At 60.8% G+C, this 40,693-nt stretch carries 35 protein-coding genes and 1 tRNA gene (1 of these 36 running past the window's edge); 20 read left to right on the forward strand and 16 right to left on the reverse strand.

Annotated features, from left to right (window positions below):
- Together AC3WN7_RS16170 and AC3WN7_RS16175 are read left to right on the forward strand one after the other, a co-directional pair.
- A protein-coding gene (locus tag AC3WN7_RS16170) for a bifunctional diguanylate cyclase/phosphodiesterase (protein ID WP_102674225.1) crosses the window boundary here: on the forward strand, positions 1-2,791 show its 3' portion. It extends 956 nt beyond the left edge of the window; 2,791 of the gene's 3,747 nt are visible here — the last part of the coding sequence; its start codon lies off the left edge, out of view; its stop codon occupies positions 2,789-2,791.
- A 15-nt stretch (positions 2,792-2,806) separates the two neighbouring features.
- Positions 2,807-2,883 (forward strand) — tRNA-Ile (locus AC3WN7_RS16175).
- A gap of 74 nt (positions 2,884-2,957) precedes the next feature.
- Here the strand turns inward: AC3WN7_RS16175 and AC3WN7_RS16180 are convergent.
- Together AC3WN7_RS16180 and AC3WN7_RS16185 are read right to left on the reverse strand one after the other, a co-directional pair.
- Positions 2,958-3,263, reverse strand: a complete 306-nt coding sequence (locus AC3WN7_RS16180) for an XRE family transcriptional regulator (protein WP_008051594.1) — start codon at positions 3,261-3,263, stop codon at positions 2,958-2,960.
- On the reverse strand, positions 3,256-3,621 hold the full coding sequence (locus tag AC3WN7_RS16185) for a type II toxin-antitoxin system RelE/ParE family toxin (RefSeq protein WP_102674224.1): 366 nt from the start codon (positions 3,619-3,621) through the stop codon (positions 3,256-3,258). Before AC3WN7_RS16185 ends, AC3WN7_RS16180 begins: the two co-directional genes overlap by 8 nt.
- Positions 3,622-4,199: 578 nt before the next feature.
- On the opposite strand from AC3WN7_RS16185, the gene AC3WN7_RS16190 reads away from it, so the two are divergent.
- From AC3WN7_RS16190 to AC3WN7_RS16200, 3 genes are all read left to right on the forward strand, one after another.
- Complete coding sequence (locus AC3WN7_RS16190) at positions 4,200-4,520, forward strand: DUF3077 domain-containing protein (protein WP_102674223.1); 321 nt, start codon at positions 4,200-4,202, stop codon at positions 4,518-4,520.
- Positions 4,521-4,588: 68 nt separating this feature from the next.
- Positions 4,589-5,191, forward strand: coding sequence for a nucleotidyltransferase domain-containing protein (locus tag AC3WN7_RS16195; protein ID WP_102674222.1), 603 nt, complete (start codon positions 4,589-4,591; stop codon positions 5,189-5,191).
- Complete coding sequence (locus AC3WN7_RS16200; protein ID WP_102674221.1) at positions 5,181-5,609, forward strand: hypothetical protein; 429 nt, start codon at positions 5,181-5,183, stop codon at positions 5,607-5,609. The genes AC3WN7_RS16195 and AC3WN7_RS16200 overlap by 11 nt, the downstream gene beginning before the upstream one ends.
- A 15-nt stretch (positions 5,610-5,624) precedes the next feature.
- Here the strand turns inward: AC3WN7_RS16200 and AC3WN7_RS16205 are convergent, their stop codons facing one another.
- Positions 5,625-6,305: a peptidase M41 gene (locus AC3WN7_RS16205; protein WP_102674243.1), complete on the reverse strand. Its 681-nt coding sequence runs from the start codon at positions 6,303-6,305 to the stop codon at positions 5,625-5,627.
- Positions 6,306-6,489: 184 nt separating this feature from the next.
- Positions 6,490-8,844: a glucose/quinate/shikimate family membrane-bound PQQ-dependent dehydrogenase gene (locus tag AC3WN7_RS16210; protein ID WP_095964097.1), complete on the reverse strand. Its 2,355-nt coding sequence runs from the start codon at positions 8,842-8,844 to the stop codon at positions 6,490-6,492.
- A 185-nt stretch (positions 8,845-9,029) separates the two neighbouring features.
- Between AC3WN7_RS16210 and AC3WN7_RS16215 the strand changes: the two genes are divergently transcribed.
- The 10 genes from AC3WN7_RS16215 to AC3WN7_RS16260 all read left to right on the forward strand — a co-directional run bounded on the left by AC3WN7_RS16215 (position 9,030) and on the right by AC3WN7_RS16260 (position 20,002).
- Entirely contained in the window at positions 9,030-9,491 is a 462-nt protein-coding gene (locus AC3WN7_RS16215; protein ID WP_007980298.1) for an Lrp/AsnC family transcriptional regulator, read from the forward strand.
- A 221-nt stretch (positions 9,492-9,712) separates the two neighbouring features.
- Positions 9,713-11,395: a flavin monoamine oxidase family protein gene (locus tag AC3WN7_RS16220; RefSeq protein ID WP_007980300.1), complete on the forward strand. Its 1,683-nt coding sequence runs from the start codon at positions 9,713-9,715 to the stop codon at positions 11,393-11,395.
- A gap of 12 nt (positions 11,396-11,407) precedes the next feature.
- Positions 11,408-12,202 (forward strand): carbon-nitrogen hydrolase family protein, encoded by a 795-nt coding sequence (locus AC3WN7_RS16225; RefSeq protein ID WP_095964098.1) that lies wholly within the window; start codon positions 11,408-11,410, stop codon positions 12,200-12,202.
- A 38-nt stretch (positions 12,203-12,240) separates the two neighbouring features.
- The gene (pqqF, locus tag AC3WN7_RS16230; protein ID WP_102674219.1) at positions 12,241-14,670 is read left to right on the forward strand and encodes a pyrroloquinoline quinone biosynthesis protein PqqF; all 2,430 of its coding nucleotides are present in this window, start codon (positions 12,241-12,243) and stop codon (positions 14,668-14,670) included.
- A 159-nt stretch (positions 14,671-14,829) separates the two neighbouring features.
- Positions 14,830-14,904 carry a pyrroloquinoline quinone precursor peptide PqqA gene (gene pqqA, locus AC3WN7_RS16235; RefSeq protein WP_003444522.1) on the forward strand — a complete coding sequence of 25 codons (75 nt, stop codon included), beginning with the start codon at positions 14,830-14,832 and terminating at the stop codon, positions 14,902-14,904.
- 81 nt (positions 14,905-14,985) lie between these two features.
- Positions 14,986-15,897: a pyrroloquinoline quinone biosynthesis protein PqqB gene (gene pqqB / locus AC3WN7_RS16240; RefSeq protein WP_102674218.1), complete on the forward strand. Its 912-nt coding sequence runs from the start codon at positions 14,986-14,988 to the stop codon at positions 15,895-15,897.
- Positions 15,898-16,041: 144 nt separating this feature from the next.
- The gene (gene pqqC, locus AC3WN7_RS16245) at positions 16,042-16,794 is read left to right on the forward strand and encodes a pyrroloquinoline-quinone synthase PqqC (protein WP_102674216.1); all 753 of its coding nucleotides are present in this window, start codon (positions 16,042-16,044) and stop codon (positions 16,792-16,794) included.
- Positions 16,791-17,066 (forward strand): pyrroloquinoline quinone biosynthesis peptide chaperone PqqD, encoded by a 276-nt coding sequence (gene pqqD, locus AC3WN7_RS16250; RefSeq protein WP_015097086.1) that lies wholly within the window; start codon positions 16,791-16,793, stop codon positions 17,064-17,066. Before pqqC ends, pqqD begins: the two co-directional genes overlap by 4 nt.
- Entirely contained in the window at positions 17,038-18,210 is a 1,173-nt protein-coding gene (gene pqqE / locus AC3WN7_RS16255) for a pyrroloquinoline quinone biosynthesis protein PqqE (RefSeq protein WP_102674215.1), read from the forward strand. Before pqqD ends, pqqE begins: the two co-directional genes overlap by 29 nt.
- The gene (locus tag AC3WN7_RS16260) at positions 18,176-20,002 is read left to right on the forward strand and encodes a S9 family peptidase (protein WP_102674214.1); all 1,827 of its coding nucleotides are present in this window, start codon (positions 18,176-18,178) and stop codon (positions 20,000-20,002) included. The genes pqqE and AC3WN7_RS16260 overlap by 35 nt, the downstream gene beginning before the upstream one ends.
- A 145-nt stretch (positions 20,003-20,147) precedes the next feature.
- On the opposite strand, the gene AC3WN7_RS16265 is transcribed toward AC3WN7_RS16260, so the two are convergent.
- Both AC3WN7_RS16265 and AC3WN7_RS16270 read right to left on the reverse strand, forming a co-directional pair.
- Positions 20,148-20,306, reverse strand: a complete 159-nt coding sequence (locus AC3WN7_RS16265) for a YqaE/Pmp3 family membrane protein (RefSeq protein ID WP_003228885.1) — start codon at positions 20,304-20,306, stop codon at positions 20,148-20,150.
- Positions 20,307-20,511: 205 nt separating this feature from the next.
- Positions 20,512-21,795, reverse strand: coding sequence for an aspartate aminotransferase family protein (locus AC3WN7_RS16270; protein ID WP_102674213.1), 1,284 nt, complete (start codon positions 21,793-21,795; stop codon positions 20,512-20,514).
- Between the two features lie 169 nt (positions 21,796-21,964).
- On the opposite strand from AC3WN7_RS16270, the gene AC3WN7_RS16275 reads away from it, so the two are divergent.
- Entirely contained in the window at positions 21,965-22,894 is a 930-nt protein-coding gene (locus tag AC3WN7_RS16275) for a LysR family transcriptional regulator (RefSeq protein ID WP_095964104.1), read from the forward strand.
- A 227-nt stretch (positions 22,895-23,121) separates the two neighbouring features.
- On the opposite strand, the gene AC3WN7_RS16280 is transcribed toward AC3WN7_RS16275, so the two are convergent.
- The 10 genes from AC3WN7_RS16280 to bioB all read right to left on the reverse strand — a co-directional run bounded on the left by AC3WN7_RS16280 (position 23,122) and on the right by bioB (position 35,822).
- Positions 23,122-24,900, reverse strand: coding sequence for an acyl-CoA dehydrogenase C-terminal domain-containing protein (locus AC3WN7_RS16280; protein ID WP_015097091.1), 1,779 nt, complete (start codon positions 24,898-24,900; stop codon positions 23,122-23,124).
- A gap of 264 nt (positions 24,901-25,164) precedes the next feature.
- The gene (locus AC3WN7_RS16285) at positions 25,165-26,961 is read right to left on the reverse strand and encodes an acyl-CoA dehydrogenase C-terminal domain-containing protein (protein ID WP_102674212.1); all 1,797 of its coding nucleotides are present in this window, start codon (positions 26,959-26,961) and stop codon (positions 25,165-25,167) included.
- Between the two features lie 85 nt (positions 26,962-27,046).
- A complete protein-coding gene (locus tag AC3WN7_RS16290) occupies positions 27,047-28,339 on the reverse strand; it encodes a GGDEF domain-containing protein (RefSeq protein WP_102674211.1) in 1,293 nt (430 codons plus the stop codon).
- Positions 28,340-28,718: 379 nt separating this feature from the next.
- Positions 28,719-30,524, reverse strand: a complete 1,806-nt coding sequence (locus AC3WN7_RS16295; RefSeq protein WP_102674210.1) for a phenylacyl-CoA dehydrogenase — start codon at positions 30,522-30,524, stop codon at positions 28,719-28,721.
- Positions 30,525-30,802: 278 nt separating this feature from the next.
- Entirely contained in the window at positions 30,803-31,099 is a 297-nt protein-coding gene (locus AC3WN7_RS16300; RefSeq protein WP_095964108.1) for a pyrroloquinoline quinone biosynthesis protein PqqE, read from the reverse strand.
- Between the two features lie 122 nt (positions 31,100-31,221).
- Positions 31,222-31,902 (reverse strand): dethiobiotin synthase, encoded by a 681-nt coding sequence (bioD, locus tag AC3WN7_RS16305; RefSeq protein ID WP_095964109.1) that lies wholly within the window; start codon positions 31,900-31,902, stop codon positions 31,222-31,224.
- Entirely contained in the window at positions 31,899-32,711 is an 813-nt protein-coding gene (gene bioC, locus AC3WN7_RS16310; protein ID WP_102674209.1) for a malonyl-ACP O-methyltransferase BioC, read from the reverse strand. Before bioC ends, bioD begins: the two co-directional genes overlap by 4 nt.
- A complete protein-coding gene (locus tag AC3WN7_RS16315) occupies positions 32,704-33,435 on the reverse strand; it encodes an alpha/beta fold hydrolase (protein ID WP_102674208.1) in 732 nt (243 codons plus the stop codon). The genes bioC and AC3WN7_RS16315 overlap by 8 nt, the downstream gene beginning before the upstream one ends.
- Positions 33,428-34,606, reverse strand: coding sequence for an 8-amino-7-oxononanoate synthase (bioF, locus tag AC3WN7_RS16320; protein ID WP_102674207.1), 1,179 nt, complete (start codon positions 34,604-34,606; stop codon positions 33,428-33,430). The genes AC3WN7_RS16315 and bioF overlap by 8 nt, the downstream gene beginning before the upstream one ends.
- Before the next feature lie 160 nt (positions 34,607-34,766).
- Positions 34,767-35,822, reverse strand: a complete 1,056-nt coding sequence (bioB, locus tag AC3WN7_RS16325) for a biotin synthase BioB (RefSeq protein WP_102674206.1) — start codon at positions 35,820-35,822, stop codon at positions 34,767-34,769.
- Positions 35,823-35,915: 93 nt separating this feature from the next.
- Here bioB and AC3WN7_RS16330 point away from each other — a divergent pair, with 93 nt between their 5' ends.
- The 4 genes from AC3WN7_RS16330 (at position 35,916) to AC3WN7_RS16345 (ending at position 40,606) form a co-directional block, all read left to right on the forward strand.
- Complete coding sequence (locus AC3WN7_RS16330) at positions 35,916-36,656, forward strand: ComF family protein (RefSeq protein ID WP_102674205.1); 741 nt, start codon at positions 35,916-35,918, stop codon at positions 36,654-36,656.
- Positions 36,657-36,719: 63 nt separating this feature from the next.
- A complete protein-coding gene (locus AC3WN7_RS16335; protein ID WP_095964115.1) occupies positions 36,720-37,484 on the forward strand; it encodes a TOBE domain-containing protein in 765 nt (254 codons plus the stop codon).
- 65 nt (positions 37,485-37,549) lie between these two features.
- Entirely contained in the window at positions 37,550-39,451 is a 1,902-nt protein-coding gene (locus tag AC3WN7_RS16340) for a PhoX family protein (RefSeq protein ID WP_102674204.1), read from the forward strand.
- A 180-nt stretch (positions 39,452-39,631) separates the two neighbouring features.
- On the forward strand, positions 39,632-40,606 hold the full coding sequence (locus AC3WN7_RS16345; protein WP_057713022.1) for a serine/threonine protein kinase: 975 nt from the start codon (positions 39,632-39,634) through the stop codon (positions 40,604-40,606).
- Positions 40,607-40,693 lie beyond the last annotated feature (87 nt).

Genomic DNA, 40,693 nt, shown 5'->3' on the forward strand with positions numbered 1-40,693 from the left:
GAGCCTGTCGGCCATCGCCTGGGAAGCCAGGGTCACCGACTACACCTACAGCTACGTATCGCCCCACGCCGAAGATCTTCTTGGCTATCCCCTCTCCCATTGGCTGATTCCGGGCTTCTGGCGCAACATCATTCACCCCGCCGACCTGACTCGTGCCCAGACTTTCTGCGATCACGAGGTGCTGGCCGGGCGCGATCACCGCCTCGATTACCGGGTGATCACTGCCGACGGGCGCTGTCTGTGGGTGCGCGACATCGTCAGCCTGATCGAACACGGGCAAGAGCCGGTGATGCGCGGGTTGATGATCGACATCACCGACGCCAAGCGAACCGAAGAAGCGCTGCGCCTGTCGGAACAGAAATTCGCTTCCGTGTTCCAGCAATGCCCTGACATTCTGGTGATCGCCCGCCTGAGCGACGGTTGCCTGCTGGAGGTCAACGAAGCATTCGAAGAACAGATCGGCCTCAAGGCCGAGGACGTCATTGGACTGACCGCCACCGACCTGAACATCTGGGGGATTCCCGGCGTTGGGCCGGGTCTGTTGCAACGCTTGCAGGCCGGCAGCATCCGCAATCTGGAAATGCCCTTTCGTCGCAGCAACGGCCAGGTGTTCACCGGGCTGATCTCCGCCGAACCGTTCGACCTCGACATGACACCGGCGCTGGTGGTCGTGGTGCGGGACATCACCCAGCTCAAGGAAACCCAGCAACAACTGCAAACGTCCGAAGAAAAGTTCGCCAAGGCTTTCCATGCATCCCCCGACGGCCTGCTGCTATCGCGGCAAAGTGACGGCTTGCTGTTGGAGGTCAACGAGGGTTTCAGTCGCATCACCGGATTCAACAGCGCCATGTCCGTGGATCGTTCGGTGCTGGATCTGGGAATCTGGGTCAATCTCAATGAACGCAAACAAATGCTCGACCTGCTGCATCGGGACGGGTTTGTCCGCGACTTCAGTTGTCATATCCGCCGCAGCGACGGGCAGATCCGCCTCTGTGAAGTGTCCAGCCGTCCGCTGCCGATCGGCGATGACGACTGCATGCTGACCATCGCCCGGGATATCACCGAGCGGCACCTGATGCAGGAAAAACTGCAACAGGCCGCCACCGTGTTCGAAAGCACCGCCGAAGGCGTGTTGATCACCGATACCCAGCAGCACATCAGTGCGGTCAACCGTGCCTTCACCGAAATCACCGGTTACAGCGAAAGCGAAGCGCTGGGCCATACGCCCCGTCTGCTCGCCTCAGGCCTGCATGACAGCGCGTTCTACGCGGCCATGTGGCATCAATTGACTGCCGAAGGTCATTGGCAGGGCGAGATTTCCAATCGGCGCAAAAATGGCGAGCTGTACCCAAGCTGGCTGACCATCAGTGCCGTGCGCAACCGCGACAAGTTCATCACCCACTTTGTCGCGGTATTCGCCGACATCTCCAGCCTCAAGCATGCCCAGGCCAAACTCGACTACCAGGCGCACCACGACCCGCTGACCGGCCTGCCGAACCGCACGCTGTTCGAAAGCCGCTTGCTGACAGCACTCAACAACCAGCAGGAGAACGGCGGCCAGGGCGCCGTGCTGTTCCTTGACCTTGACCGCTTCAAGCACATCAACGACAGCCTCGGCCACCCGGTGGGCGACCTGCTGCTCAAGGGCATTGCCGCACGTCTCAAGGAGCAGTTGCGTGACATCGACACCGTGGCACGCCTGGGCGGTGACGAGTTCATTATCCTGCTGCCGGGCCTGCAACAACCCAGTGATGCCGACAACATTGCCACCAAACTGCTCAATTGTTTCGCCGCGCCGTTCCAGGCCGGCGAACACGAGTTTTTCATCAGCGCCAGCATCGGCACCAGCCTCTATCCCAAGGATGGCTGCGATGTTGCCACGCTGATCAAGAACGCCGACGCGGCGATGTACCGCTCCAAAGCCAAGGGCCGCAACCGCGTCGAAAGCTACACCCGCGACCTCACCGCCCAGGCCAGTGAACGCGTGGCGCTGGAGCACGAACTGCGCCGCGCCATCGAACGCAACGAGTTGCACCTGTGCTACCAACCGAAAATCAGCCTCGACGACTACAGCCTGGTCGGCGCCGAAGCCCTGATCCGCTGGCGCCACCCGACCTTTGGTGACGTGCCGCGGGAACACTTCATCCCGCTGGCTGAAGAAAACGGCATGATCCTGCAAATCGGCGACTGGGTCCTGGAAACCGCCTGCCGCCAGATGGCCGAATGGCACCGCCTGTACGAAAGCCCCGGCCCACTGTCGGTCAACCTTGCCGGCGCCCAATTGCGCCAGCCCAACCTGCTGGGGCGTATCGAGCAGTTACTGAAGGACAACGGCCTCAACCCCGGATTCCTGCAACTGGAAATCACCGAAAACTTCATCATGAGCCAGGCCGAAGAAGCGCTGGCGGTATTGCATCAACTCAAACATCTGGGCGTGCAACTGGCCATCGATGACTTCGGCACCGGCTACTCGTCCCTGAGTTACCTCAAGCGTCTGCCGCTGGACATCCTCAAGATCGACCAGTCCTTCGTCCGCGGCCTGCCGGACGACCCCCACGATGCGGCGATCGTACGCGCCATCATCGCCCTCGGACGCAGCATGCAATTCACCGTGATTGCCGAAGGCGTCGAGACCCAGGCGCAACAGCAATTCCTCGCCGCCGAGGGCTGCGAACAGATCCAGGGCTACATCGTCAGCCTGCCCTTGCCCCCCGAAGAATTCGCCGCGACGTTTCTTCGTACAACCGTAATGGCTTTTTCGGATAGCACAGCCGCGAAACCGTCGCTATAATCCGCGACCTACTGAGGGCCTATAGCTCAGTTGGTTAGAGCAGAGGACTCATAATCCTTTGGTCCACGGTTCAAGTCCGTGTGGGCCCACCAAACAAGAAAGCCGCGCAATGCGCGGCTTTTGCGTGTCTGGATAGACCGAAACAGTAGAGCCATTTTTTAATCGTTCAGTTGGCAAAGTTCTCGATCTTTACCTGGCCCTCGGGGAAAGTGGCGATGATTTCCAGCTCGCCACCCATGGCGCGGATGTAGTTGCGCAAAGTACTGATGTACATGTCCGTTCGCCGCTCCATCTTGGAGATCGCCGCCTGGTTGACATGCAGCGTCCTGGCCAGTGTGTCCTGACTCAACGCTTGCGCCTGACGCAACTCGTGCAACGGCATTTGAGCTCGTAGCTTCTGATGCAAGGCCTCGACACGCGCTTGAGACTCTGGAGAGCGACGTGCCACCAAATCAGCAAATTTTTTAGCCATTGTCATAACCCTCTTTCATCAATGTTTCCAAGTGCTCGTCGTAGAGACGCTCGGCCAGCGGCACGTTTTCCGCATACCAACGCTCCTGGCCGGTTTTATCGCCGCCAATCAGCAGGATCGCGCTGCGCCGTGGATCAAACGCGTACAGCACACGGTACGGCCTGCCAGCGTGCTGTACCCTTAACTCACGTAGGTTCCCATGCCGTGAACCCTTGATATCGCTGGTGTGTGGAAAACCCAAGTGTGGGCCATCCTCGCCCAGCAACATCACCGTGGCCTGAACCGAGTCCTGTTCGGCCTCGTTCAGGCGATCCCACCAGGCCTCAAATTCATCCGTGTATTCGACGTCCCATTTCATACAAATATGCCACCAAAGGAATATAACCTCAAAGGAATAAATGTATGAGCTTCAGAGGTGCCCAACCACCCTGATTCCCCTGTCAATTGTTAACGACGGTTACTGGCGGCGGTTGCCGATTCGCCAATGGCTTCAGTGCCCTCATGACAACGCAGGAACCAGGCGTTTGGCGCAACGACTCAAAGGATGCACCGGCCTGGAAAATCACTCGTCGTGCCAGTCTTCGTTTACTGAGGGTGTCGAAATATCGGATGACGCCTTAGGACCTTGTAGGCAAACTCCGAATCTTGCTGTTGGGCACTTTGCCGCCTTGTTGTGCTTTTCTTCGACGGGATAGTCTCCGGACGTCGCTGAGCATTCAGCGATCGGGCTTGGAAACCCGTCGGATCACAGCGCAACAGCATCCCCACCACAATTCCAGACGTTTTTGACGACTGCGAACTCTGTGTTATGGCAGCTGTGCGCGGGACGCCTTTGGGCGTGCCGGATCTTTGGTCCCCGGTTTCCAACCTGCGCACAGCCGCCACCCACTCGCTTGGAAACGAACGTGGCGACTCCTCTAACGCTGGAGTATGACCATGACCAAAACAGATTCGCCCGCACCTTCAGAACTGAAAACCATTGGCTTCACGCCCTTCCTGTTTCTCTCGGACCAACCACTGTTCCACGTCTGTCGCAACGTCCCCATCATCGACGCCCTGGCCCAAGCCTCCGATCTGCTATTTCTCGCAAAGTCCCTCACCGTGGACGCTGCCTACGCTCAGGACTCCGACCGTCACGCCTGGGCCGCTCATTACCTGACGACAATGAGCAAAGCGCTGATCGATGATGTGTTAAAGGTGCTGACGCGGCGGCCTGTTCAAACCAGAAAGGAAGCAGACCCATCGAAAAACACATAATCACGGCAGAGTTGAAAATTCCCAGAAAGGGACCCATCGTTCCCTTTTTGGGACTTATAGAGTCGACCATGCCTGCCATCCCGCTCAGCGATGCTCTGTTTACCGCTACCCAGCAAAAAGTGCTGGGCATGTTGTATGGCAAACCGGATCAGAGCTTCTATGCCAATGAAATATCCCGCTGGGCGCAGGTCGGCAAGGGCAGCCTGATGCGTGAGCTGGAGCGCCTGCATGGCGCAGGCATTCTCACCATGAGTCGGCGAGGTAATCAGACGCACTACCAGGCCAACCCTGAGTGCCCCATCTATGCAGAACTGCTGGGGATAGTGCGTAAGACTTTTGGCATTGCGGAGCAACTGCGTGCAGCCTTGTCTCCACTGTCTGATCAGTTGGTATGGGCGTTTATCTACGGCTCCATTGCCAAGGGGAACGAGCATGCAGGCAGTGACATTGACCTGATGCTGATTGGAGAAAACCTCAGCTACGGCGAGTTGATGGAACGGGTACTGCCCGTAGAGGAACAGCTTGGCCGCACCATTAACCCAACGCTCTACACCCTGGCCGACTGGCAAGCCAAGAAGGCAGCCGGCAACAGCTTTGTCGTGCGGGTTGAGCAACAGGACAAAATTGATTTGATTGGCCGCAACCCAGCAGAGGTAGCCGATGGGCAATAACGAAAATCTGGAGAACCTGGTGCGTAGCGGTGGCCTCAAAGCCGAACCGCCAGATCGCAAGGAATGTGAAGGACTGCTGAGATCGGCCACGGACCGTTTGCAGGATGCTCACAGTTCGGCCCTGTCCTTCGCCAGTCGCTTCGACCTCGCCTACAACGCTGCCCATGCCCTGGCATTGACCGCCATGCGTCTGCAGGGTTTTCGCTCCGACCGCTGCTATCTGGTATTTCAGTGCCTTGTACATACTCTCGGCCTGAACAAAATCCAGGTACGCCTGTTCGCGCTTTGTCACGAACGCCGCAATCTGGCTGAGTACGAAGGTTATATGGATGTGGACGAAACCCTTCTGGCTGAACTGTTGGCGGCAACTGATGCACTGTTGCCACTGGTGCAAGACGCTATGCTCGCGAGCAAATAACGCTACGACCCTTCGTTATTTCGAGTGCTGAACGGCGTCACTGCAGCTGTCGGTCCAAACACGTAACGGAGGGATGGCTTTCACCGCCCGCAGTCGCTCCAGCATCGGCCCGGTGAACACCACCTCAAACGTATCCGCCGCCCGCCCCCATTGCTCCACAAGAGCCATCCCGTCCACCAGCGCCGCAGCCAGTTCGGCAATCGTCTCGGCCTGATCCTCGATGATTTTTTGCGTCCGGACCCACACCTGATCCGTCATCGTCTTAAGCTGCGCCGTTATGCGCTCGCTCGACGCTGGATCGGTATCGGGGTAGACGATGTTGCGCAGCAGATGCTGAAGCTCCCTGATTTTTGCGTAGTCCTGCTCCGCCCCCTGCTCGCCTTTGAGGATGGCAGTGGCTTTGGGCTTGTCTACGCGTTTTGCGGCTGAAGGCTTTGAAGGGAGTGTCTGCGCCATGGCGCCAGCCAGGAGCACCATCATCCGGGCTTCCAGATGCTCCTTCATGGCTTCTATCGACGAAATGGAGCGCACCAAGGTAATGGAGGCCCCGCCCTGGTGTCGCAAATCCCTGGTCACGGTCAGGGTCACGCCGCCCGTTTCAAAGCCCAGGGCGCGGGCCACCACGTAGTGCCCCATTTCGTGATGGGCGATCTGCAATGCGCGGTCGCGTACAGCGGCAGGCAGGTTCGTCGTCATGTCCATTGCCTCGGATCCTTCGTTCTCGCATTCGACTACGAGTGACGGTCGCTGTCCATCCTGTCGCCCCGCAAAACAATGTAGGAGCGAGCCTGCTCGCGATGGACTTGTAGGCGCCGCGTCCATTCAGACAGCCAGCGTTATCGTTAACGTCCATCGCGAGCAAGCTCGCTCCTACGTCACCTTATTTGGGCAAAGCGTAGGCAATCACATAATCCCCACGATCCGTCGACTGACGCGCACCGCCCACTGTCAGCAGGATGTACTGCCTGCCGGTTTTCGGTGAGACGTAGGTCATCGGCCCGGACTGGCTGCCCACCGGCAAGCGCGACTTCCAGATTTCGTTACCGTTGCCGGTGTCGAAGGCGCGCAGGTAGAAGTCCTGGGTGCCGGCGAAGAACAGCAGGCCCGACTGCGTGGCGAGCGATGCGCCGAGGGTCGGCATGCCGATCGGGATCGGCAGGTGCATGCGGATGCCCAGCGGGCCGGTGTCCTGTACGGTACCGACCGGGACTTGCCACATCAGTTTGTGGGTCTTGAGGTCGATGGCCGACAGGGTGCCGAACGGTGGTTTCTGGCACGGAATGCCAACCGCCGAGAGGAAGCGCTCGCGCATGGCGCCGAACGGTGTGCCTTCCTGTGGCACCACGCCCATTTCGATGCCGCTGGCCCCGGCTTTGATCTTGTCGCGCGGAATCATGTAGTTGGCCAGGCCCAGGCGCATGTCATTGACGAACATGTAGCTGGTGTTCGGATCAACCGAGACGCTGCCCCAGTTCATGCCGCCCAGCGAGCCCGGGAATTGCAGGGCGCGGTCCATGCCTGGCGGGGTGTAGACGCCTTCGTGACGCATGCCTTTGAACTGGATGCGGCACATCAACTGGTCAAACGGGGTGGCGCCCCACATGTCGGACTCGGTCAGGGTCTTGTTGCCGATTGACGGCATGTCGACCGAGAACGGTTGGGTTGGCGAATAGCGTTCGCCGGGAACCTTGCCTTGCGGCACCAGGCGTTCTTCGACGCGGGCAATCGGCACGCCGGTTTCGCGGTTGAGCAGGAAGATCTCGCCCTGTTTGGTGACTTGCGCCAAGGCTGGCTGGGTACCGCCCTTGTCGTCCGGCACGTCGTACAGCAGCGGTTGCGCCGGCAGGTCGAAGTCCCACAGGTCGTGGTGAGTGGTCTGGAAGTGCCAGCGCACCTGGCCGGTTTTCACGTCGATGGCGACGATGGACGAGCTCCACTTGTCGTCGAACTCGGTGCGTTGACCGCCGAAGAAGTCTGGCGTTGCGTTGCCGGTCGGCAGGTACACCAGACCGAGTTTGGCGTCGTAGGACATGGCCGACCACACGTTCGGCGTGCCACGGGTGTAAGTCTCACCGGCCGGCGGACGTTTGCTGGTGTTCGGATTACCCGGATCCCACGCCCACACCAGTTCACCGCTGCGCACGTCGTAGGCACGCACCACGCCCGGTGGTTCGCCGGTGGAGTAGTTGTCGGCCACGCGGCCACCGACGATCACCACGTCCCCTGCGACCAGCGGGGTCGAGGTTTGCTGGTAGTAACCGGGTTTCACTTCGCCCATGTCGGTGGTCAGGTCGACGGTGCCATTGTTGCCAAACTCTTCGCAGGGCTTGCCGGTATCGGCATTGATGGCGATCAGGCGGGCATCGCCGGTCGGCAGAAACAGGCGTTTCGTACACGCGGTTGGCTGATTGTCCGAAGACACCGGGGTTTCGGAGTAGCCCAGGCCACGGCAGCGCTGCCAGTTGGGCGCGGTGCCTTGCGGGTCGAACTTCCAGCGCTGGGCGCCGGTGTCGGCATCCAGGGCGAAGACTTTTCCGTAGGCGGTGCAGGTGTAGACCGTGTCACCGATTTGCAGCGGGGTGTTCTGGTCTTCGGCGCCGGCACCGGTGCTTTGCGGGATATCGCCGGTGCGGAAGATCCAGGCGACCTGCAACTTGTCGATGTTGCCTTTGTTGATCTGGTCCAGCGCGGCAAAGCGGTTGCCGGCGGTGGTGTTGCCCCAGTGGGCCCAGTCTTTCTGCTCGGTACCCGGCGCGACCGGCGAAACCGCAGGTTCAACGGAGGCCTTGACCACGTGGGTCGGCACGAACATGTAGGCCATCGTCGCTACAACGCCCACACCCAGAATGCCGGCCAGACCGTAGGCGCCACGCCCGCCGGTCGCGCCCGAAGCGCGGACCAGGGTCGGATAGATCAGCGCCACCACCAGACCGATCACGGCGAAGGTCAGCACCCGCGAGACCAGCGGCCAGTATTCGAGGCCCGCATCCCACAAGGACCAGATCACGGTGAGGACCAGCGCCACACCATACAGCCAGGCGCCCAGCGGCTTGCGACGGGCAATCAACAGGCCGGACACCAGCATCGCCAGGCCCATCAGCAGGAAATACCAGCTGCCACCCAGCGCAATCAGATAGCCACCGCCACCCGCCAGGCCGAGCCCGATCAGTGCAATCAGCATACCCAGCCCCGCCAGCAACCATTTGCTGCCGGCGGCAGCCCCAGAATTGTTCATGTCGGACATTTTCCCCATTTGTGACAAGGGCGGAATAATGTACTAACTGGTTACTTATGGCAATTTGTCGCAGGCAGAAATGTCACGAACGGTACTGAGGCCAGATCAGGGATCCGTCGCGAGCGTCGTGCAGAATCTGCCTGTAACATGCTTGCGCACTGATCCATACCGCTGGAGATAACCCTTTGCCTGACACTCGCCCACCCGTTCTCGACGAAATCGACCGCCAGTTGATTGCAGCCCTGCAGATCAACGCCCGTGAGAGCGTGGCCATGCTCGCCCGGCAACTGGGCATCGCCCGCACCACCGTCACCTCGCGCCTGGCGCGGCTGGAAAAGGCCAAGGTGATCACCGGTTACGGCGTGCGTCTCGGGCAGCGGGTGGTGGACGGCGGGTTGCAGGCGTATGTCGGGATCACGGTGCAACCGCGTTCCGGCAAGGAGGTGTTGCGTCGGCTCAGTGCCATGGCGCAAGTGCAGCAGTTGTGTGCGGTGAGTGGCGAATTTGATTATGTGGCGTGGTTGCGCACCGATTCGCCGGAACAGCTGGATCAGTTGCTGGATCAGATTGGCAGTGTGGATGGGGTGGAAAAGACCACGACGTCGATCATCTTGAGCAGCAAGATTGATCGGGGGCAGCCGGTTTGAGTTTGTGCCGATGGTTTGGTGGTGTCTGGTCGGGCCTCTTCGCGGGCAAGCCCGCTCCCACAATGGACAGTGTGTACATCGATATCGTCATATCGACCAACAAAATGGCAAAACGACGACACTTTGCGTCTTATTAACGTGTTCTGTGCTCTCTAGAATGGCTGGCATCTTTTCCTATACTCAGATGCGCATTCCGCGTCGGGTCGCCAGCAAGGTCAGCCATGAACAAGAACAATCGCCATCCTGCAGACGGTAAAAAACCAATCACCATTTTCGGCCCGGACTTTCCCTTCGCCTTCGACGACTGGATCGAACACCCGGCCGGGCTGGGCAGCATTCCCGAGCACAATCACGGTGCCGAAGTGGCGATTGTCGGCGGTGGGATTGCCGGTCTGGTGGCCGCGTATGAGCTGATGAAGCTGGGGCTGAAACCGGTCGTCTACGAAGCCTCGAAAATGGGTGGCCGTCTGCGCTCCCAGGCCTTCAACGGCGCCGAAGGCATCGTGGCCGAACTGGGTGGCATGCGCTTTCCGGTGTCGTCCACCGCGTTCTATCACTACGTCGACAAGCTCGGCCTGGAAACCAAACCGTTCCCCAACCCGCTGACGCCTGCGTCGGGCAGCACGGTGATCGATCTCGAAGGCCAGACCCATTACGCACAGAAGTTGTCGGACCTTCCTGCGCTGTTCCAGGAAGTGGCTGACGCGTGGGCCGACGCCCTGGAGGCCGGCTCGCAGTTCTCGGATATCCAGCAAGCCATTCGCGACCGCGACGTGCCTCGCCTCAAGGAGCTGTGGAACACCCTGGTGCCGCTGTGGGACGACCGCACCTTCTATGACTTCGTCGCCACGTCCAAAGCCTTTGCCAAGCTGTCGTTCCATCACCGCGAAGTGTTCGGCCAGGTCGGTTTCGGCACCGGCGGCTGGGACTCTGACTTCCCGAATTCGATGCTGGAAATCTTCCGCGTGGTGATGACCAATTGCGACGATCACCAGCACCTGGTGGTCGGTGGCGTGGAACAGGTGCCACAAGGCATCTGGCGCCATGTGCCGGAGCGTTGCGCGCACTGGCCGGCCGGCACCAGCCTCAGTTCCCTGCACAGCGGCGCGCCGCGCACCGGCGTGAAGAAGATTGCCCACGCACCGGGCGGCCGTTTCGCCGTCACCGACAACTGGGGCGACACCCGCGAATACGCCGCTGTGTTGACCACGTGCCAGAGCTGGCTGCTGACCACCCAGATCGAATGCGACGAAACCCTGTTCTCGCAAAAGATGTGGATGGCCCTGGACCGCACCCGCTACATGCAATCGTCGAAGACCTTCGTGATGGTCGACCGCCCGTTCTGGAAGGACAAGGATCCGGAAACCGGCCGCGACCTGATGAGCATGACCTTGACCGACCGCCTGACCCGTGGCACCTATCTGTTCGACAACGGCGACGACAAGCCAGGGGTGATTTGCCTGTCGTACTCGTGGATGAGCGACGCGCTGAAAATGCTCCCGCACCCGGTGGAAAAACGCGTGAAACTGGCGCTGGATGCACTGAAGAAGATCTACCCGAAAGTCGACATCGCCGCACGGATCATTGGCGACCCGATCACAGTGTCCTGGGAAGCCGACCCGCATTTCCTCGGCGCGTTCAAAGGCGCACTGCCCGGTCACTACCGCTACAACCAGCGCATGTACGCGCACTTCATGCAGGACGACATGCCGGCAGAACAGCGCGGGATCTTCATCGCTGGCGACGACGTTTCGTGGACGCCAGCCTGGGTTGAGGGTGCGGTTCAGACCTCGCTCAACGCGGTGTGGGGCATCATGAAACACTTCGGCGGTGCAACTCATGCCGAGAATCCGGGTCCAGGAGATGTATTCAACGAGATCGGACCGATCGCCCTGCCCGAGTAAGAGGAATCCGAAATGCGCGTAGCCCTTTACCAATGTCCACCGTTGCCGCTGGATGTCGCCGGCAACCTGCAACGCCTGCAACAACTGGCGCTGGAGGCAAAAGGCGCGGACCTGCTGGTACTGCCGGAGATGTTCCTGACCGGCTACAACATCGGCGTCGATGCCGTCAGCGTGTTGGCGGAGGTGTACAACGGCGAGTCGGCGCAGCAGATCGCGCGCATTGCCAAGGCAACCGGGATTGCCATCTTGTATGGCTATCCCGAGCGCACCGAGGACGGGCAGATCTACAACGCCGTGCAGTTGATCGACGCCCATGGCGAGCGCCTGTGCAACTACCGCAAGACGCACTTGTTCGGCGACCTCGATCACTCGATGTTCAGTGCAGGTTCCGACGAGTTTCCTATCGTTGAGCTCAACGGCTGGAAACTCGGTTTCCTGATCTGCTACGACCTGGAGTTTCCGGAAAATGCCCGACGCCTGGCTCTGGGCGGCGCCGAGCTGATTCTGGTGCCGACTGCGAACATGATTCCGTTCGATTTCGTCGCCGATGTCACCGTGCGTTCCCGCGCCTTCGAAAACCAATGCTATGTGGCTTACGCCAACTACTGTGGCCATGAAGGCGACATCCACTATTGCGGCCAGAGCAGCATTGCTGCGCCGGATGGCAGCCGTATCGCTCAGGCGGGACTGGATGAATCGCTGATTGTCGGTGAGCTGGATCGACAGTTGATGGTCGATTCCCGTGCCGCCAATCGCTACCTGATCGATCGTCGTCCCGAGCTTTACGGCGAGCTGAACAAGTCCTAATCCGCTAGCATTGGCACTTCACTGTTCTGGAAGTGCCCATGCCCGCGCTGAATCACCCTCGCCCCCACACTGAAACCCTGGCCAACGGCTTGCGGGTGACACTGCGTCATGCCCCGAATTTGAAGCGTTGCGCAGCAGCATTGCGGGTCGCCGCGGGCAGCCATGATGTGCCGCTGGCGTGGCCCGGACTGGCGCATTTTCTTGAGCATCTGCTGTTTCTGGGGACTGGGCGTTTTCCTGCCGGGCAAGGGTTGATGGCCTACGTCCAGAGTCATGGCGGCCAGATAAACGCGCGAACCAGCGAACGCACCACGGACTACTTTTTCGAACTGCCACCCCAGGCATTTGCCGGTGGGCTGGAGCGTCTGTCAGACATGCTCGCCCATCCGCGTATGAATCCGGACGATCAGCAGCGAGAACGGGAAGTGCTGCAGGCGGAATTTGTCGCCTGGTCGCAGGATGCGGCAGCGCAGCAGCAATTTGCGCTGTTCGACGGGTTGTCAGAAGTACATCCGCTTCGCGGTTTTCATGCCGGCAATCGCGCCACCCTGCCTGTAGAGCAGCCCGAGTTTCAGCAGGCGTTGCAGGATTTTTATCAGCGGTTTTACCAGACCGGGCAGATGACATTGAGCCTGGCCGGACCGCAAAGCCTCGAAGAGCTAAGGACCTTGGCTGAAGCATTTGGTAACGTCATCGCCAAGGGAGAAAGCATTGAGCAACACGCTCCCGTGCCCCTGATGTCGACCTCAGAAAGAAGTTATCAACAGGCTGAAGCACGGCGACTGGATTGGCTGTGCGCCCTCGAATCGCTGCCCGATTCTTGCGCCGAGGCGCTGGCATTCTTGTGCCACTGGCTGAATTCGGCAAAACCCGGGGGCTTGTCGGCGGACCTGCGCGAGCGCGGGCTGGCCGATCACCTGAAAGCCCAGTTGCTCTACCAATTCGCAGGACAAGCCTTGCTGCATATCGAGTTCACCTTGCCGGCCAATGGGTTGCCGACCGGGATTCTCGAACGCCTTATGGACTGGCTGAGCTTTTTTGCCCAGCAGGACTGGACCCGGTTGCGCGAAGAATACGCAACCCTGCACCAGCGCCAGCAACAGATCAGCAGTGCCTTGCAATTGGCCCGACTGGACAGCGAACAATGCGAAGTCGGGTCATCTGGCCAAGGCGTTACAGCGCTCAAGCAAATCCTCAATCAAATCGGCGCTGTGGATAACTTCAGTGGCCCATGGCAGTTGCCCGCACCCAACCCGTTCCTGCGCACCGAAGCACCAGCGTCCAACGCCGGATTGATTCGTGGCCAGACCAGCGCCCACCGCGGCCTGCGTACCTTTGCCCAGGATCGCTCGCGAAGCCGTCGTGAACGTTCGCCGATGCAATTCAGCCAGGCATTGCCGGACAACAGCGCGGAAGGTGCGATTTATCTGCGCTGGCGTCTGGACTCGAGTCCCGCCAGCGCCCTTCAATCCCGACTGGAAAATAACCTGCAACCGCTACGCGAAGACGCGCGTCAGGCCGGTGTGGATTTTTCCTTCAGTGCATCGGGCAACGAATGGCTGCTGAAAATGACCGGACTGCAGGAGCCGATGCCCACCGTTCTGGAGCATGCGCTGAAAGAGCTGACACAACCTGACTCCGCAGGCTCACAAGCCACGCACGCGAGCGTTGCGCTGATCCCCATTCGACAACTGCTCAAGGCATTGCCCGATCACTGCCTTGCGCACACCGCGAACACAGACGACGCACAGCAACTCTGGTCGAGTGCACGCTGGGATGGTCTGGCGATTGGCCTGTCCGCCCAGACTCAAGCGGCCATGGGCCTGGCCTTGAGCCGTATTCCCGGCACGCCGGATAATCAATTGACCCCACCGCCATCCATCCCGTCACAACGCCTGTGGAGCGCCATCGATAGCGATTCCAGCGAGCACGCACTGTTGCTGTTTTGCCCTGCCGTGACCGGGGAATTGGCCGACGAAGCCGCGTGGCGTCTACTTGCGCACTTCTGTCAGACGCCGTTCTACCAGCGCCTGCGCGTGGAGTTGCAACTGGGCTATGCGGTGTTCAGCGCCCTACGCCAGATTCACGGGACAACCGGATTACTGTTCGGTGTGCAATCACCGAACGTAGCGCCGGCAGATCTGCTGCAGCGCATCGAGCAGTTCCTCAGCGATGTGCCAATGCTGATCAATGCCCTCGACGACAACGCGTTCATCGCCGGGCGCCAGACCTTGGCCGAGCAATTTTCCCAGGCTGCATTGCCCACTGCCCAGGCCGCGGAATTGCTTTGGCAGGGCAAGCTGGGCGGCCACTCGTCGGATTTTCTGACGCAATTGCCCGAGGCAATCCTGCTGATCGGGCGTTCCGAACTGCTGGTTGCAGCACAACGATTGAACAAGGCCGAGGGCGGTTGGCATTGCCTGGCGAACAGCCCTGCACCGGGCACTCCATGGCAAGCGGCAAAATGATCATTACCGGGGCGGTAAGGAGCTTTCTCAAAGTTTCACGGGCAATTTCTTTGAGATTTTGAGTAACATAGCAACCTAACTATCTGGAACATCTCTGACTTGAGGTGGACTATACCTATAGCTAGCGCTGTCTCCCCCCCACTAGAAGGAGTTCAATTCATGGCCTGGACCAAACCTGCCTACACCGACCTGCGTATCGGCTTTGAAGTCACCATGTACTTCGCAAGCCGCTAATCTCTGCTTTGGCAGATGTGCAGCACAACGCCTCGGTTATCCGAGGCGTTTTATTTTCAGCGTTGAAATGATGGAGCGTCCATGTTTGTCCAGATTCTAGGTTCCGCCGCCGGCGGCGGCTTCCCCCAGTGGAACTGCAACTGCGTGAACTGCGCAGGCTTTCGCGACGGCAGCCTGCGGGCCAAGGCCCGGACGCAGTCGTCCATCGCGATTTCCGATGACGGCGTGAACTGGGTGCTGTGCAACACCTCTCCGGACATCCGCGCCCAACTCCAGGGCTTCGCCCCGATGCAGCCGGGCCGCGCCCTGCGTGATACCGGGATCGGCGCGATCATCCTGATGGACAGTCAGATCGACCACACCACCGGCCTGCTCATGTTGCGCGAGGGTTGCCCGCATCAGGTCTGGTGTACGGATATGGTCCACGAAGACCTGAGCACCGGTTTTCCGCTGTTCACCATGCTCAACCACTGGAACGGCGGGCTGAACTGGAACCGCATCGAGCTCGATCAAAGCTTCACTGTTCCCGCCTGCCCGAACCTGCGCTTCACCCCGTTGCCGCTGCGCAGTGCCGCGCCGCCCTACTCGCCGCACCGCTTCGACCCGCATCCAGGCGACAACATCGGCCTGATTGTCGAGGACCGGGGCACGGGCGGCAAACTTTTCTACGCACCGGGTCTGGGCAAGGTGGATGCAGCGCTGCTGGAGATCATGGCCGGCAGCGATTGCCTGCTGGTCGACGGTACGCTGTGGGATGACGATGAAATGCAGCGTCGTGGCGTAGGCACCCGCACCGGTCGGGAGATGGGCCACCTGGCGCAAAACGGCCCCGGCGGCATGCTCGAAGTGCTGGAGCAACTGCCCACGCAGCGCAAGGTGCTTATCCACATCAACAACACCAACCCGATTCTCGATGAAGATTCGCCCGAGCGCGCGGAGCTGGATCGGTGCCAGGTTGAAGTGGCGTATGACGGCATGAGTATTGTGCTCTAGCGGGCGGCCTCTTCGCGAGCAAGCCCGCTCCCACATTTGAAATGCATTCCAATGTGGGAGCGGCGGTGCGACGACTCGACTTGCTCGCGAAGGCGTCCGACCAGACACCAAAGATTTCAACGGTTGTTCCCCCGGAGAACCCCGATGACCGACACCCCAATGTCCCCCGCCGAATTCGAAGCGGCCCTGCGCGCCAAGGGCGCCTATTACCACATCCATCACCCCTATCACGTGGCGATGTACGAAGGCCGGGCTACCCGCGAGCAGATCCAGGGCTGGGTCGCCAACCGTTTCTACTATCAGGTGAACATTCCCCTGAAGGACGCGGCCATTCTGGCTAATTGCCCCGACCGCGAGATCCGCCGCGAGTGGATTCAGCGCCTGCTCGACCACGACGGTGCGCCCGGTGAAGACGGCGGCATCGAAGCCTGGCTGCGACTGGGCCAGGCCGTCGGCCTCGACCCGGACCAGTTGCGTTCCCAAGAGTTGATCCTGCCCGGCGTGCGCTTCGCCGTGGACGCCTACGTCAACTTTGCCCGCCGCGCCAGCTGGCAGGAGGCCGCCAGCAGTTCGCTGACCGAACTGTTCGCCCCGCAAATCCACCAGTCGCGCCTGGACAGCTGGCCGCAGCATTACCCCTGGATCGACCCGGCCGGATACGAGTATTTCCGCACGCGCCTGGGTCAGGCACGGCGTGATGTCGAGCACGGTCTGGCGATCACGTTGCAGCACTACACCACCCGCGAAGGCCAGGAGCGCATGCTGGAAATTCTCCAGTTCAAACTGGACATTCTTTGGAGCATGCTCGATGCCATGAGCATGGCCTACGAACTGAAACGCCCGCCGTATCACAGCGTGACCGGAGAACGGGTCTGGCACAAAGGAATCACCTTATGAGTTTCGATCGCAGCAAGACCCCGACCTGGCGTCCCGGCTACCGCTTCCAGTACGAACCGGCGCAGAAAGGCCACGTGCTGCTGTACCCGGAAGGCATGATCAAGCTCAACGAAAGTGCCGCACTGATCGGTGGCTTGATTGACGGTGAACGGGATGTCGCGGCGATCATCAATGAACTCGACCAACAGTTCCCCGGCGTACCCGAGCTCGGTGACGACATCGAGCAATTCATGGAGGTAGCCCGTGCGCAGCACTGGATCGAACTTGCCTGATTCATCAAGGCAAGTGCCGCCAAAACCTGAAGTCGGCTTGCCGCTGTGGCTGCTCGCCGAGCTGACCTATCGCTGCCCGCTGCAATGCCCGTACTGCTCCAATCCGCTGGATTTCGCCGAGCAGGGCAAAGAGCTGAGCACTGAACAGTGGATCAAGGTGTTCCGTGAAGCGCGGGAAATGGGCGCGGCGCAACTGGGCTTTTCCGGTGGTGAACCGTTGGTGCGCCAGGACCTCGCCGAGCTGATTACCGAAGCCCGCAAACTGGGTTTCTACACCAACCTGATCACCTCCGGCATCGGCCTGACCGAGCAGAAAATCAGCGATTTCAAGAAGGCCGGCCTCGATCACATCCAGATCAGTTTCCAGGCCAGCGACGAGCAGGTGAACAACCTGCTGGCCGGCTCGAAAAAGGCCTTTGCACAGAAACTGGAAATGGCCCGGGCGGTGAAGGCCCATGGTTATCCGATGGTGCTGAACTTCGTGACCCATCGGCACAACATCGACCAGATCGACCGCATCATCGAGCTGTGCATCGCCTTGGAAGCGGATTTCGTCGAGCTCGCCACGTGCCAGTTCTACGGTTGGGCGCAACTCAATCGCGTCGGGCTATTGCCGACCCGGGAGCAACTGGTGCGCGCCGAACGCATCACCGATGAATACCGCGCCAAACTGCAAGCCCAAGGGCATCCGTGCAAGCTGATTTTCGTCACCCCGGACTATTACGAAGAACGCCCGAAAGCCTGCATGAACGGGTGGGGCAGTATTTTTCTGACAGTCACGCCGGACGGAACCGCCCTGCCCTGTCACGGTGCCCGACAGCTGCCGGTGCAGTTTCCCAACGTACGCGACCACAGCATGCAGCACATCTGGTACGACTCGTTCGGCTTCAATCGCTTTCGCGGTTATGACTGGATGCCCGAGCCGTGCCGCTCCTGTGACGAGAAAGAAAAAGACTTCGGCGGCTGCCGCTGCCAGGCGTTCATGCTCACCGGTGATGCCAGCAACGCCGACCCGGTGTGCAGCAAGTCGCCACAACACAGCGTGATCCTCAAGGCTCGCGAAGAAGCCGAACACGCGACCCAGACCATCGACCAACTGGCCTTTCGCAATGAACGAAACTCACGCCTCATCGCCAAAAGCTGAACCTTTCAGCGCTGCCAAAGCCGTGGCTGCCGGTATCGACTTTGCCGAACTGCAGGTCGGTCCAAACGGCCTGTTCTGGAACGAGTACCGACCCGAAGACGCGGCGTGCCGGATCTGGCATTGGCGTGAGGGCACAGCGAAATGCCTGACGCCGCCGGGGTTCAGCGTGCGCAGTCGGGTGTACGAATATGGCGGTGGAGCCTTTTGTCTGACGGACGACGGTATCGTTTTCGTCAACGAGGCCGACCAGCAGTTGTATCGGCAATCACTGCAAGACGAAGCGCCCGAAAAGCTGACGTCCGGTGCGTGCCGTTTTGGCGATCTGCAGTTCGCCAACGGGCAGGTGCTGGCGGTCGAGGAGCATCGAGACCAACACCGACTGGTGGCGATCGATCTGCTGGATGGCACACGCCACCTGCTGGCCGAAGGTGCTGATTTCTACGCGGCACCGACGCTGAGCCCTGATGCCCGGCGCCTGGCCTGGATCGAATGGAGTCGCCCGGATCAGCCATGGACAGCAACCCGCTTGATGGTTGCCGAACGCCTCGCCCATGGCGGGTTTGCCGAGGCTCGTTGTGTGGCGGGCGACGGTGCTCAAGAGTCGGTGCAACAGCCACGGTTTGATGCCGACGGTCGCTTGTACTGCCTGACGGATCGCGCCGGTTACTGGCAGCCATGGGTGGAATCCGGGAAAGGCCTGAGCCCATTGCCAAGTGCCAGCGCCGACCATGGCCCGGCGCCCTGGCAACTCGGCGGCAGTACCTGGTTGCCGATGGGCGACCACAGTTATCTGGCCAGTTGGACCGAGGGCGGGTTTGGCCGACTAGGCATAGGCGGCGACTCCTGCACCGACTTCACCGGCCACTACAGCCGCTTCCGCCATCTCGCCGTGGATGGGCAGTTCATTTATTGCATTGCAGCGTCACCCGTCAGTTCAACCGCCGTCATCGCCATCGACCGTCAGAGCCGGCAAGTGAAGTTACTGGCTGGCGGCATCGCACCGCTTGCTCCCGAACGGATCAGCCGCCCGCAGACCTTGCGCTACCCCAGTGGCTCAGGCGAAGCACACGGCTTCTTCTACCCGGCAATGACCGGCGAGGCGAAACCGCCACTGGTGGTGTTCATCCATGGCGGCCCGACGTCGGCGTGCTACCCGATGCTCGATCCGCGCATCCAGTTCTGGACACAGCGGGGCTTCGCCGTGGCCGACCTCAACTATCGCGGCAGCAGCGGTTATGGCCGGGCCTATCGTCAGGCGCTTCATTTGAGCTGGGGGAATGTGGATGTCGAAGACGCTTGCGCCGTGGTCAGTTACCTCAACGAACGGGGCCTGATCGACGGCGACAAGGCCTTCATTCGCGGCGGTAGCGCCGGCGGCTACACAACGCTTTGCGCCTTGGCGTTTCACAACGTGTTCTGTGCCGGAGCCAGTCTGTATGGGGTCAGTGACCCGGTAGCGCTGGGCCGTGCGACCCACAAATTCGAAAGCGACTATCTGGACTGGTTGATCGGCGATCCGCTGCTGGACGCCGAACGCTACGTCGCCCGCACACCGCTGCTGCATGCCAGCAATATCCGCGTGCCGATGATCTTCTTTCAGGGAGAACTGGATGCCGTGGTCGTCCCGCAACAGACCCGCGACATGGTCACGGCGCTGCGGGACAACGGCATCCTGGTCGAAGCGCATTACTACGCGGACGAACGCCATGGCTTTCGCAAGGCCGGCAATCAGGCCCATGCGCTGGAGCAGGAGTGGTTGTTTTATCGGCGGGTGATGGATTCAGTGGCCTGAAGCCCGCGCTCATTGCCGAAACCGTGGCGTCCCCTTCGCGGGTAAGTCGGATCGCCGCACCGCCGCTCCCACAGGTTCTGTGGCGTGCACAAATCCTGTGGGAGCGGGCTTGCTCGCGAAGGCGGCCGACCTGCCGCCGCGAAATTCAGCGCTTGGCGATGATGTACACCGCATGCACGATCCCAGGAATATAACCGCACAACGTCAGCAGAATGTTCAGCCAGAACGCTCCGCCGAATCCTACTTGCAAAAACACACCCAGCGGCGGCAACAGGATGGCGATGATGATGCGAATAAAGTCCATGGGGCAGCTCCTGATTGGGCTGGACTCGTTCGAGCCCTACAGCTAATCGACCGGTGCCGTCTGTCAGGGTTCAGTCCCTCTATTCCCAAGCTCCGCCCTTTCGTTGAATTTCGCAGACAAAAAAACGCCCCACGCTAAAAGTGTCGGGCGTGAGGCGTGCGTATTACCGCGAGACGGTTCGGGAATGTGTGCAGGGCGCGTCGGATCAGACGGCAATCCCTTTGCGGCACTGCAATTGCGCGGTGCGTACTCGGGAGAAGGCGCGCGCCAGGCGCAGGAGCATTTCATCGATGTTGGCGTTGCTGACGTTCAGCGCAGGGGTAAAGCGCAGGCAGTCGGGTTGCGGGGCGTTGAGCAACAGGCCTTCGTAGAGCGCGGCCTTGACGACCGCGTCAGCGGAATCGTCCGACAGCGTCAGCCCCCACAGCAGCCCTTGTCCGCGCAACTCGCCGTGACCGTAACGATGGGCCAAACGCCCCAAGCCCTCACGCAGGTGCTGACCGGCTTCTGCGACGTGCTTGAGGAAAGCCTTGTCCTGCACCGTATCGAGCACCGAAAGTCCCGCCGCGGTCATCAGTGCATTGCCATGATGGGTACCGGTCATCTCGCCGGGTTCGAAACAGCAGGCCTTGCCCCGTGCCAGCAGCGCGGCCAATGGAACGCCGCCGCCCAAACCTTTGCCGAGCACGACGATATCCGCCGTGACCCCGCAGGACTGTTCCGCGAGCAAGGTGCCACAACGGCCGATGCCGGTTTGCACTTCGTCGAAGATCAGCAAAATGCCGAGTTCACGGCACAGGCGCTCGACACCCTTGAGGTAATGCGCAGTAGCCGGGATCACGCCAGCTTCGCTCTGGATCGGTTCGAGCATGATCGCAACGGTCCGTTCATCCACGGCCGCATGCAATGCCGGAAGGTCATTGAACGGGACATGGCTGAAGCCCGGCAGTTGCGGCTCGAATCGGTTGGCTAATGTCGAACTGTCCGACGCCGACATCGTCGCCAGGCTACGGCCATGGTTACCGTTGTTGGCCACTATGATTCGCGACGCACCGCCGCGATGCTGTTGACCCCATTTGCGCGCCAGTTTTATCGCCGCCTCACAGGCTTCGCTGCCGGTATTGAGCAGGTAGGCCTGATCACTGCCGGTGCTGGCACACAGACGCTCGGCAAGACTGAGCATGCCGCGGTTATGCAGGCCAAAACCCGGATTGATCAGCGCTTGAGCCTGGGCAGTAATGGCGTTGACCAGTACCGAAGGGCTGTGACCAAGGCTGTTGGCCCCACCGCCCTGGGAAAAATCCAGGTACGCACGGTCATCGCTGTCCCACAGCCATGAACCCTGGCCGCGCACAAACACCTGTTTCGGTCGCTCGATACCGGGCATCAAGTACTCGCTGGTAAGACTGTTGCCCGTGGAAGGCAGGGAGGCGTCCATGGCCAGATCATCAAGACTGGGAGGACTACGGCGCAAACTGAACAGATTCATCCGAAAAAACCTCTGATGAGATTTTTTGCCTTACCTATGTCAACACCATCCAAGCAAAGGATATTCATCGCGCTCTGTGGCCCTGTAAGCCGTCTGAATGCGGTTAGACTAGGCTCAGGCAAGGCATACAGCCATTTCGATTTCCCAGCATTTTCGATAAGTAATACTTATGGATTTCAAGCAACTGCGTTATTTCGTCGCGGTCTATGAAGAAGGCCATGTGGGCCGGGCCGCCGAACGCCTGTCGATCTCCCAGCCGGCGCTGTCCCAGCAAATCCGCCACCTCGAGCAAAACCTCGATGTGAGCCTGTTCGAACGCAATAGCAAGCGCCTGTTGCCGACCCTCGCGGCCCACACGCTGTACAACCACGCCCTGCCTTTGCTCGATGGCCTGCAACGGGCACGGGAGGCGCTCGGCAACTTCAAGGGTCAGGCGCTGCGTACCCTGGCCATCGGTGTATTGCAGACCGTGCATACCAGCCTCGTTCCACAGATGCTCGAACGTGTGCGCAAGGCGCAGCCGCATCTTGTCGTGCAGATCTACGAACTGACCGGACTGGAAATCGAGCGGAGACTGCTCAACGGTTCTCTGGATATCGGCATCAGCTACCTGCCGCCCCGCCAGCCTGGTTTGCATGGCGTGATGCTGTACGAAGATGAACTGACCCTGGTCATCCCGGCAGAGCACCCGCTGCGTGAATTCAAGAAGGTGTCCATGAGCCAGGCCGCCGAGCTGCCGATGTTGCTGCTGGGCGAGGAATTTCAGATCCGGCAGATCTGGCAAACCCAACTGGCGAGCCTCGGACGTCGCCCACAGGTGCAAGCCGAACTGAACAACATGGCCGGCATCCTCGACAGCCTGCCGCACACACGCCTGGCGACGGTGCTGCCCGGACGCTCGCAAAAGACCCATGGCAACCACGAACTGCTGTGGAAGCCCCTGAGCGAACCACGAGTACCACTGAAAGTCGGGTTGGTGTGTCGGGATGTGCAACGGCAGCAGGCCTCGCTGGCCTTGCTGCGGACATTGCTGGAAGAAGTGATCAATGGCCCGGCTGAACGTTTGAGCAGTGCGCAGGCCCTGGACGGGCTGAGCTAGAAACTTTTCTTCGGGCAAAAGAAAACCCCGCCGAAGCGGGGCTTTGCAGACTGTTTCCCTGACATCCATTTCACTCCGCCATCCTGGCAGAATCCTACGTGTCCCTGTTGTTGCTTTGCGCTTCCTGCGCTACGTCCATGAGAAGTAGATTAGCCGTGGATCCAATGTGCATCTATGGGAGAACAGCAGCACGTTATGTAAGAGAATGCTTACAAACCATTACGTCATCAGAATTGTCCTGCATCCAGCAGGAACAACGATTCGCTACCGGCCTTGACCGACGCGCTCAACGAGTGAATCCGCGGCAACAGACGGGCGAAATAGAACCGTGCGGTGCCCAGTTTGCTGGCGTAGAAATCGTCTTGCGCTTCCTTGCCCAAAGCGGCCTTGGCCATCAGGGCCCACATGTAGGCATACGCCACGTAACCGAACACCTGCAGATACTCGACCGATGCCGCGCCGATTTCGTTCGGATTGCTCTTCGCCCGGTCCAGCAACCACGCGGTCAGTTCATCGAGGGTGGTGACGGCATCGTTGAGCGGCTTGGTGAACTCCGCCAGGTCAGCGCTGGCCGTTGCGGTGAAGTGACGAATCTCGTCGGCGAACAGGTTGTAGAACGCCCCACCGCTGCCGACGATCTTGCGCCCGACCAGGTCCAGCGCCTGAATGCCGTTGGTGCCTTCGTAGATCTGGGTGATGCGCACGTCACGCACCAATTGCTCCTGGCCCCACTCGCGGATGTAACCGTGGCCGCCGAACACCTGCTGGCCGTGAACGGTGGTCTCCAGACCGAGATCGGTCAGGAACGCCTTCGCCACCGGGGTCAGCAAGGCCACCAGGTCTTCAGCACGCTTGCGGGTGGCGGCATCTTCGCTGAACTTGGCGGTGTCCAGTTGCATGGCTACGTAAGTGGAGAACGCACGGCCACCCTCGTTCGAGGCTTTCATGGTCAGCAGCATGCGACGCACGTCCGGGTGGACGATGATCGGGTCAGCCACTTTGTCCTTGTTCTGCGCGCCAGTCGGCGAACGGCTTTGCAGACGGTCACGGGCGTATTCCACGGCGTTCTGGTACGAGCGCTCGCCCGTGGCCAGGCCCTGGATACCGACGCCCAGGCGCTCGTAGTTCATCATGGTGAACATCGCCGCCAGGCCTTTGTTCGGCTCGCCGACCAGGTAACCCACGGCCTCATCGAAGTTCATCACGCAGGTCGCGGACGCCTGGATGCCCATCTTGTGTTCGATCGACCCGCAGTTCGCCGGGTTGCGCGCACCCAGGCTGCCATCGGCATTGACCATGAACTTCGGCACCAGGAACAGCGAAATGCCTTTCGGCCCCGCCGGTGCATCCGGCAACTTGGCCAGCACCAGGTGGATGATGTTTTCGGTGAGGTCGTGTTCGCCACCAGTGATGAAGATCTTGGTGCCGCTGACCTTGTAGGAACCGTCGGCCTGAGGCTCGGCCTTGGTGCGAATGATCCCCAGGTCAGTACCGGCGTGTGGCTCGGTCAGGCACATGGAACCGGCCCAGATGCCGGCGTACATGTTCGGCAGGTACGCGGCTTTCAGCTCTTCGCTGGCGTGGGCGTTGATCGACAGGCAGGCACCGGCGGTCAGCATCGGATACAGACCGAACGACAGGCTGGCGGAGTTGACCATTTCTTCGACCTGGGCCGAAACGGCTTTGGGCATGCCCATGCCGCCGTAGGTCGGATCGCCACCGACACCGACCCAGCCGCCTTCCGCGTAGGTCTGATAGGCCTGCGGGAAACCCGCCGGCGTGGTGACGGCACCGTCGGCCCAATGGCAACCTTCCTCGTCCGCGGCACGGCTCAGCGGAGCAATGCTTTTGCTGGTGACTTTGCCGGCTTCCTCCAGGATGGCCTCGACCGTTTGCGCATCGACGGTCTCGGCCAGCGCAGGCAGCTCGGCCCAGAGTTTGGCGACCTCGAAAACTTCATTGAGGACGAAGCGCATATCGCGCAGGGGCGCTTTGTAGTCAGCCATGGCAAACCTCGCAAGATCTATACAGATGATTCACAGGAAGAGTTGTTTTCGTTGGGTCGGAGTGTACCTCAACAACTTTTGCGACACATAGGGTCAGCTCATGACCGTTTTGTAATTTTTAGTCATTGCGATATAGAGAGGCGAAACATAAGAACTGTAGGAGCGAGCCCGCTCGCGAAAAACCCCAAGGCGCCACTGGACATCTGGTTTTACGCGTTATCGTTCACGACCATCGCGAGCAAGCTCGCTCCTACAGGGTAGGTGTCAGAGCGCAAACATCTCGGCCGGCAGTTGCATCAGACATTCGCTCCCCGCTTCGACGGCCGCCCGATGAGCGGTAGTGCGTGGCAGCAGACGCTTGAAGTAAAACTCGCTGGTCGCCAGTTTGCCCCGGCAGAAGCCAACATCACCGCTGCCAGCATCGAGCTGCGCCTGAGCCACCAGCGCCATGCGCAACCACAGGTAGCCAAGGATGATGTAACCGCTGTACATCAGATAGTCCACCGACGCGGCGCCGACCTCGTCCGGGTTTTTCATCGCCGCCATGCCGACCCTGGTGGTCAACTCACCCCATTGCTGGTTCAGTTGATCAAGCTGCGCCACATACCCGGCCAGTTGTGGATGTCCGGCGTTCGCCGCGCAGAACTTGTGGACGATTTTGGTGAACCCGCGCAACAGCTTGCCCTGGCTGCCGAGTACCTTGCGCCCGAGCAAGTCCAGCGCCTGAATGCCGTTGGTGCCCTCATAGATCGGTGCGATCCGGCAGTCGCGTACCAGTTGCTCCATACCCCACTCACGAATGAACCCGTGGCCGCCAAACACCTGCATGCCAAGGTTGGTCACTTCCAGGCCGGTGTCGGTCATGAAGGCTTTGCAGATCGGCGTGAGGAAGGCCAGCAGGTCTTCGGCATCCTGGCGCGCCGTTTCGTCCGGGCTCAGGTGTGCAATGTCGAGCAACTGTGCGGTGAAGTAGGTCAGCGCGCGGTTGCCTTCGTTGAAGGCTTTCATGGTCAATAACATCCGCCGCACATCAGGGTGCACGATGATGGGGTCGGCGGCTTTTTCCGGGGCTTTCGGTCCAGTCAGCGAGCGCATCTGCAAACGGTCGTTGGCGTACATGATCGCGCCCTGGAAGCTCGCTTCGCCCAGACACAGACCCTGCATGCCCGTGCCCAACCGCGCGTGGTTCATCATGGTGAACATGCAGTTGAGGCCCTTGTTCGGCTCGCCGATCAAAAAGCCCTTGGCCTCGTCGAAGTTCAGCACGCAGGTGGCCGAGGCCTTGATGCCCATCTTGTGTTCGATCGAGCCGCAGGACACGCCGTTGCGCTCGCCCGCTTCTCCCGCAGCATCGGGCAGGAACTTGGGCACGATAAACAGCGAAATGCCTTTGGTCCCGGCCGGTGCGTCCGGCAATTTGGCGAGCACCAGGTGAATGATGTTGGCGCTCATGTCGTGCTCGCCCGCAGAGATGAAGATCTTGCTGCCGGAGATCGCATAGCTGCCATCGGCCGCTGGCACGGCACGGGTCTTGATGATGCCCAGGTCGGTGCCGCAATGGGCTTCTGTCAGGCACATGGTGCCGGTCCATTGGCCAGCGGTGAGCTTCTTCAAATAGGTCTGCTTCTGCTCCTCGGTGCCGTGGGCGTGGATCGCCGACATCGCACCGTGGGTCAGGCCGGGGTACATGCCCCACGAGGTGTTGCTGGAACCCACCATCTCGCTGATGACCAGGCCCAGAGAGATCGGCAACCCTTGACCGCCGTAACCCGGGTCCGCCGCCAGGCCATGCCAGCCGCCCTCGACATACTGGGCGAAGGCCTGCTTGAAGCCCGCGGGCGTGGTGACCACGCCGTTGTCGAAATGGCAGCCTTCTTCATCGCCGCTGCGGTTGAGTGGCGACAGCACGTTTTCGCAGAACTTCGCGCCTTCTTCGAGGATCGCATTGACCATGTCCGGGCTGGCATCGGTGGCCCCCAGCGCAGCGTAGCTACTGTGAAAGTCGAAGACGTGATCGATCAGAAAGCGCATGTCGCGCAAGGGGGCTTTGTACTCGGGCATGGTCATTCTCCGTCGGCAGTTTTTTCCAACCTACTGCCGCCGACACTACGCCACAATCAATGTCCAGTCGCTGAATGCGCGATCATCACTCAACCGTAGCGGCGTCCATGCGCACGGCGCCGCGACGGTTCTGCCCGAACGCCATCACGCAGTTGCGCCCCGCGCCCTTGGCGCTGTAGAGCGCCTGGTCAGCGGATTTGAGCACCTCTTCGGGGGTGCGTTGATCGATCCGCTCGGCGACGCCGATACTGACCGTGACCGATACACTCGACGCACCGGAACCGGTACGCCGCTGGCGCCCCTGATTATCGTCCTGCGGGCGGTTTTCCTGATTACGCAGCTGAATGTTGTAAGTGGCGATGGACTCACGGATGACTTCCAGGTGCGGCATGCATTCTTCGAGAGTCTTGCCTGCAAACACCAGGGCAAATTCCTCACCGCCATAGCGATACGCCTTACCGCCACCGCCGATTTTCGACAGTTTGCTGGCCACCAGCCGCAGTACCTGGTCGCCGACATCGTGGCCGTGGGTATCGTTGAATTTCTTGAAGTGATCGACGTCGCTCATCGCCAACACGTAGTTGCGACCCAACCGTTGCATGCGTTCATTCAGCGCACGGCGGCCCGGCAGCCCGGTCAGTTCGTCGCGGAAGGCCATTTGATAGGCTTCGTGAGCAACGGCGGCGGCGATCATCAGCATCACCTGGCTGCACATGATGTTCAGCGTGAACGGCAGGATGAAGGTCTTCGGCAGCATCCAGAACAACCCGAGCAAGCCCGCCAGTTGCGCGGCATGCAGTGGTCGCGGGTTGCGCCAGTATTGCCAGGCCAGCAGCACGAACGCGGCAATGAACACCGGATAGGACAACTGGATCAGGCTCATCCAGGCGCCATGCAGCGCGGGCCAGCGAATCTCCGACAACCAGATCAGCAGCGCATGTGGATAACTTTGCTCAAGCCCCAGCGCCACGCTGCCGACCGCCAGCAATACGGCGAAACGCGCCACCATGTCCTGGAACAGATGGGTGCGTTCCTGCCACGCCGCGAACACCCCAAACAACAATGGCAGCAGCAGGCAACACAAATGAAAGACCACGGCGGCATCGTCACGCACCTTGCCGTTGTCGCGGTAATAGTCGGTCTGGGTGTCGAGCAGGAAGTAGGCGATGTAAACCGTGACCATCAGAAACAGTTCACGCTGGCGTCGGTACACCGCGCAATAGGCGCCGCCGAGCAACAACACCAGGGTAGGCAGCACGTTGAACAGCGAGGTGAAAAAGACGTTCAGATCCTTGATGTAAGCAGCCGCAAGCCCCGCCAGCAACAGCAGTAATGACGGCAGGAAGTGACTGAAACGTACAGCGGATGAGCGCGGCAAGGGTAAAGCTCCGACCCGTCAAATCAATAGATGGCAATGTGCCCACTACTGTAACGGCAGAAAGCCCGAGTTTCTGAGTGAATTACTGAGGTATTTTTCAAAGGGCGTTACAAACATTCATTCCACGGGCAACCCTTAAAGCAAAAAAGGTTCTTCGCACATTCCCGGGAACCTGTAGGAGCAGCCGGTCGACGCTCGATTGCTGGCGATGGACTCAAGTGCACCGCGTTTATCCAGTTTATACGCGTGATCGTTAACGACCATCGCCAGCAAGCTGGCTCCTACAAGGGGTCGTGCTCGCGCTCAAACCAGTGGAAGCCCCAAAAAAAAACCGCTAGTCCCGAAGGAGCAGCGGCTTTTTCAAGTACTTCGTTGAGGCTTAGTAGCCCAGGTCGAAGTTCTCTTCTTTCATGTCCATCAGGTTGTTGGCGCCCGACAGCATGGTTGCGACGTGAGTGCGGGTACGCGGCAGGATGCGCTGGAAGTAGAAGCGCGCCGTCTGCAGCTTGGCGGTGTAGAACGCCTCTTCGGAAGTGCCGGCAGCCAGTTTCTCGGCAGCCAGACGCGCCATGTCAGCCCAGAAGTAGGCCAGGCAGGCGTAACCGGAGTACATCAGGTAGTCCACGGAGGCCGCGCCGACTTCTTCGCGATCTTTCATGGCGGCCATACCGACCTTCATGGTCAGCTCGCCCCATTCCTTGTTCAGTGCAGCGAGCGGCGCGACGAACTCTTGAACCGCTTCGTTGCCTTCGTTGGTCTGGCAGAACTTGTGGACGATCTTGGTGAAGCCTTTGAGAGCCTCGCCCTGGGTCATCAGCACTTTACGGCCCAGCAGGTCGAGCGCCTGGATGCCGGTGGTGCCTTCGTACAGCATCGAAATGCGGCTGTCGCGAACGTTCTGCTCCATGCCCCACTCGGCGATGAAGCCGTGGCCGCCATAGATCTGCACGCCGTGGTTGGCCGCTTCAAAACCGACTTCGGTCATGAAGGCCTTGGCGATTGGCGTCATGAACGCCAGCAGTGCGTCGGCTTTCTTCTTCTCTTCTTCGTCCACGCCGTACTTGACGATGTCGACTTGCTTGGCGGTGAAGTAAACCATCGCGCGGTTGCCTTCGGCGAACGCCTTCATGGTCAACAGCATACGACGTACGTCAGGGTGCACGATGATCGGGTCAGCGGCTTTGTCCGGCGCTTTCGGGCCAGTCAGCGAGCGCATTTGCAGACGGTCGCGAGCGTATTTCAGGCCGCCCTGGAAACCGACTTCAGCGTGGGCCAGGCCTTGCAGCGCGGTACCCAGACGAGCGGTGTTCATGAAGGTGAACATGCAGTTCAGGCCTTTGTTCGCCGGGCCGATCAGGAAACCGGTGGCGCCGTCGAAGTTCATCACGCAGGTGGCGTTGCCGTGGATGCCCATCTTGTGTTCCAGGGAACCGCAAGACACAGCGTTACGCGCGCCAACCGAGCCATCGGCGTTCGGCAGGAACTTCGGCACGATGAACAGGGAAATGCCTTTGGTGCCAGCCGGTGCATCCGGCAGGCGGGCCAGTACGATGTGGACGATGTTGTCGGCCATGTCGTGTTCACCGGCCGAGATGAAGATCTTGGTGCCGGAGACTTTGTAGGAACCGTCGGCCTGAGGCTCGGCCTTGGTGCGCAGCATGCCCAGGTCCGTGCCGCAGTGCGGTTCGGTCAGGCACATGGTGCCGGTCCATTCGCCGGAAACCAGCTTGGTCAGGTAAGCCTCTTGCTGCTCAGGGGTGCCGTGCTCGGAGATGGTGTTCATCGCACCGTGCGACAGGCCCGGGTACATGCCCCACGACCAGTTGGACTCGCCGACCATTTCACTGATGGCCAGGCCCAGGGATTCCGGCAGGCCTTGGCCGCCGTGCTCGACGTCGTGAGCCAGGCTCGGCCAGCCGCCTTCAACGAATTGCTTGTAGGCTTCCTTGAAGCCAGTCGGCGTCTTAACGCCGGACTCGCTCCAGGTGCAACCCTCGAGGTCGCCCACACGGTTCAGCGGAGCCAGTACCTGCTCACAAAACTTGGCGCCTTCCTCGAGAATGGCGTCAACCATGTCAGGAGTTGCGTCGGCACAAGCCGGAAGGCTCTGATAGTGCGCTTCGTAGCCGAGCAGTTCGTCACGAACGAAGCGAATATCACGCAAGGGGGCCTTGTAGTCAGGCATAGCGATAAACCTCTGCTGATGTAACCGGGAATGAACGACCGCATTGATTTGTTGTTGCGATCAAACAGTTGTTTGAAACATACGTTTACGCCCAAATCTTGTCAAGCGTCGATCTTTTGCCGTTCGTCATCGCAGGATTGGACACTCAGGCACACGACACCGCTGCCGCGCTGCCGAAGCAGCCCGTCACCCTGAAAAGATTAGTTGAGCAAGAAAGACTTACGTACAAAAACGCCGCGAACAGGTGCGGCGCTGGAAGGTGCGGATTCGGCAAGGAATCAGGCGTAGGTATCGATCAATGTTCCGAGCACTTCATCGGCGGCCTTGGCGACTTTCACGCCCAGTTCCGCCTGAATCTTGCCTTGGGCCATTTCGACCACGTTGCTGGCCAGGTCCGATTGCCGGCTGCGATCAACCGATCGCAGACGATCGACCTGCGCCTCGGAGGACTGGCTGGTGAGCGAACGCTCGAGGGTGGTGTTGGCGATCTGCCCGGCGGCTTGATCGACACGGTTCTGCCCTGACTGAAGGGTGCTCAGACCGGCATAAAAAGCGGTATTTCCTGAGATTTCCATGGGAGAACTCGTCCTTTCAAAGGATCAACAACGGCCATTGAAGCAGAGTGGCTGGCAATACACCCGTCAAAAACACTAATGGCACAGTGCCTTGCCATAGGCAAAGCCCGCATTGCCAAACCTCAGTCCAACAGGTCCAGTTGCAAGTGCTCGGCCACGGCTTCCGCCGTCACGGCCTTGAGTTTGGGCACACGCCCCAGGCACGGCGCCGGGAGGCGTTCGGCCAGGGTGGCGAGGTTTTCTTCCAGCCGAGAGGTCTTCGGGTCGATGATGTTGGCCACCCATCCCGCCAGTTGCAAACCGTCCCGGGCGATCGCTTCGGCGGTCAACAAGGCATGGCTGATACATCCCAGGCGCACGCCGACCACCAGGATCACCGGCAACCGTAATGCAATGGCCAGGTCCGACAGATTGTCCTGATCCGCCAAGGGTACGCGCCAGCCGCCGGCGCCTTCGATCAGGGTGAAGTCCGCTTGCAGACCCAGAATCTGCCGCATCGGCGCCAGCAACGACTGCACAGTCAACGCCACGCCCGCCTCCCGTGCCGCCAGATGGGGGGCAATGGCCGGTTCGAAGGCCATCGGATTGACCTGTGTGTAGGTCAGCGGCAGCGAACACTCCGCCAGCAAGGCCAGCGCATCGGCGTTGCGCAAGCCTTTGGGCGTTACATCGCAACCGGAAGCGACCGGCTTGCCCGCCGCCGTGCTCAAACCCGCCGAACGCGCCGCATGCAGCAGCCCCGCCGCGACCGTGGTTTTACCGACATCCGTATCCGTGCCGGTAATGAAATAGGCTGCGCTCATAAGGGTTTCTCCAAAATGGCGTACACCACTTGATAAGTCGCCGGCAGGCCTCGGGCCTGACGAAACTGCTCATAAGCCTCAATCAAACCCAGAATCCGCGCCCGACCGGTCAAGCCACCCGGTCGACCGGGATTGAGGTTGTGCGCACCCAGCGCCTTGAGCTCATGGGTCAGGCTGCGCACATCCGGGTAATACAGCACATGCGGCAGGTTTTGCAGACTGACCATCCTCAAGCCGCTGGCCGCACACAACTGCTGATAAACACCAAACTCCCGGAAGCGGTTGACGTGCACCATGCCATCAACCTGTCGCCAGCTGTCGCGCAGTTCAAACAACGTCCCTGTACAAAGACTAGCAAACGCAAAAATGCCACCCGGTTTCAGCACTCGATAAGCTTCACTGAGCACCGAGTCGAAGTCCGCACACCACTGCACCGCCAGGCTGGAGAAGATCAGGTCGCAGGTCGAATCCTGCAGTGGTAAACGCTCGGCATCGCCAGCGACGAAATGCGTGGCACCACCCAATGGCCGGGCGTGATTGAGCATGCCCTCGGCGATATCCAGCGCCACACCGTGACTGCTCGGAAATTGCTCCCCCAAAGCACGACTGAAATGCCCGGTGCCGCAGCCCAGATCCAACCAACGCTGCGGTACAAAATCCTGCGGCAAGCGCCTGAGTAATTGGCTGCCGACATCACGCTGCAACTCGGCCACGCTGTCGTAGCTTTGCGCCGCGCGGGAGAACGATGCAGCGACCTGGCGTTTGTCGGGCAAGGCGCCGGACAGGTTGGGAAGGGATAAATCAGTCATCGCCGGACTCATGCAAAAAGGCCTGGATCGCCCCCGCCACACCGTGGGGATCTTCCAGAAGAAACGCGTGGCCGGCCTGCTCAATCAGACCGATTTCGATGTCCGGCAGCAACGCCAGTAAATCGCCCGCCGCCTCCGCCGGCACCAGCCCGTCAAGGCCGGCGAACAGATGCAGCTGCGGACCACGGAACGATTGCAGTGCCTGTCGCGTATCCACTTGCGCAAGCACTTGCAGACCGCTCAGCAGCACTGGCGCGGCCGTGTTCGGTGCGCCAGCGAGCAACAACCGCGACAATCCGCGCGGGTCTTCGGCGCCTTGGGCACAGAGCAGTGAAAAGCGTTTCAAGGTCGCGCGCGGATCGGCGGCACATCCCGCCAGAAACGCATCGAAGGTTTCCCCTGGCATGGCGGCTGACCAGTGTTCATGAGCGACAAAAGACGCGTTGCTGGCCAGAGTGAACACGCCGCAGCAGCGATCGCCACGCCGGGCCGCCAGTTCGCAGGCGAGCATGCCACCCAAAGACCAGCCGCCCAGCCAGGCGTCTTGCGGCAACGTCGCATCAAGCTCATCGAGCCACTCTTGAAGATCGCTCGACTCCAGGTCGGGCAACGGCTCGATCTCGACGCGCAAGTGCTCGTCCAGGCCGCGCAAAGCCGCCGCCAAAGGCTCCAGCGGTGAAACGCCGAGACCCCAGCCGGGCAGCAGAATCAAACGATCACGCATGGCTTGGCTCCGGCTGCAGTTGTTGAAAACAATCGGCCAGTGCGTTTAACAATAGCTGCACCTGAGCCTCGCTGTGAGCAGCCGTCAGCGTGACCCGCAATCGGGCGCTGCCAGCAGGCACGGTCGGCGGGCGAATCGCGGTGACCATCAACCCGCGCTCGCGCAGCATTTGCGAAAGACGCACCGCGCGCCCGGCATCGCCAACCATGATCGGCTGGATCGGTGTGAAGCTGTCCATGAGTTCCAGGCCGATCTGCTCGGCACCCTGACGGAACTGGCGGATCAGCGTCTGCAAATGCTCGCGGCGCCAGTGTTCACTGCGCAGCAGTTCCAGGCTTTTCAGCGTGGCGCAGGCCAGCGCCGGTGGCTGGCTGGTGGTGTAGATGTAAGGCCGGGCGAACTGGATCAGACTTTCGATCAGCTCTTCGCTGCCGGCCACAAAGGCGCCCGCGGTACCGAAGGCTTTGCCGAGGGTGCCGACCAGCACCGGAACCTCTTCCTGGCTCAAACCGAAATGCTCGACGACGCCGCCACCGTTGGCGCCCAGCGGTCCAAAACCATGGGCATCGTCGACCATCAACCAGGCGCCTTTGGCCTTGGCTTCTCGGGCCAGCGCTGGCAAATCGGCGATATCGCCGTCCATGCTGAACACGCCGTCGGTGACGACCAGCGTATTGCCGGTGGCTTTTTCCAGGCGCTTGGCCAGGCTCACCGGGTCGTTGTGCAAGTAGCGATTGAACCGCGCGCCGGACAATAGCCCCGCGTCGAGCAGAGACGCATGATTGAGCCGGTCTTCGAGCACCGTATCACCCTGCCCCACCAGCGCCGTGACCGCGCCGAGGTTGGCCATGTAACCGGTGGTGAACAGCAGCGCGCGCGGGCGACCGGTCAGGTCGGCCAACGCTTCTTCCAGGGCATGGTGCGGGGCGCTATGGCCAATGACCAGATGTGAGGCGCCGCCGCCCACACCCCACTTCGACGCGCCGGCACGCCAGGCCTCGATCACTTGTGGATGATTGGCCAGCCCCAGGTAGTCGTTGTTACAGAACGCCAGCAACGGCTTGCCATCAACCACCACTTGCGGCCCTTGCGGGCTTTCGAGCAGCGGACGCTGACGGTAGAGATTTTCGGCACGACGGGCAGCAAGGCGTGCGGCGAGATCGAAAGACATGCAGGCCTCGACTTTCAGATGACACAGATCCCCTGTGGGAGCGGGCTTGCTCGCGAGAGCGTCAGTCCAGTCAACATCAATGCTGAATGACAGTCAGTCTTCGCGAGCAAGCCCGCTCCCACAGGGATTTTGCATTCCCTTAGAGGAATGAACGCTGACTTCAAACCGCCGCGTTATAGAACTGCTCGCTGCTCTTGTGCTCCACCAGCGCCTGCTCGATAGCCGCCTGATGCACTTCATCGGCGTGCTCTTCGCGGGCTTCCGGCAGGATCCCCAGGCGCCCGAACAGTTGCATGTCCTTGTCGGCCTGCGGGTTGGCGGTGGTCAGCAGTTTCTCGCCGTAGAAAATCGAGTTGGCACCGGCGAAGAACGCCAGAGCCTGCATCTGCTCGTTCATGGCTTCGCGGCCGGCGGACAGGCGCACGTGGGATTGCGGCATCAGGATGCGCGCGACCGCGAGCATGCGGATGAAGTCGAACGGGTCGACGTCGTCGGCATTTTCCAGCGGCGTACCGGCGACTTTCACCAGCATGTTGATCGGCACCGACTCCGGATGCTCCGGCAGGTTGGCCAGTTGAATCAGCAGGTTGGCGCGGTCGTCCAGCGACTCGCCCATGCCGAGGATGCCGCCGGAGCAGATCTTCATCCCCGACTCACGCACATAGGCCAGGGTTTGCAGGCGCTCGCTGTAGGTGCGGGTGGTGATGATGCTGCCGTAGAACTCAGGCGATGTATCGAGGTTGTGGTTGTAGTAGTCGAGGCCGGCCTTGGCCAGCGCTTCGGTCTGGTCCTGATCCAGGCGGCCGAGGGTCATGCAGGTTTCCAGGCCCAGGGCTTTCACGCCTTCAACCATCTTCAGAACATACGGCATGTCCTTGGCCGACGGGTGCTTCCACGCCGCGCCCATGCAGAAACGGGTCGAACCGATGGCCTTGGCGCGAGCGGCCTCTTCGAGGACCTTCTGCACTTCCATCAGTTTTTCTTTTTCCAGGCCGGTGTTGTAGTGACCGGACTGCGGACAATATTTGCAATCTTCCGGGCAGGCGCCGGTTTTGATCGACAACAGGGTCGACACCTGAACACGGTTGGCGTCGAAATGCGCACGGTGCACCGTCTGCGCCTGGAACAACAGGTCGTTGAATGGCTGAACGAAGAGTGCTTTGACTTCGGCCAAAGTCCAGTCATGACGCAGGGTTGCAGTGGTGCTGGCGCTCATGGGCGTTTCCTTTGAATTATGCTTTGGCATGCGGCTGGATCATGGAATGTCACAGCCGCCTCACAGATGTTTCGGCATATTTAAGGAAGAGCGATGCGCTGTCAACCACAGTACAAAGGACAGGTTTACATCTGGTCAAAAAACAAACAGTCGTGTCTGCTGTGCGATGAACCCGCCGACGACATCCCCCCTGTCTGCACGGCCTGCGAAACCGAGTTGCCCTGGCTGGGCGATCACTGCCGAACCTGCGCCCTGCCGCTTCCGGCCGCGGGCCTGACCTGCGGCCATTGCCTGAAGCAGCCACCGGCCTTCGAACACGTGATCTCCCCCTGGACCTACAGCTTTCCGGTTGACAGCCTGATCACCCGCTTCAAACACAACGCAAAGTGGCCGTTTGGCCGCTTACTCGCCGAACTTCTCGCTCAATACCTGCAACATCGCTTCGAAGACGATCTGCAGCGACCCGATGCGCTGATTCCGGTACCGCTGGCCACCCGACGCCTGCGCCAGCGCGGGTTCAACCAGGCGGCGATGCTGGCCCGCTGGTTGAGTGACGCTCTGGACATTCCATGCGACGAACGGTTGCTGCGGCGAACCCAGGACACCGATGCCCAACAGGCCTTGAATGCCCAAGCGCGCCGCAAGAACTTGCGCAACGCTTTCAGCCTGATACCCGGTGCCGCCGTCAAAGGCCGGCACCTGGCCCTGATCGACGACGTCCTCACCACCGGTGCCACGGCCCAGGCCCTGGCCTGGCTGTTGATCGACGCCGGTGCCGTGCGGGTCGACGTCTATTGTCTGGCCCGCACGCCCAAACCCGGCGAGACACCCTGACTTGACTCGCACGTGCCAAGCCGCCAACGTCCTCCCCATCGCCACCACCCAAAGCGACTTGCCATGTCATTGCCCACCTTGTTGTCCCAGCACATTGTCCGCCGTCCGCAGCGCATCGCCCTGCTGCAGCACATCGCCGAACAAGGCTCGATCACCCGCGCGGCAAAAAGTGCGGGGCTGAGCTACAAGGCTGCCTGGGATGCCATTGATGAGCTGAACAACCTGGCGCAGAAGCCGTTGGTGGAGCGGGTTGTCGGCGGCAAGGGCGGTGGCGGTGCCCGCCTCTCCATAGAAGGCGAGCGGGTGCTGCGGCTGTACCAGAAGCTGCAAGCCTTGCAGGCCCAGGTGCTGGAAGCCGCTGAAGATGCCAGCGACCTCGACCTGCTCGGGCGCTTGATGCTGCGCACCAGCGCGCGCAATCAGTTGCACGGCAAGGTGATGGCGATCGAGCCCCAGGGACGCAACGACCTGATTCGTCTCGAAGTCGCCGAAGGCTTGATCGTCGATGCGCAAATCACCCACGACAGCACCGAGCGCCTGGAACTGCAAATCGGCACCGAAGTCGTGGCCTTGATCAAGGCCGGCTGGCTCGATGTGCTGGAGGTCGATTCAGCCGAAACGCCGGGAAGCAATTGCCTGAAAGGCACCATCGATAAGATTCTCGACGCCGACGATGGCCCCAGCGAAGTACGCATCACCCTGCCTAACGGCCTGACCCTGTGCGCGCTGGACGAACCAACGCATCTGCAGGCATTGGGGCTGACCTGCGGCAAACCCGTGCGCGTGGAGTTTTCGCCCTCCAGGGTTCTGCTGGGTACGCCACTTTAAGCAAACTGCAACAAAAGGTTCATTACTCACCATTAAGGTGTCTGCAAAACCGCAGGGAGCCTGAAATGAGCCTATTAGAAGAAACCCAATCCACCGACCTGGAAACCATGGTCGGCCTCAGTCGTCGCAGCTTCATCAGCGCAGGTGCCCTGTGCGGCGCGGCGATGTTCCTCGGCGGCAACCTGCTGAGCCGCAGCGTGATGGCCGCCAGCGTCAGCGCCGGTAACAGCCAGTTGCTGGGCTTTGACAGCATTGCTGCCGCCACCAGTGACGCCATCACCCTGCCACCGGGCTACAAGTCCTCGGTACTGATCAGTTGGGGCCAGCCCCTGCACAAGGACGGCCCGGCGTTCGACCCGAGCGGCAACGGCAGCGCCGAGCATCAGGAGGCCCAGTTCGGCGACAACAACGATGGCATGAGTCTGTTCGAGTTTCCGGGCGAAAAAGACCGGGCGCTGATGGCGATCAACAACGAATACACCAACTACCGCTACCTCTACGCCCACGGCGGCATGCCGCAATCGGCGGAGGACGTGCGCAAGGCGCTGGCCTGCGAAGGTGTGTCGGTGATTGAAGTGCAGCGCAAGAACGGTCAATGGCAATTCGTCCAGGGCTCGCGCTACAACCGCCGGATTCACGGCAATGCGCCGATCAGCCTGAGCGGTCCGGCCGCCGGTCACGCACTGCTGAAGACCAGCGCCGATCCCCACGGCAAGAACGTCCTTGGCACCTTCCAGAACTGCGCCAACGGCAAGACGCCGTGGGGCACCTATCTGACCTGCGAAGAGAACTTCACCGACTGCTTCGGCAGCAGCAACGCCGAGCAGAAGTTCGACCCGGCGCAAAAACGCTACGGCGCGGTGGTGACCAGCAAAGAGATCAACTGGCACCCACACGACGAGCGCTTCGACCTGGCCAAGAATCCCAACGAGCTCAACCGTCACGGCTGGGTGGTGGAAATCGATCCGTTCGATCCACAGTCGACGCCGGTCAAACGCACTGCCCTGGGCCGCTTCAAACACGAAAACGCCGCCCTGGCCGAAACCGGCGATGGCCATGCCGTGGTGTACATGGGCGACGATGAGCGCGGCGAGTTCATCTACAAATTCGTCAGCCGCGACAAGATCGACCACAAGAACCCCAAGGCCAACCGCGACATTCTCGATCACGGCACCCTCTATGTGGCGCGTTTCGATGCAGGGGACGGCAACGCCGATCACCCGAAGGGCCGGGGTGAATGGATCGAACTGACCCACGGCAAAAACGGTATCGACGCCAGCAGCGGCTTTGCCGATCAGGCTGAGGTGCTGATCCACGCCCGTCTCGCCGCCAGTGTGGTGAAAGCCACGCGCATGGACCGCCCGGAATGGATCGTGGTCAGCCCCAAGGATGGCCATGTCTACTGCACGTTGACCAACAACGCCAAGCGCGGCGAAGACGGGCAACCGGCGGGCGGACCGAACCCGCGGGAGAAGAACGTCTACGGCCAGATCCTGCGCTGGCGCACCGAGCGCGACGATCACGCCTCACACACCTTTGCCTGGGACCTGTTTGTGGTGGCCGGCAACCCGGCCGCACATGCCGGGACGCCAAAGGCCGGCTCGTCGAACATCACGCCGCAGAACATGTTCAACAGCCCGGACGGTTTGGGCTTCGACAATGCCGGCCGCTTGTGGATCCTGACCGACGGCGATGTGAGCAACACCGGTGACTTTGCCGGCATGGGCAATAACCAGATGCTCTGCGCTGATCCGGCGACCGGCGAGATTCGCCGCTTCATGGTTGGCCCGGTAGGTTGTGAAGTGACGGGGATCAGCTTCTCGCCGGACCAGAAAACCCTGTTTGTCGGGATCCAGCACCCGGGTGAAAACGGCGGCTCGACCTTCCCCGAGCATCTGCCCAATGGCAAGCCGCGCTCATCGGTGATGGCCATCTCGCGTGAAGATGGCGGGATCGTCGGCGCCTGATCCGGCCTCTTCGCGGGCAAGCCCGCTCCCACAGGGATTCATGTAGTCCTTGTGGGAGCGGGCTTGCCCGCGAAGGCGTCAGCCCGGACACCACACTTCTCAAGCCCAACCACTAAAACCGCGCCGTCTGCGCTACCATGCCTGGCCGGACGCAGCAGCCTGCTGCGCGCAGGAGTCAGCATGGCCCACCCGTTTGAAACCCTTACGCCAGACCTCGTGCTCGATGCCGTCGAAAGCATCGGCTTTCTCAGCGACGCGCGCATCCTGGCACTCAACAGCTACGAGAACCGCGTTTATCAGGTCGGCATCGAAGACGCCGAGCCGCTGATCGCCAAATTCTACCGGCCGCAACGCTGGAGCAACGAAGCGATTCTGGAAGAACACCAGTTCACCGCCGAACTCGCCGACTGCGAGGTGCCGGTTGTGGCGCCGTTGATTCACAACGGTGAAACCCTGCACGAACACAACGGTTTCCGCTTTACCCTGTTCCCCCGCCGCGGCGGCCGCGCACCGGAGCCGGGCAACCTCGATCAACTGTATCGCCTGGGCCAGTTGCTCGGACGCCTGCACGCGGTCGGCTCGACCCGGCCGTTCGAGCACCGTGAAGCGCTGGCGGTGAAAAACTTCGGTCATGACTCGCTGGCCACGTTGCTCGACGGCAACTTCATCCCCCGCAGCCTGCTGCCGGCCTACGAATCGGTGGCCCGCGATCTGCTCAAGCGTGTGGAAGATGCCTACAGCAACACGCCGCACCAGAACATCCGCATGCACGGTGACTGCCACCCCGGCAACATGATGTGCCGCGACGAGATGTTCCATATCGTCGACCTCGACGACTGCCGCATGGGCCCGGCGGTACAGGACATCTGGATGATGCTCGCCGGTGATCGCCAGGATTGCCTGAGCCAGTTGTCGGAACTGATGGATGGCTACAACGAATTTCACGACTTCGACCCGCGTGAACTGGCGCTGATCGAACCCTTGCGCGCCCTGCGTCTGTTGCACTACAGCGCCTGGCTCGCCCGTCGCTGGGACGATCCGGCGTTCCCCCGCAGTTTTCCGTGGTTCGGCACCGAGCGTTATTGGGGGGATCAGGTGCTGGCATTGCGTGAGCAGTTGGCCGCGCTCAATGAAGAGCCACTGAAACTCTTCTGACAAACACAGACCCCATGTGGGAGCGGGCTTGCTCGCGAAGGCGGCGTGTCATTCAACATTGATGTCGACTGACACGCCGCCTTCGCG

The sequence above is a fragment of the Pseudomonas sp. FW305-70 genome (assembly GCF_058783925.1).

Excerpts from the sequence above, each read along its gene's own strand:
- AC3WN7_RS16265 (WP_003228885.1), bottom strand. The coding sequence starts at position 20,306 with ATGGACTTTATTCGCATCATCATCGCCATCCTGTTGCCGCCGCTGGGT.
- pqqF (WP_102674219.1), top strand. The coding sequence starts at position 12,241 with ATGCCCGCGCTGAATCACCCTCGCCCCCACACTGAAACCCTGGCCAAC.
- pqqD (WP_015097086.1), top strand. The coding sequence starts at position 16,791 with ATGAGTTTCGATCGCAGCAAGACCCCGACCTGGCGTCCCGGCTACCGC.
- bioB (WP_102674206.1), bottom strand. The coding sequence starts at position 35,822 with ATGAGCGCCAGCACCACTGCAACCCTGCGTCATGACTGGACTTTGGCC.
- AC3WN7_RS16225 (WP_095964098.1), top strand. The coding sequence starts at position 11,408 with ATGCGCGTAGCCCTTTACCAATGTCCACCGTTGCCGCTGGATGTCGCC.
- AC3WN7_RS16300 (WP_095964108.1), bottom strand. The coding sequence starts at position 31,099 with ATGGAAATCTCAGGAAATACCGCTTTTTATGCCGGTCTGAGCACCCTT.
- AC3WN7_RS16195 (WP_102674222.1), top strand. The coding sequence starts at position 4,589 with ATGCCTGCCATCCCGCTCAGCGATGCTCTGTTTACCGCTACCCAGCAA.
- pqqB (WP_102674218.1), top strand. The coding sequence starts at position 14,986 with ATGTTTGTCCAGATTCTAGGTTCCGCCGCCGGCGGCGGCTTCCCCCAG.
- pqqC (WP_102674216.1), top strand. The coding sequence starts at position 16,042 with ATGACCGACACCCCAATGTCCCCCGCCGAATTCGAAGCGGCCCTGCGC.
- AC3WN7_RS16260 (WP_102674214.1), top strand. The coding sequence starts at position 18,176 with ATGAACGAAACTCACGCCTCATCGCCAAAAGCTGAACCTTTCAGCGCT.
- AC3WN7_RS16190 (WP_102674223.1), top strand. The coding sequence starts at position 4,200 with ATGACCAAAACAGATTCGCCCGCACCTTCAGAACTGAAAACCATTGGC.
- AC3WN7_RS16345 (WP_057713022.1), top strand. The coding sequence starts at position 39,632 with ATGGCCCACCCGTTTGAAACCCTTACGCCAGACCTCGTGCTCGATGCC.
- AC3WN7_RS16315 (WP_102674208.1), bottom strand. The coding sequence starts at position 33,435 with ATGCGTGATCGTTTGATTCTGCTGCCCGGCTGGGGTCTCGGCGTTTCA.
- AC3WN7_RS16295 (WP_102674210.1), bottom strand. The coding sequence starts at position 30,524 with ATGCCTGACTACAAGGCCCCCTTGCGTGATATTCGCTTCGTTCGTGAC.
- AC3WN7_RS16280 (WP_015097091.1), bottom strand. The coding sequence starts at position 24,900 with ATGGCTGACTACAAAGCGCCCCTGCGCGATATGCGCTTCGTCCTCAAT.
- AC3WN7_RS16270 (WP_102674213.1), bottom strand. The coding sequence starts at position 21,795 with ATGAATCTGTTCAGTTTGCGCCGTAGTCCTCCCAGTCTTGATGATCTG.
- AC3WN7_RS16330 (WP_102674205.1), top strand. The coding sequence starts at position 35,916 with ATGCGCTGTCAACCACAGTACAAAGGACAGGTTTACATCTGGTCAAAA.
- AC3WN7_RS16200 (WP_102674221.1), top strand. The coding sequence starts at position 5,181 with ATGGGCAATAACGAAAATCTGGAGAACCTGGTGCGTAGCGGTGGCCTC.
- AC3WN7_RS16340 (WP_102674204.1), top strand. The coding sequence starts at position 37,550 with ATGAGCCTATTAGAAGAAACCCAATCCACCGACCTGGAAACCATGGTC.
- AC3WN7_RS16205 (WP_102674243.1), bottom strand. The coding sequence starts at position 6,305 with ATGACGACGAACCTGCCTGCCGCTGTACGCGACCGCGCATTGCAGATC.
- AC3WN7_RS16275 (WP_095964104.1), top strand. The coding sequence starts at position 21,965 with ATGGATTTCAAGCAACTGCGTTATTTCGTCGCGGTCTATGAAGAAGGC.
- AC3WN7_RS16180 (WP_008051594.1), bottom strand. The coding sequence starts at position 3,263 with ATGGCTAAAAAATTTGCTGATTTGGTGGCACGTCGCTCTCCAGAGTCT.
- bioC (WP_102674209.1), bottom strand. The coding sequence starts at position 32,711 with ATGACTGATTTATCCCTTCCCAACCTGTCCGGCGCCTTGCCCGACAAA.
- AC3WN7_RS16210 (WP_095964097.1), bottom strand. The coding sequence starts at position 8,844 with ATGAACAATTCTGGGGCTGCCGCCGGCAGCAAATGGTTGCTGGCGGGG.
- AC3WN7_RS16285 (WP_102674212.1), bottom strand. The coding sequence starts at position 26,961 with ATGCCCGAGTACAAAGCCCCCTTGCGCGACATGCGCTTTCTGATCGAT.
- AC3WN7_RS16220 (WP_007980300.1), top strand. The coding sequence starts at position 9,713 with ATGAACAAGAACAATCGCCATCCTGCAGACGGTAAAAAACCAATCACC.
- AC3WN7_RS16335 (WP_095964115.1), top strand. The coding sequence starts at position 36,720 with ATGTCATTGCCCACCTTGTTGTCCCAGCACATTGTCCGCCGTCCGCAG.
- AC3WN7_RS16185 (WP_102674224.1), bottom strand. The coding sequence starts at position 3,621 with ATGAAATGGGACGTCGAATACACGGATGAATTTGAGGCCTGGTGGGAT.
- bioD (WP_095964109.1), bottom strand. The coding sequence starts at position 31,902 with ATGAGCGCAGCCTATTTCATTACCGGCACGGATACGGATGTCGGTAAA.
- bioF (WP_102674207.1), bottom strand. The coding sequence starts at position 34,606 with ATGTCTTTCGATCTCGCCGCACGCCTTGCTGCCCGTCGTGCCGAAAAT.